The sequence below is a fragment of the Peribacillus sp. YIM B13481 genome (genome assembly GCF_042787985.1).
In the GTDB taxonomy this organism is placed as follows: Bacteria; Bacillota; Bacilli; order Bacillales; family DSM-1321; genus Peribacillus; species Peribacillus simplex_A.
The window spans coordinates 1-57,671 of the sequence record NZ_JBHZPE010000027.1 but is presented as its reverse complement, the minus strand read 5'-3'; the positions used below and the strand labels follow the sequence as shown (position 1 = coordinate 57,671).

The window sequence follows — 57,671 nt, the reverse complement described above, 5'->3', positions numbered from 1 at the left end:
CTTCTTCATAGGCATGTTTTAGTGCTTCTTGATGCACTTCACGATACTTCCGTGACACTAACGCTTCTCTAAAAGCCCCCTCGGAAAGATCAACTTCACCTGCTAATTTTGTCAATACTTCAATATCTTCAATATTTTGTTCCTCTTGAAAAAATGCTGTAAAAACTCTGTCATGGAACTCATTACCTTTTCCGTGCTCCTTTGCAAACTGGCACCCTTCGAACGCCAAATGTGTATATGGGTGCGGAGAAACACGGGGTAGACGCATATCAATCCCTAGTTTTTTCGCAACAGGAAGAATATAGGAATCCCATGAGCTCAACTTATCAGGTTCTTTCCATGGATCAATTTTCGAATATGGACTAGGACGCAGTTCAAATGGCATCCACTCCACTTCTACATCTTTTTCCTTCACGATTTCGTCTAAAGGACCTTTGCCCAAAAAACAAAATGGACATATAAAATCAGAATACGCTTTAATTTTCACTGTCATATGATATTCCCTCACTTTTTATCATTAGCTCCCATTTGTAACCAAGTCAGTTACAATAGAGAGTAAAAAAATATGCTTTCTCTGAATATAGAATGCATTGGATTTAGTAGTACGTAATTGATTGCTGCTTGCGATTGTACTGTTATGTGTTCCACCCTGCTGTAATCATTTTAGTTACAGGTCGTATATAAGTCAAGCATTATTTTAAAAAAGCTTTAAATCGAAATGCAAGAAAAAAAGTTTGCAGAGGAAGTGAATCTTTCTCTACAAACTTTTTTATTAAGCACCCTTACATCTCAATGTGTTCGTTAACGAGTTCTCTCTTTTTCTTTCTCTGTTTTTTCGACTTTTTAAAGTATAGCAATTCGTATATACATGGAATGACGATGAGTGTGAGCAGTGTTGATACAGCTAACCCGCCAATGACAACGATTGCTAAGCTTTGTGAAACAAGACTTCCCGTTTCCGCCTTTTTATATAAAAGAGGCAGCATGGCGCAAATGGTTGCTACAGCCGTCATAATGATCGGACGGAATCTCGTAGCTGTCGCTTCAACGATCGCATCCCGGATAATCATTTTTTCTTCGTTTTGCTTGACTCGATCGAGAAGCACAATAGCGTTTGTCACCACAATTCCAATTAACATGAGCGCACCCAACAGTGCTGTAATATCCACTGGAATTCGACTGATTACCAATCCTAACACTGCTCCGATAGCAGCGAACGGCAATGAAAATAAAATGGCGATTGGTGCTTTAATTGATTTAAATGTTAAAACCATGATTAGAAAGACGATGCCTATAGATATTAACATCGTAAGGAACAAATCGGTAAAATCATCTGCTTGCTGGGCACTGGCTCCCCCAATATAAATGTCTACATCCTTCGGAATATCAAGACCCTTGGTCTCCTTGTCTCCAAATATCTCAAGATTAATTTTGCTTGCAATATCAGAAAGTTTGGCAGGATCGACCGTTGCCGTTAATTGAAGATACGTTTCTCCGTCTTTATGGAACTGGGTTGTTGCACTCTCCTCGCTCTTTAAAGAAGCAACTTTCGATACCGGGACTAAACCGCCATCTGTCATTATAGGTATATTCTTTAAATCCTTTGGTTTTTTAGGATCTAAGATTGGTTCAAGGACTACAGGTGTCTGCTTATCCGCAAGCGTGATATTGCCGATTGGGGTTTTATTAAGCATGATACCAAGTTGTTGACCTATTTGTTCTGTGTTGCCTTTAGCCGGATCTACCTTGAATGAATAAATGGTTTTCTTTTCGTCCTGGTTCGTTGTAACATCTTCAATCCCTTTAATATCTTGAATTTTTCCTTTGATCTTATTAGCTGTCAGCTCCAAATCTTCCGCACTGCTGCCAATTACATCTATCGTAATGTTCGTCTTTGAAGCCCCCATCATAAATGAAGATGCGGTGGTCGTAAGCTTCGCACCAGGATAGTTTTCTTTTTGCTTTTCGATTTCCTCCAAGATGGTATCTATGTTTGCTTTATCCTTCACTAAGAGACCGAATGTAGCTTCTGTAGGTGATGTGACTGCGCCGTATTGAGCACTTTCGGCAGAGTTTCCTAATTGCATGAACACATTATCCACATCACTCATATCCTGCATTTTCTCTTCGAGTTCTATCGCCTTTTCTTTTACTTTATCAAAGGGCTGATCATTTGGATAAGTCAACGTCACTGAGACATAGTCAGCTGAAGAATTGTCAATCGCCCCTTTTGGCATGGCAAAATATGTACCAATGGAACCGACAAACAACAGCAACGCAACAATCAGGACAACCCATTTATGGTTTAATGACCAAGTAACTAGCTTGGTAAAACGCTTAGCTGGTCGATGTTTTGGCAGCTTCGCTCTTTTCAGCAATCCCGCACTCATTAAAGGAACAACCGTTAATGCGACAATTAAAGAAGCCAGCAATGAATAAGTGACCGTTAAAGCGAAAGGAAGCAGAAACTCTTGAAGCCCTCCGTTCAATAAAGCTACAGGCAAGAAAACGGCTACAGTAGTAAGCGTTGAGGCTGTTATCGCCACTCCTACCTCTTTTATTGCCTCCATCACCAATTGGATGGAAATCTTCTCCTGCTGCATTTTCCGGAAAATATTTTCAATAACAACAATACTATCGTCCACTAAGCGCCCAATGGCTACAGCGACACCGCCTAGCGTTAAAATATTCAGCGTCACTCCCGACAATGACAGCAAGAATAACGTAAAGCCAAGAGATAGCGGTATGGACACGATTGTAATAAATGTAGACCGTATATTTCGTAAAAAGACCATGATCACAATGGTGGCGAATAGCGCACCAAGCAGCACTTCTTTTACCATCGTCTGAACAGAAGTCTCCACCATATCAGCTGTAGATAAATAGATGGTCGATTTCTGGTCACTATACTTTTCATTGATTTCTTTTGCTGTTTTTTCAACCTCTTTACTGATTGTGACAGCATTTGATTGGCTGTCCTTGATAATGCTAATATCAATGCTTTCTTTTCCATTGAAACGACTGATGAGATTACCATCTTTCGCTTCATCAACATTCGCTATCTCTCCAAGTGTGACATTTGGAGTGACCTTTAACGCTTTTAATTTTTCAATACTTGTTAAATCCCCGATAACCTTGATGTTACTAGCCTTCCCATCGATCACTTTTTCGCCTACGGCTAGAGCTGTATTCTGACCGTTAAGGACACTCATGACATCTTGGATCGAAACTTTCTTTTTAGCCAATTGTTCATTATCCACTTTGACTGAAAGAACAGATTGGGAAATTCCAAATGTCTGTACATCCGAAACTCCTTTAATATCTTTATACAGAGGCTCTAATTCCTTCTTCGCAAAGTCTATATTTTCAGCTGTTAATCCGTCCTTAAAAGTAACAGCTATAAATGAAATGGGAATCATTGATGTATTTAGCTGTGTAACAGTCGGTTTTGCCATGCTTTGTGGCAATGCTACATTGTCTAAAGCCTCTTTAACATCAAGTTTTGCTTGTTTCATATCCGATCCGGATTCAAAGAATAGATCTACTTTTGAAAACCCATCTCCCGTTGTGGAGTATATTGAGCTCTTTCCCTTAACTCCAGTGACTGCTCTTTCAATCGGATCTGTAACTTGTGTTTCCATCGTTTTCGAATCAGTGCCCTGTCCCATCGTGATAATCGTAACTTGTGGATTGTCAGCAGATGGTAAAAATTCCATCGGCAATTTAAAATAACTGACAACACCTATCAACAAAATAAATATGGTTACCAACGAAACGGCAGCCTTGTTCTTAAACGACCACTTAGTAAAAAATTCCACGTCCACATCTCCCCTGATTGTAAATTAAAGAAAATAATTCCATTTTTAATATTACCATATATTACTAAGGTAAGTGCGTAGAAATTATAACTTTTAACCTAGAATTTATGAGGTATGACAGGGCCTTTCGCTCCACATAAAAAAGGTTGCCGCAGCAACCTCAATTATCAAAACTTTATTACTTGTAACCTTTTAAAAAAAGCATAATGATCGCCAATATGATAAGACCGATAAATAATAAAGGTCCGATGCCTGAACTATACACGAAGTATACAGTGATATTGCGGAAAGCCATCACAACAAGGAATAGGAGTAACAGGATTCCTAAAATAATGATCAGAGCGGTATTTTTATTCCGATACAACGTAACCAGCCCCATTTTTAAAGCTTTATTTACACGAAAGCATGCCCCACAACATCATTCCGTTAAGAAACAATATGCCGCCACCATTTTGTACTATTCAGTATTTCGTTAAATACCTTTCAGTAGCGAGAAAATAAAAAAGGGTTGTACAATTTGAACGTTGATTGGAACGTAGGGCACTCGCTTTCCGCGGGCGGTCCGCCCTCGGCTTGCGCCTGCGGGGTCTCCCCTAGACACGCTTTTCCCGCAGGAGTCTCGAACACCCGCTCCAATCACTTTGTTTTAACATTTAGATGGAACCCCTTTTGCTAGAAGGATTAAAACTTGAGGACATAAGGATGCTTTTTAAACATGATTCTATTAAGCGAGATCATCCAGCGAACCATTTGGTTCGTAAAATGGAGGCCGCCATTGTGTTTGGGACAATTGTAACACTTGGAAATACGCATGATAGTCACATCTTAGAGCCACTTGTTGGACAAGTAATTGAAAAAGTTGGGAAACCAGAAGCTGCTGCTGCAGATGCAGCTTCTAAAACACCGGCGATTACAAGCTATCTATTTGGTCATAAAATAACACCGGCTTTACCGTATTCACGTCCTCGAACAAAGGAAGGATTCTTCTGCAAACATGACTATGTTTACGATGAACATTTTGATTGTTACCCTTGCCCATCGGACGAGATTTTAAAGTACTCACCAACGAATAAAGAGGGCTATCTCGAGTACAAATCACCAAAACACATTTGTGTGACCTGTCCATTTTTATCAAAGTGTACCGAAAGTAAGGACCTTGCCATGTCCAATTGGCCATCTTCTTTATATTCATGGCAGGGAATTTCAAAAGGGGTTCGGAATGTTTTAATTCCGAACCCTTTTGTCTACAAACTGAAAGGGTTGCCGCAGCAACCCTTTTTCCCGAAACTGTAAAAATGAACCTACAACTCTTGAAGTTCATTGACCGTTAAAAACGTATACCCTTCGTTCGTTAACTCTTGTATTATCCCTTCAATCGCTTGAAGTTCTTTACCCGTATCATCATACATCGGATGCATCAGGATGATCGAACCTGGTTTTATATTTTCCTTCACATACTTCACTTTATCAGAAGCTGAAGTGTAATAGCTATCTGGTTCCAGATTCCAGGTAATGGTTTCTCTATCATTTTTATTTAAGTAATATGGCAAGCCAACGATCTTTTTCCCATTTGGTGGCCGAACGTCAATTTCACCCTTATATCCGGAGTTTTGAATTAATTTATCCGTTTTCTCGATTTCCGCTTTGATATAGGAGGGCGATTTAAAAACCATTCGCCTATGGGAATACGTGTGATTCCCAATCTGGTGTCCGGCTTCCGCTATTTTCCCAGCTTCCTCTGGGTACTTTTCGATTTCGTTACCAATCAGGAAGAATGTAGCTTTTACATCGTATTTATCCAATAACGGCAGGATCTGATTTACATTCTTCGATGGACCATCATCAAAAGTCAAAGCAACCACTTTTTGATCCGTCTCTACCTTATCGGTTAATCCTCCGAATACCTGATATGTTCTCGAATTCATCAATTTATACGTACCCAGCAATAGGAGGAAAACAACCAGGATTCCCAACCCAATGAATCTCAGTTTCTTTCTCATGACTATGACCTATCTTTCTAAAAGTTTTTAAATTCATGACTTATTATAGCAAATCACTGAACGAAAAAACTTATTGCTCTCTTCCGAACGAGCCGTCCACATTCACTTTACATGGATCAATTCAAAACGCTCGCACACCAGCAGCATATCTTCTTTAAAGGTTTGGCCTATTTTGTCCAGTGCTTCTTTCAACCATTTTTCATGTGCATCCCACCAGTATGTATATGTTCGATCTCCTTCCCCTTCTGCAATCGCAAACTCTGCACTCACTTCATTCATCGGCAATACTTCGACCTTCACTGTTTGGATGATGGCTAAGGGCACATCCTCACTACTTAAAATAATGCTGTAATCACCCACGGATGGTAATGGTTCATTTTCCTCTTCATAAAAAACATAACCAGAGCAAATAGCCGTTTTTATCCCATCCATCACTAATTGAGCCAAATGATCGGGATCAGCCCCGAATTGCCACGCACTGACTGACTGAGGTTTTTCTTCACCTTTCCCTTGCCAAAATTCATTCCAATATAATTCCGCTTTAACATTCATTCTATGATCTCTCCATTCTATTTTGTCCTATTTAAAGGCTGAACCGCTGCTTTTAAGAGAAATGCAGAAATGATCAGGTCACGCATGATTCGCCTCTTCATGTTCTCAACTAAGTCCCCATTCTAAATCGCCTAATATCGGATTCACCAGTTTCATAATGTCATATGATACTTCAAACCCCTTGGAGTAACTGGATCAAAACAAAAATCCCCCTAAAAAACATGTTACATTACTTAGCTGTTATTACTAATGTTGTAACAACTTTTGATAAAAGAGTGACAAAAGGTAACTAGTGTATATGACAAGCGATTTGTGATACTCGGTTAGATCCATTCATGATGCGGCCTTAAGGTCAATCAGGAATGGGAGCTGACTAGGAAATTAAATCGATTAATAAGGGAGAAAAAAACATGAAAACGAAAACACGTAATTTAGGGCTTGCCTGTCTATTATTATCTGCCACCACTTTTACTGCTTGCACCGCAATTAACAATGTCCCAACCGAATCAGTAGACTCTCAAAAACCAGCAAAAAAGATAAGTACAAACGGCCCCCAAGATGCTAAAGAAGTAGAATCGTTCATGAATTCGGTGCTTGTCGATAAGATGGGGAAATACAATGTGAATGGCTCCAATTTTGTAGTTGTCAAAGATGGGAAGGTCCTGTTAAACAAAGGCTATGGTTATGCTGATAAGGATAAGAAAATACCAGTAGATAAAGATACCGTCTTTCAAATCGCTTCCGTTTCAAAGACCTTTACAGGCTTGGCAGCGATGCAGCTTGCTGATAAAGGCGCGATTGATCTGAACCATGATATTCATGAATATTTAGATGGCTTGAAAGTACCCAATAAAACAGGAACTCCACTGACTATGTTTAATTTGCTTACCTATACAAGTGGTGTAGATCTGCCTGATATTACTACGTATACCTCACCTGATTATATAAACCAGGAAATTCCGATGAAAGAGTTTCTTAAAGAGCATATGCCGACTGTAGTTCGAACACCTGGAGAATCGTATACCTATGATAATTTTGCCTTTTTATTGGCTGGCTATGCGATAGAAAACGTAAGCGGCCTTAGATTCGATCAATATATGGAAAAGAATATATTCAAGCCATTGGAAATGAGCTCGACAAGTACCCGTTTCACCCCTGAACTACTCGATAGGATGGCTGTACACTATGATGATAAAGGCACGCCACATCCAACTTCCGGTCATGCACCGACAGATGGGCCACAGGGCAGCATTCTTTCTACGGGAGATGATATGGCTAAGTATTTAACCATGTTTCAACAGCAAGGTGAATTTAAAGGAAAGGAAATTATCAGTGAAAAATCGTTAGAGCAAATGCAATCCTATCAGGTGTTTGCAGATAAGACTCTGCCCATGACAACTGTCGGAGGATTCGAAGGATTCTTCAACGATTTAATGAATGGTCACCATGTCATTCTAAAAGGCGGAAGCATGCCTGGACATCAATCGTTAATTGTATTATTGCCGAAGGGCAATACCGCCTTTTACATGTCGTATAACAATGATTCCATGATGAGTATAGAAGTATTTGAAGAGTTTATGGATCACTATTTCCCAGAAAAAAAGAAGCCAAAGAAATCCACTTACACGCCTTTAAGCAGTAAAGAAGCCGCTAAATATGTTGGATTATACCAGAACACCCGCTTCCATTTCTTAAAATACAGGTTGACCTATAAGAACGGTAGCTTGTTGCTGGAGGCAGGGCCCTCAGGCAAGCACACCTTGAAGATGGTTCATCCCCTGTTGTTTGAAGATGAAGCTGGAAATAAATTAGCGTTCAAGAAAGATCATCAGAATCGGATTAAATACTTCTATTACACAAGTTCAACAGGTCTGGATTTTATTGCCGATGCACAAAAAATGCCTTCTAAGAAGCCTTTCTCAGATGTACCGCATGACAGTTTGTATAAGACAAACATCGACAATCTGTATGCATTCGACATATTCAAGACTCAACCAGACAACCGCTTCCATCCGGAAGGTATCATGACACAGGGAGAGTTTGCAGATTTACTACTTCGTGCACATGGTTGGTTTGGTTTTCCCGATGATATTGAGACAAATAAAGCAAAAATGGTTTCCGGCATTCCTAATTTTAACCGCAAAACTGTCATTACAAGACAAACAGCAGCAGTCATGATTCAAAATCTAAAGCAAATCCAACCCGCTCCAAAGGTCAAAATAACTGGAAAAACCGATAAATGGGCGATTGAAGCTACTCAAGCGCTTGTATCACAAGGAATTATTGATCCCGATATTAAACCCAAGGCAGATGGGTCTATAGATTTCCGTTCAAAGCAGCCTTTACTTCGTCAAGAAGCTAGTGCATTGCTTGATAAGGCATTTGGTTACTATACACTGCCCCTCAAAATCAAGTAACCAAATGACCCCACAGAAATACTGTCAGCACCAAGTCATAAATGGACTCTCAATTAAGTAATCTGCCAAAAGCCATGAATATCAAATAGGTAAGCATGGCTTTTGATTTACCTTAACAATAACAAGAAAAACATGTAGCTCTCACAACCGTCAATTCATCTGTCATTCGCTTTTTTCACTTCTGTATTCATTTGTTCCCATTCACTTAAATACATACGTTTCATGATTTTTTTAGGATTTTCCAGTTTACTAATAAATTCCAAACTGTTGCCGTCTGGATCATTAAAGTGAATTTTAGCGTGCGCATATTCCCCATGAGGCATGACGAAAGGTTCAATTGGTTCAAATCCAAAAGCCTCTCTTGGCGAATAGCCTCTATCTTCAAGCCATACGACTGAGCTCTTTAAATCTTCCAATGATACTTCAAAAGCTATATGCCTGATGGAAGGATGATACTCAACCTCCACTTTTTCCGTTTCCCAAAGCCCCAACCAACTTTTATCCTTTTCAATCCACAGAAAAGCCAGGTTGTCTTCAACCTTATGATCCAACTGCAAACCAAGCCCTTCATAGAATTCAATGGAACGATTCAAATCACGAACCGGTAAATGTGCTTCATATAAACCTCTTATCATTCCATACACCCCTTTTTTCGTCAGATCGAAACCATCCTGATTCAATCCCTTTATCCAATTGTTCTACGGGGCAAATTCAATTTCACCCGTTACTAACAAAGTGATGACGATAACCCAAAATATAAAGAAAGACGAAGAAAAAACCAAAGAAATAATAGGAATCACTCTTTTCTCCGTTTTCTTCAAAATACCTATGATAGAAAGGACGATACCGGTAATCGTAAGGAAAAATGTTATATAATCATCAGCCAGGCTCCCGATATTTGCAACTCTAATAGGTGTAACAAAAACTATAAAAAAGCAAATAATTCCAATGATGAATGAAATAAAACTAATTACACCGTACCTCTTCTGAATAAATGCATCGTTTTCCATCAATCCACCCTTTCATGATCGTAATTTAAATAGTATTTCTCCATAAAAATTATTTCACAAATAATTTTAACATATAATGCCAATCGGTTGTTGTGCACAAAAAAGGTTGCCGCAGCAACCTTCCCGATGACAGGATAAAAAACGTTGAATTAAAGCTTCATTTTCATACCCTCATGAGTAGCTTTGAATCCTAAACGTTCATAAAAACGCAGCGTTTCTTCCCGCTTTTTATCTGTTGTCAGCTGAATGATATGGCACCCCCGCTCCTTTGCACGCTCAATCGCATATAGAATCAACTTGCTTCCTATTCCTTTCCCCCGCTCTGAAGATGCAGTCCGAACCCCTTCTATCGTAGCTCTCCAACCTCCTTGATGGGTAATATAAGGAATGAACGTGATTTGCTGCACCCCAACGATATCCTCACCAAGACATGCTACGATCAATTCATTATTCTCATCGGAATCAATGGATTCAAAGGCTTTTCGATAGCTTTCAGGAAGGGGATTTTCATAGCGTTCCCTTTCCCTCCCCAATACATCATCCGCCAGCATCTGTACTATTTCACTTAAGTCTTTTATTGTCGCATTCCTGAATGTGACCATACTATCCCTCCTGATACGTCACCTTTTTCATGATGAAAAGTAATCCAGTTTCATCTAATACTTCTGCTAATCATTCTACGTTCCTCTTTTCCTTCCAAAATATTTTCCATCCCGCCAATTTGGGGGAAAAATAATGATAGTGATTCTATCGAAATCCTTTCTATCAACATCTAAAATTTAGACGGCCAAAAAAGGACAAACTCCCTCTTTTATAAGGGAGTCCGTCTTAGAAAATCATTATTAGGTAATTGGCGCTGGATTAAAACCGGTAAACGTCGTTTATAAAATAAACCATACATTTAAAGATGCCAGGCAGTAATAAGAGGGCTGCATCGGCAACCCTCCCTCAAATGCTATTTGGATGCACTTTAACCATTGACAGATTAAAGAGCCTATTTATTTAATAATTATTTTGGAAGTTCATGAAATAAGAAAACTCTTCACGGCAGCTAAGAAGGCTGGTAAATTATCTTCATGCACAAAATGCCCGGCATCCTCTATCGTCACCAATTCGCAATTAGGAATAAGCTCGGAAACTTCCTGCAATTTGTTTTGGGGAATATGACTCGACCCACCGCCTACAACAAGAGTTGGCATGATAATGTCCGTAAGACGCGCCCACCATTCGGGATTGGGTTCATTCAGTTGCCTTAGAATCGAAGGCACAACCTGCCAATCAAACGGCAGAGGGCCAGAAGGTTTGGAAGGTACTTCGATTGGTCTATCCGAAAAAGGAGGAGGAGTGTCTTCGACAATCAACCTTTCAATCCTCGATGGAAATGCTTGTGAGAAAAGATAGGAAACTGTTCCCCCCATGGAATGCCCTATTAGCGAAAACCTTCCCAAATTCATAGCATTCGCAAAATGAAGCAAATCATTGCACATCAATTCAAAACTATATGTATTAGTTCTCGCACTCCCACCGTGGCCTCGTTGATCTAATGCTAATACGCGATAATTTTCCCCCAATACTGCAGCCGCCTGATCCCATGAACCTGCACTTTTCCCCAGCGCATGAAGGGCAACAAGCGGTGGTGCAGAAGGTTCCCCACTCTCGCGATATTGAAAAGTGAGTCCATTCAAATCAATTTGATTAACCCGTATTTCCATCTCCATTCATCTCCTAGGATGGGATTCATAAACCCACCTATATAATTTCGATGCCTATTTTAAAAACCTCCTGAAATTTTATGTCCGCTCATATCAAATTATACTTTTTACGGAAGCAATCGCCTTTATCGTGGTTATTTCGGCCTTCAACCCTTTTATTCCTTCTTTTACCGATTATTTCGGCGTTCAGCCCATCACTCGTCCTTCAGCCTAGCGGAGTTGACGGCGGAGAAATAATCCATGACAAATAAACGAAATTGCTTGGCTACCGGGGTGAAGTAGCGTTTTTCTGACCAGCCAAGCCCTATGGTTCTTTGACAGGCAGGTTCGGTTATCCTGATTTTATGGGATAATGATCCGGTTTGGTGGAGCCATGTCAATTCGGATACGAAGGCAATGCCCAACCCTTTCCTGACAAGGTCCGAGATGACAGCAGGTTCATCGCCTTCGAATGCGATGTGCTGGACAAATCCTGCTTCGAGGCAAAATTGGTCGGTTAGGCTGCGGAATCCGAAGCCTGTGTTCATACTGATGAATGGTTCATCTTTCACTTCATGAAGTTGGATGCTTTCCCTGCCAGCCAGCCGGTGATTGGGAGGCACGATCAGATATATTTCTTCGGTGATCAGCGGTTCCCACTTTAGGTCGGGGCCTTCTATCGGAACGGATGATATGCAATAATCGATTTCCCCTTCAATTAGAAGCTGTTTCATGGATGATATGGATTTTAGGAATTGTTGAAAACGTACATCCGGATATTTAGATAAAAATGTGCCCAATAAATCAGGCAGGACCCTAGGGATGGTAACGGCCAAGGTGATGTTCTTTTGGTCTTGATCTGTTAATTCCACAATTTCGCGCCTTCCCTCATTCAGTTCCGCAAAAGCCCGTTCGACCCTGTTCAAGAATATTCGTCCGGCTGCATTGAGCTTGATTTTCCGGTGTTCCCTATCGAATAGCGGGACTCCCAAATCCTCTTCAAGCCGGGATATGGTTTTACTGAGCGACGGCTGAGCAATCTTAAGTTGTTCCGCAGCCTTCGTCATATGTTCAAGTCGTGCTACTGTTTGAAAGTACTGCAGCTGTAATATTTCCATTTCTCCACTCTTTTCACATAGATTTAAATCTATTATTACATAATCATTTATGTATTATACAGTATCTAAAAAAGCCATTATGATGAAATAATCTCATTTTGTTAGAAAGGGCAGGATCAATCATGAAAGGTTTACAACTTGTACTTCAAGATATAAAAGCAATGTGGAAACATAAACACGGGAGAATCGCCTTGATTTTCCTTTTGATCGTTCCATTGATTTACTCTGGTTTCTTCTTGGCAGGATATTGGAACCCATATGGACAGATGGATCAGCTCCCTGTAGCAGTGGTCAATCTCGATAATGGTTCGGAAATGGACGATAAGCCAATCGAAGCTGGAAATGATTTCGTTAAACAATTGAAGAAGCAGAAAGAATTGGACTTTCACTTTGTATCAGCAAAGGAGGCTAATAAGGGTCTTAAAAAAGGGGCCTATTATATGGTTGTCACGATTCCGGATGATTTTTCGGAAAATGTCACGACTTTAATGGATGAAAAACCGGAAACGGCTAAACTTTTGTATACTGTCAATCCAGGTAAAAACTTCGTTGCCTCACAGATCAGCACAACTGCTGTTGAAAAGATGACTACAAAGATCAACGCAAGCATTACGAAAGTCTATTCTGAAGGCATCCTTTCAAAATTCCACGATGTTTCTAAAGGCTTGAAGGATGCCGGGGATGGAGCGGAAGAGCTTCATCAAGGAACGGCGGATGCGAAAAGCGGCAGTGAAAACTTGTCTGATGGCATTCAGGACTTGAATGCTGGCGCCCAGAAGCTGAAAACAGGGAGCACAAAGCTCTTGGATGGACAAGAAACCTTAGCCGATGGTGCGGAAGGATTAACATCAGGTTCCCGGAACCTGTATTCCGGCATGAAGCAGCTATCGGAAGGACATCAATCATTGGAAAATGCTTTGAATGAAGTAAATCAGGGGGTTAAGAACTGGTCAGCCGGAAATGCAAAACTGATGCAAGGGCAAAAAGAGGCGGCTGATACAGCGAATACTCTTAAGAAACAATTGGATGCCTATATGAAAAGTCATCCTGATGCAATAAAGGATCAAGACTTCAAGCAAATCATGGCCCTATCTGAAGGATTATCCAAATCAGCCACCGCTTTAAATGCCGGACAAAAACAACTTGGCGAAGGTGCTGCTAAAGTGGCGGATGGACAAGACACCATTCAAACCGGGATGAAAACCTTTGGTGATAAGATGGCACAAGCTACCTCTGATGCTAAGCAATTAAACGAGGGATCTGAACAATTAGCGAATGGATTATTTAAATGGAAAAATGGTTTCTCCACTTTAAATAACGGAATCGATTCGTTAGCCGGCGGAAGCAGCCAGCTAGCCAGTGGATCTACGGAACTTCAAGACGGACTGGCTTCACTGGAAACGGGATCAAGCAAGTTATCCACCAAGCTTAATGAAGCAGCCGATAAAACGGCCAGTCTTCAGTACGGCGATTCGACCACTTCGATGTTCTCTGAACCCGTGCAATTGGTTCAATCCAATCTATCGGAAGTTCCTAACTATGGGACCGGGATTGCCCCTTATTTTCTGTCACTGGCCTTTTATGTAGGTGGTATCATGGCTTCCAATATTTTACCGCTTGGCCGCAGGCAGAATCTAAAGGTTACCGGAACCGTTCATTTCATGAATAAATTAGGGCTGGTATATGTAATCGGCATGATTCAGGCACTTCTAGTGGATGCGGTCGTCCTTTTTGGATTCCATTTACATGTGGCAAGTGTCCCAGTATTCATTCTGTCAAGCATCATCGTTTCATTCACCTTCATGACGTTCATCCTTATGTTGGTGACCGTATTCGGAGTGGTTGGCAAATTCGCAGCAGTGACCCTTCTCGTGTTCCAATTGGCTACTTGCGGCGGAACATTCCCTGGCGAACTCGGCATGCCATTATTAATGAAAATCGGCTCATTTTTACCTATGGCCCACTCACTAAAAGAGCTGCAAGAGGTCATCTCATTAGGAGGCTGGGAAAACTTGCGGACGCAGATATGGATCTTACTTGCCTATCTAATTACTGCAGCGATCATTGGCTGGATAGCCAGTCATATCCAGCATGCAAAGGTAACTTCAAAAGAAGTGACTTCTTGATTTAAAGCGCAGTCTCATTCTAATGGCGCTTTCCTTTTGTAAGTCCTGCTGAAGGATGAACAGCAATATGAAGTGAAATCACTGAATATGGGTAAAAACGCGAATAAAAAGGTTGATCGTTCCTCCAAATTAATCTGGTTTGAGTCGAATTACATTGGCTGTCGGTCGAATTATTCCTATCTGGGTCGAATTATATTGGCTGTCGGTCGAATTATTCCAGGCTGGGTCGAATTATTTTGGCTGTCGGTCGAATTATTCCAGGCTGGGTCGAATTATATTGGCTGTCGGTCGAATTATTCCGTTCCAGCCCGAAAAAGCTTAAGTGAGATAAAGTAAAAGCCCCTATGCGCCTAATTATTCAGGTGGCATAGGGGCTTTTTGGTTGTATCTTTAAGCGGTTTGATTCTTTTTCACGGCTGGTTTTTCTTCAGCCGGCCATGCACGCTTGATGAATAATGACAGAATCAGTGCCACAGCAACAATGAAGGTCGATACAAAGAAGGAGAAGTTAATTCCATCCAGCATCGCCTGCATTCCGACTTGGGCCTGCATTTTTTCCATCACCTCAGCAGTGGGCTGGCTTGTTAATTTGCTCATCGCTTTGGTCATTAAGCTCTCACCGGAAGAAGCTGCATGGTTGGACATGACCGTAACAAGCAATGCAGTACCGATAGCACCGGAGACTTGGTTAAGTGTGTTATTCATCGCTGTACCATGCGGGTTCATACGGGCTGGCAGCGAGTTCAATCCGTTTGTCATGATTGGCATCATTGCCATGGAAAGCCCGAATGCACGAATGGAAAACAGAATCACAATGTGTGTATAAGATGTATCCATTGTAAATTTACTGAAGAAATACGTTGTGACAACGGTGATAAATAAACCGGTTGAAGCAAGCACGCGAGCACCGAACTTATCGAAGAGCTTACCTGTGACCGGTGACATAAGGGCCATTAATAGTGCTCCAGGCAGCATCAGCAAGCCGGAATCAAATGGTGAAATGCCACGGACTGTTTGTGTATACAATGGCATTAGGATCATCCCCGAGAACAGAGCCATATTCAGCGAGATTGAAATCGTTGCAGATAAAGCGAACATTGGATGTTTGAAGATCCTGAATTCAAGCATCGGTGTTTCCATTTTAAGTTGGCGTGTAATGAAAAGGATCAGGGAAATGGCACCGACAATCAATGTTCCATAAACCCAAGGGCTATCCCAACCCTTGCTGCCTGCGGAACTGAATCCGTAAAGCAGGCCGCCAAAGCCCAGGCTTGATAGGATGACCGATAATTTATCGATTCTAATATCGACTTTTTCCTTTTTGTCTTTAAGCTTGAAGAAGCCGAAAATTAGCACTAATAAAGCAAGCGGAGTAATGAAATGGAATAGCATTCTCCAATCATAATGTTCGATGATCCAGCCTGAAAGCGTCGGCCCGATTGCAGGGGCAAACATCATGACTAAACCGAATAATCCCATTGCCGAGCCCCGTTTTTCAACAGGGAAAGCAGTTAAAAGTACGTTCATTAATAACGGCATCATAATTGCAGAACCTGCAGCCTGAACCATACGTGCTCCCAATAATAGTGGGAATGCTTCCGCTACACCTGCAACGATCGTCCCGATTGAGAATAGGAGCATGGCTGTCAGGAAAAGATTACGCACTGAATATTTCCTTATTAAGAAGGCTGTCGCCGGAATCATGATTCCGTTCACGAGCATGTAGCCCGTTGTCAGCCATTGGACTGTGGAAGTTTCTATTCCCAGGTCTGTTTTAATTGATGGCAGTGCAATATTTAAAAGGGTTGAATTCAGTATCGCTATAAACGCACCGATCATCAGTATGGCTAAAATGCCATACGACCCTTTTTTTTCAGTTGTTTGTGCAGTACTCACTTTTTATCTAATCCTCCATCCAAACTATTGGTTCATTTAATTGTACGACGAGTATATCTAAATCTCATAAAATCAATAATATACCCCCAGTTCATTTTTTGCAATAAAAATTTACTTGTTTAAATAAGGGTTTGTACTGTGTTGGAAAATAGAGTACGATTACATTTATACAAGCAGTATAATGAAAATTAGGTGATATGATGAATAATCGAAGGCAGAATGTCATCGATGCGGCTCATAAGCTGTTTATTGATAAGGGCTACCAAGCCACGTCCATTCAGGACATTTTAGACGGCAGCGGTATTTCAAAAGGTACTTTTTATAATTATTTCCCTTCGAAGGGTGAATTATTTATTGCCATTTTCCGTTCCGTCTATACAAGGATTCGCCACGACAGGGAAAAACTGTTAATTGGTCAAGATTCAGCTGATATTGAAATTTTCATCCAGCAGCTCGAATTGCAGATGATGGTGAACAAACAAAGTAAATTGCTTATCCTGATCGAAGAAGTCCGTGTTTCCAACGACGAGGAATTAAAGCAATTCATCAATCAAACTCTATTGTTGAGCATACGATGGATGTATGACCGTTTTCTCGATATATTCGGGGAAAGCAAAAAACCCTATCTATTAGATAGCGTCATTATCTTTCATTCGATGATGACCCATATGAATCATTTTAGTTATCGTGCTAATGCGGTCGGTACACCGGACATACAAATTATCCGCTATTGCATGAACCGAATTGTCCATTTAGTCAATGAAGTGGCTGATAGCGGAGAACAGATCCTTGATCCGGAACAAATGGATACGTGGTTTCCCCACCTTAAAAACCATCTTGATCCTTGCCATAATGATTTGCTAAATTCCACCACGGATTTGAAAAAAGTGATAAACAATGCTTTTACTTGCGGTGAAGATCGATCAAGGGCAATTGAACTGGTCGATTTTATCCAAGATGAGCTGATGCAGTCCGACAAACCGCGAAAATTTTTGATTGAAAGTTTGCTGCTCACTTTAAAGACTCAATATGCAGCGCAGATACAAGGCTACATCGAGACTTTTGAAGAAAGCATCAACTCATGCATGGGCCAATGATGGAATGGTTTAATAGAGGACACACGCACCTACTTAGACGGTAGGTGTTTTTTTATGAGCATCTTTAATAATGCTGCCCCTTTTATCAATGATCACTTTAAGGTGGTGGTAAATATTGGATTTAATAACCATTTTTGCAACAGTGAATATCTTAACGTTTTTTCTCTCAAAAGATAACAATAATCGAAAAACCAAAATTGGAAATCATTATTGCTACTTTCACCAGTTGTTTTTTATATCACATGGAATTCGTTTCGCTTTTTGATAAGGGTGGATTTGCTTCCAGTATTTTCGCATTTCTTTACGGTTTTCTTTTTTTCATGAATGGTTAATCCTATTATGGTTATCCGCTTAAAAGGAATTTGCCAATTTGAAGTAGGTTGTTTTTAAGAATGATTTTTGAATTGCAGGAAGAAGAAAGTCATTTTATAAAAAGAGTTGGTTTTATAAGAGAGGCCTAAGGAAAGACTATCCTTATTATACTAAAGGGAGGTCTAGCTATTTGAGTGTGAATGAAAATGCTTTGTCCATTCTGGCTCTAGGCGGAGTGAATGAAATCGGTAAAAACATGTATGTGGTTCAATATTCAAACGATATGGTCATTATCGACTGTGGTGCAAAGTTTCCTGATGAAAGTTTATTAGGAGTCGACTTGATCATTCCTGATATTTCCTTTCTACAGGAAAATAAGGAGAAGATCCGGGCTTTAATCGTGACTCATGGGCATGAAGATCATATAGGCGGTATCCCCTATTTCTTGAAAAAATTGAATGTACCCATTTATGCCACACGTTTAACACTTGGGTTGATTGAATTGAAGTTAAAAGAACATAACCTTTTGGGTGATACTGAATTAATCCAGATCGACTCGGATTCAACGTTGGAATTTGGGGAGATGAGTCTGGATTTTTTCAAAACGAATCACAGTATTCCTGATTGTCTTGGAGTCACCATGCATACACCGGAGGGCACGGTCGTCCATACAGGGGACTTTAAATTTGACTTAACTCCCATGAATGATCAGTATCCCGATATTCATAAAATGGCCGAAATCGGGAGTGCAGGTGTCTTGGCTTTATTATCTGAGAGCACTAACGCTGAACGTCCAGGCTCCAGTCCCTCAGAGCATCTGGTTGGCAGTCATATTGAAGAGGCGTTTATGCAGGCTAAACAGAAAGTCATTCTTTCAACTTTCGCTTCAAACGTCAATCGCGTTCAACAAGTGGTGAACGCTGCCCAGAAGACAAACCGAAAACTCGCCTTACTGGGACGAAGCATGGTGAATGTCGTATCCGTTGCCATCGAGCGCGGCTACCTTGAGGTTCCTGATGGGATGCTAATTCAAGCACATGAAGTCGATAATTATGCTCCTGAAAGGGTCGCGGTTTTATGTACGGGAAGTCAAGGAGAGCCGTTTGCTGCCCTGTCCCGCCTTTCCAGTTCGAATTATCGGGATATGAGCATATTACCTGGTGATACAGTGATCCTTGCCTCCACTCCAATACCCGGAAATGAACGGGATGTTTCCCGGATCATCGACAACCTGTTCCAATTGGGGGCTAAAGTCATTTACGGTTCTGGGTCTGTAACAGGCATGCATGTTTCTGGACATGCCTATCAGGAAGAGTTAAAGCTCATGCTTACCCTGATGAAACCTAAGTATTTCATACCCATTCACGGTGAGTATAGGATGTTGCACCAACATCGGCTACTTGCTGAGTCTGTAGGGGTGGAAAAGGGCAATACTTTCATTATCAATAATGGCGATGTCGTGGATATTGAAAACTCGGTCGCCCGTCAAACGAGAAAGGTTGCTGCCGGCAATACCTTTGTTGACGGCATGGGCGTTGGTGATGTTGGAGAAGTCGTACTGCGCGACCGTAAGCAGCTTTCCGAAGATGGGATGCTCGTAATTGTCATAACACTAAGCAAGACGGAAAGAAAAATAGTATCAGGACCCGATACCATTTCCCGTGGATTTGTCTATGTTCAAAATTCCGAAGAGCTCCTTCGGCATGTAAATCGTCTTGTCACGAAAACGGTCAACGACTTGCAAAGTGAAAAAATATACCGATGGAATATCATTAAACAAACCATCAAGAAGGAACTCGGGCAATATCTCTATAACCAAACCAAGAAAAAACCAATGATCCTTCCGTTAATCATTGAGATTTAGCGTACACAAAAAGGAACTCGACTTCATATAGTCAAGTTCCTTATTTTCAATCAAGTTCTGATTTACTCGCTCTTGCGGCCATCGCCTTGTTTTTATTCCAAACCTTGAACTTCATGAAAATGGCAGCAAGCCCGATGATCACGATGAATAAAAGACTTATGAAAAACCCGGGACGGATCTCTTTTTCAAGCAGTGTGCCACTGACCGCAGCAAAAATTAGCAGAAGTCCAAAAACGGCGGTAATCTTACTCCAAATTTTATTTTCCAAGATTTTGAATGAAGAAAGAATGATGAATGCCCAGTTATATAAAAGCAATATCCCAGCTGAGGTTGTAATGTATTCATAAATCTTGCCTGGCAGGAGCAAGGCTGTGATGATTGACCCTAAAAGCCCTAAGGCTCCAAGACCCAATGAGGGCAGTGGAAGATCCTTGAATTTTTTGATCTTTTGCATGAATAATGATGGCGCATTCCCATCGTTGGAAAGTGTTACCAACAGATTGGTTACACCAAACAGTGAAGCGGTCATCGTCGAGAAACCGGCAATGATGATCGCACCATTAAATACATGAGGGAAAAATGTCAGGTGATAATTGTCCAATGCCGAAACAAATGGGCTTTCTTTTTCATTGAATGCTCCTAATGAAACCATGGTTACGGCTAATCCCAATGAAACCACATATATGATCGTAAGAACCATGAGCATGATCGTCCCTGCCTTTGGCGCATCCTCTTTCTTTTTCAGCTGCATCGCCATCAATCCAATGACTTCAATGCCGCCAAACGCATAAAAAGCATAGATAAGGGATGTCCAAAACCCTTTTAGGCCTTTTGGAAATAATTCATTGTACGTATTCGGAAATGATGGCGGTTTCCCTCCATCAAGACCAAACCAGCCGAAAACGGCACATATTGCTAAAATGATAAACATTACGATTGCCGCTGTCTTAATTACAGCAAGGATGTTTTCAACTCTGTCGAACCCTTTTGTTCCAAGCAATACCACAAAAATTGAAATAATGGCAAATCCAGCCGCAAATAGCCACAGTGGGACTTTCGGGAACCAAAATTGAGATAACAGCGAAAGCGCAGTAAGTTGACTTCCCATGATCAATATATTGGAGGACCAATAATTCCAGCCACAGCTAAAGCCAGCCCATCGTCCAAATGCTTTATTGGCATAATAACAAAAAGAACCCTCTTGAGGATCGGCAGCCGTCATCTTAGCAAGCAGATTATAAACGATGTATGTACCTAGTGCAGCCAAAACAAATGAAAATACAATAGATGGCCCTGTCGTTTTAATCCCTATGGTGGATCCAAGAAAATATCCTGTCCCGATTGTACAGCCTACACCGACTAATGATAGCTGCCACCATTTCATATCGCCATGTTGTTCACCTGATTTGGAATCTTGAACAGCCTTCCCTTTTGCTGAACTGCAATTGGCTTTTGTTGTCATAACATTCCCCCCCTCCATCATTCATAGTGTTGATAATGCCACAATGAATTATGCAAGGAAGAAGTTATCATATGGTTAAATAATTCCCGAATAACATTGAAGTGATATGTAATGCATCGAAGCATTATTATGCGATGGCACGAATGCCTTGATAGGCAAAATAAACCCCAAAACCAGTCAGTGATAATCCAGAGATGATCGAAATGGCCATTAAGCTTTTTTCATTTAAGAACATGCGAAATCCATTCGTCAATGCCGCTACAAAAAAATCCCAGCAGATAAGACCCAGAAAGATCATCCCGCTATAGATGAACAATTGGGATGTCCCATAACTTGAAGCTGTCTTAGCTAAAACAGATCCATATATCCCTAACCAAAATAAAATGGATAATGGACTGGTCACTGACATAATGAACCCAGTTAAAAAGCAGGAAAATTAAGAATCTCTATTCCTGTATTGATTTAATGATATCGTATTTACCCGTAAAACACTTTCCATCCCAGAATAAATAAGCACAAATCCGCCAAAAAGCCATAGAAAGATTTGGACGATCGGGATTTCTAAAAACCGTACCATACCCACATACACTAAAATCATGAACAAGGCATCTGCGATCATCGCCCCTGTTCCAACGATCCAGGCATGCCAAAACCCGTTCTTGATTCCTTTATCGATCGAGCAGAATTCACCGGGCCGATCGGTGCTGCAAGGGTAAGCCCTAAGAAAAAGTAACTCAGCAGTAAATGTACACTCAAAAAGCATCACTCCTTCGAGCTTGTTCATGACTTGTACATTCTATGTGACAACCCCCACCCATATCATCAAACTGATAAAATATTGATGGCTTAATGAAGTAAATAGCGCTTCACGCGAATTACACAAAAAAAAGCCGTGGACAAGACAAACCAAGCTTTCTTTTTTCCGAAGCCTTTTAGCTAGCTGCTTCTTTCTTGTCTGTACTAATGAATTTCAAAACAATCAATACAATGCATATACCAATGATTCCTGAAATGATATAGCTCATATTGAGATGATTTTTCATGACAAGGGACATGACCGGCGGGCCTGCTGCAACTCCGATGAACCTTGATGACATGTAAAAGGAGGTTATCGTCCCCCGCTGTTCCTTTTTTATATTTTGAGTGATGATGGCGTCGAGTGTCGGCAATAACGCACCAATTGCAATCCCCACCAAGCTCGTTACGAGTAATAACAGGAAAACCTTCTCTTTTGTAAAACCGACAAATACAAGGCTGATTGAAAGGACGGCTAAACTGATCATGATGATCTTTTTCATGATTGGTAATTCTCCCTTGATTTTTTTCCCTGCAACATAAGAAGATACACAAAGGAAAAACAGCGGGATCGCTATCACTAAGCCTTTTTTGACTCCATGCAAATCATGGATTTTTTCAAGATTGTCTGACAAAAAGAAAAGAACACCGAACAGAACCAACATGACAAATACACCAATCAGGAAAATTGTATATAACCATTTTCCTTCCTGCTTGAATATTTTTTTCGTATCATGCCAGAATTCTTTTAATTTCTTCGGCTCATTCTTCTCTTTTGGTACCTTTATAAAGAAAAAGACCAAGACAATAGATATTAAACTGAAGAATGAAATCGAGAAGAATGGTAAAAACCAGATAAATGCAGCAAAAAGGGAACCCAATATTGGACTCAGTACTTTCCCAAATGTGTTGGAGGTTTCGATAATACCCAAACAAGCACTGGTTTTTTCATCATCATCCTTGTAAAGGTCCCCCACTAGTGGCAATATGATGGGCGAGGCTCCAGATGCCCCAATCCCTTGCAATACTCTCCCAATGATGATCCATGTATAAGGATTATCCATTTTCCATGATGCATAACCTGCAACCAAGCCGCCAATAAGGGCAAGGACAAGGCTTGGCAAAATCACCATTTTCCGTCCAAATCGATCTGATAAATAACCAGCTATAGGAATTAAAAAAATGGATGCAACGGAATAGCTTGTTATCACCATGCTCGATTGAAAAGAAGATATTCCCACCTTTTCTTCAAAAATGGGCAAAACCGGGATAAGCATTGAATTTCCAAGGGTCATTACCAATGGAATCGATGCCATACTGATCAGACACCACACGCTTACATTATTATTTTGCTTCTCATGACCTTCCATACTTACACTCCTCATCCATTATAAAAGCAACTTATTGCATAAAAGGTAACCTTATCTTTGACCTTATTAAGATGTCTTTAATTATTATGTTATTGAACAGATAGATTTATTCAGTAGCGCGAAACCCAAAATTATCCCTTGTGTTCCTAGTTTGCCTCGACTTTAAAATTCTTTATAGCAAATAACCCATTCTTTAAAAGAATGGGTTTCCAGTATTTAAATACAGCGTTTTACTCGACTATTTCTTCCCTTCCATTTCTGCTACTAAGCAGCTTTAGGGACACCGTTTTTTATAAAAGAATGATATTCCTCTCTTTGCACTCCTTTAATATTTGGTCATTCCAAACCGAAACCTGAACTTCCCCAATATGTGCTTTCTTTAACAAAAACATGCATAATCTGGATTGCCCTATTCCTCCACCTATTGAATGCGGAAGTTTTCCTTCCAATACCGACTTATGATATTCGAGCGTCGTACGATCTTCGTTTTTGGATAACCTTAATTGCTTTAACAGCGAATCTTCATCTACTCGAATTCCCATTGAAGAAACTTCAAAAGCACATTCCAAAAGTGGATTCCACAATACGATATCTCCATTTAGCTCCCAATCCTCATAATCTGGTGAACGTCCATCATGTTTTTCTCCTGATTGCAACTTTTTTCCAATCTTCATAATAAAAATCGCACCATATTTCTTTGCTACTACATTTTCTCTTTCCATTGGAGTCAGATTCGGGTATAAATCCTCCAATTCCTGTGTCGTAATAAAGTGAATTTCATTAGGCAGCACAGGTCTAAGCATAGGATGGAATTCAAACATATGAAGTTCGGTCGCCTTAATAGCTTTATATATTTTTTTCACTTCGGACTTTAATGTATTTAAGTTACGCTGTTCTTTTGCTATGACTTTCTCCCAGTCCCATTGATCAACAAATAATGAGCGTAAATTATCTAATTTTTCATCACGTCTTATCGCATTCATATTTGTGTAAATTCCTTCATCAAAAGTAAGGCCATACCTAGATAGAGTTATTCTTTTCCACTTTTCCAAAGATTGGACCACTTCTATTTGTTTAACTTAATCTCCAAAGCATCAAACGCAAGGATCCATTCCATACCATTTAAATTGTCATTTATCCCATTACCCTCATTTAAAACGATAGGAGCTGATACTTTAATAAGGTTTAATGCATTTGAAAGTCCTTCTTCAAAATGACCCTTAATTTCATTTATCGCTATATCCGTATGTATGATATCAAGGATCGATTTGTATTTATTTGGCATCGATAATTTGGGCATAATTATCCTCCAATTTGTTTTTGACCCGGGGTTTAATAACGCATATATTGCAAATTGGCATCTTTCCATATAACTAAATTGCAATATGAAGGAACTTTCTGGGTTGTTACAAAACACCACCAGCCTGATCGGATCATTTTCCATAATTAACTATATTCACTCAGATAAAAAGGTGGTACAAGTCCAATTGTTTGAATACATTCAAATAATCAGGATGTATCAAACAATGAGGTGATGATTTGGGTGCTTTTTTCAGCTATGTATTATTAGGCTTATCACTGGCAGCTCCTATCGGTCCCATTAACGCTGCTCAATTGGACAAGGGAATCAAGAAAGGTTTTTGGCATGCCTGGATTTTCGGCTGGGGTGCCATTTTAGCGGATGTTGTCTTCATAGCCCTCGTTTTTTTCGGTGTCGTCCACTTTTTAGATAACTCCTTCATGAAGACATTTTTGTGGCTTTTTGGCTTTTTCGTCCTGACCTATACCGGAATCGAAAGTCTGCTTAGTGCGGGTAAGATTGAAGTGAATGTACGGAAAGCGAAAGATTCCCTTTTTTCTTCATTCCTATCAGGATTCATCATGTCCCTTTCGAATCCTTTATCCATTTTGTTTTGGCTGGGGATTTATGGATCAATTCTCGCAAACTCCGCTTCAAAATATGATATGAATCATTTACTTTTATACAGTTCAGGGATTCTTATCGGCCTCTTAGCCTGGGATTTCACAATGGCTATCATCGCCAGCACCTTCAGACGTTTTTTATCCAAATCCATTCTAATGGGCATTTCGATCATATCAGGGATATCCCTGATAGGGATAGGCATTTACTTCGCCATCCAAGCGGCCAAGGTTTTATTTACATAAGATCTAATTGTAGAAAAAAAGACCAAACAGAGGCCATGGCTATCTTAATCCTGTATCGAAATTAGCATTTACTCGTGAGTTTTAGGGATTTACTCGTGAGTTTCAATGATTTACTCGTGAATTTGGTGCATTTACTCGTGAGTTCCAATGATTTACTCGTGAATTTGGTACATTTACTCGTGATTAATAGGTGGCATAATAGAAAAAAGGACAGCTAAATGCTGTCCTTTTTTCTCCAAACTCAACCTAATGGGCCTTTAATGGAAATGAAAGCATTTATTCGTGAATTCCGCATTAATTTACTCCTCTAAAATTTTTTAGATGCTTCGCCCTTTTATTTGTTGGACCACTTTCTTGATAAACCCTTCTATTGCGACACTTTTATATTCTTGTTCCCCGTATTTTCGGACATTCACTTCATTTTCTTTTTCCTCTTTATCTCCAAGGACAAGCATATATGGGATTTTCCCTATCTGTGCTTCCCTAACTTTATATCCCAGCTTTTCATTCCGTTCATCAATTTTCACCCTTATGCCGTGACCCTTCAGTTCTTTTTGAACCTTTAAACAATAATTCAAATGAACATGAGAGACAGGGATGATCTGTACTTGCACCGGGGCAAGCCATACTGGAAAAGCACCAGCAAAATGTTCAATCAGGATTCCAAAAAAACGGTCGATCGATCCAAAGATCGCGCGATGAATGACGACCGGACGGACCTTTTGATTATTTTCATCGATGTAAGTCAAATCAAATTTATCGGGCATTTGAAAATCAAGTTGAATCGTTGCACATTGATGGCTTCGTTTTAGTGCATCTTTAATATGAAAATCAATTTTCGGGCCATAAAATGCCCCGTCCCCCTCATTTAATTGATAATGTATCCCGATGTTTTCCAGAACTTTTTTCAAGGCTGATTCAGAATCCTCCCAAAGGGAATCATCGCCCAATGAATCCTCTGGACGAGTCGACAGCTCCACTGAATACTCGAATCCAAAAGTACGATACACCTCGTCAATAAGATGAAATACTTGTTTAATCTCACTTTCGATTTGGTCCTGCCGAACAAAAATATGGGCATCATCCTGACAAAATGTCCGGACCCGGAGCATCCCGTTTAATGCACCGCTATACTCGTGCCGGTGGACTTGACCGAACTCGGCCATCCGGATGGGTAAATCCCTGTAAGAATAAAGATTGTTTTTGAATATGAGCATATGACCCGGACAGTTCATTGGCTTCATCGCGAATTTTGTATGATCTACATCTGTGAAATACATATTTTCATGGTAATGATCCCAGTGGCCCGATTGTTCCCATAACCGCTGGTTCATCATGAAAGGAGTCCGAACTTCGTCGTAATCAGCGTCGGTCTGAAGCTCCCGCGAGAACTTCTCCAATTCATTTCTAATAATTTGTCCCTTCGGTAAATAAAACGGCATTCCAGGGGCTTCCTCCGAAAACATGAATAACTCCAATTGCTTCCCTAATTTACGGTGATCGCGTTTGGCTGCTTCTTCTATGAATTTCAAATGATCCTGTAAATCCTTTTTCTTTCTGAAAGCCACGCCATACACCCGTTGAAGAACTTCATTTTGACTGTCTCCCCGCCAATAGGCACCTGATACACGAGTTAATTTGAACGATTTTACATATGACGTCGATGGAAGATGCGGCCCTCTGCAAAGATCGATGAAATCCCCCTGTTGATAGAGTGTTAGTTTTTCACCCTTAGGGATATTCTTTGCTATATCCAACTTGAATGACTCTCCTCTACCCTCAAATAACTTCACAGCTTCTTCATAAGACACTTCGACTCTTTTAATTTCCAGGTTTTCATTTATGATATGTTCCATCTCTTTTTCAATAGCTTGTAGATCTTCTGAGCTCAAAGGATGTTCTAACTTAAAATCATAGTAAAAACCATCTTCAACGACTGGCCCCATCCCTAATTCCACATTATCGTATAATCTCTTGATGGCTTGTGCCAAAACATGCGCCGATGTATGACGTAAAACTTGTAATCCCTCATCCGAATCCAGAGTAAGGATCGACAATTCGGCATCTTTATCCAACTTGAAACTTAGATCAACCAGCTTTTCGTCCAGTTTTCCTACTACTGCCTTTTTCCTTAAACTTGAGCTGATGGACCCTGCCACACTTTCCACTGTCATACCTTGCGGATATTCCTTTTGCTGCCCATCCGGGAATTGAACTTTAATCATTTTTTCACCCATCACATAAACACCCCTTTTTTGGTAATAAAAAAACGCACTCATCCCTATGCAAGGGACGAGCGCGTTTACCCGTGGTTCCACCCAATTTCCCATAAGCAAGAAACACTCATGGCTCTGGAGCTTGTAACGCAGCTTAGACGATATCAGTTACTTTACGTTCACCGATATAGCTCAAAGGCGGTAAATCAGTTTCCTAAGCCAGGAAGTTCGCAGCTGTCCTTCCCTCTCTGTAGACCGTAAAAATGATTCATGTCCTTATCATGGCAATAATTATTAAAATAAAAAAACGCACTCATCCCTATGCAAGGGACGAGCGCGTTTACCCGTGGTTCCACCCAATTTCCCATAAGCAAGANTTATCATGGCAATAATTATTAAAATAAAAAAACGCACTCATCCCTATGCAAGGGACGAGCGCGTTTACCCGTGGTTCCACCCAATTTCCCATAAGCAAGAAAACACTCATGGCTCTGGAGCTTGTAACGCAGCTTAGACGATATCAGTTACTCTTGTTCACCGATATGGCTCAAAGGCGGTAAATCAGTTTCCTAAGCCAGGAAGTTCGCAGCTGCCCTTCCCTCTCTGTAGACCGTAAAAATGATTCATGTCCTTATCATGGCAATAATTATTAAAATAAAAAACGCACCCATCCCTAAGTAAGGGACGAGTGCGTTATACCCGTGATTCCACCCAATTTCCCATAAGCAAAAAACGCTCATGGCTCTGGAGCTTGTAACGCAGCTTAGACGATATCAGTTACTTTACGTTCACCGATATGGCTCAAAGGCGGTAAATCAGTTTCCTAAGCCAGGAAGTTCGCAGCTGCCCTTCCCTCTCTGTAGACCGTAAAAATGATTCATGTCCTTATCATGGCTTCTTAACATGTTAATGGTTTTTATATTGTTATATATATTACAATAAATTCCCATAAGTGACAACATCGAATGATTTGATTTCAGAATTTTTTTCATGTTAATAAATAGGCAGAAGGTTAAATCAAATACTATCTCCAATAGATATTAAATTGGTATAATTAGTAAAAAAGGAGTCTCTATGAAAAGATTAAGCAATTGGTCCATCGTATTTGCAGTGATTGGTGCCGTATCATTTGGCTGTTCTTTTGTTTTTCCTAAAGCCTTTGAGCCTCTTATGGCCATAGGATTAGGTGCTTTACTTATTGGCATGTTATTTAGTTTCGGGGCGATGTTTAAAAGTGAAAAAGGAAAGTCGAAATTTTTGGCTGTGGCTGCATTCTTTCTTTTAAGTTTCATTCTCGTTTGGAATGAACCATTTCAAATTGTCAGGCTCTTGACCTGGATGAAAAATTAAATGAAAAAACCCGTTCGCCATGACGGGTTTTTTCATTGATTCATTCTTCATCGGCTATCGTTCGACTTGAATTCTTTATTCCAAGCCATATCGTAAGTCCAGTGGTCCAGAGTATTAGCGCGCATCCAAAGCCGAGCAATGATAACGGTGCAAGGATTTGATGCTCCCCAACCATGACGGTGTCTGGCACAATCAGCCATGTGATAAGCGCCAATAAGCAGAGAAGCACACCTGTTGCATAATAAACCTTGATTTGGAAAAGTGACGCCAATGGTAAAAAATGAATCCCTACAATAATGGCGATGACCCCCGGTATAAGATCGGTGTGATTGATCAAGTTACAGATGGTAATGGCAATCCCAATCAGCAAACCTTCGGCAATGAAGACCATATTAAACAAAAATCCGATACGCTTAAGACGTCTTGCCCCATCATCTGAAACTTGATTGGACATTTTTTGTGATGCATGTATTAATGAAATGCCAACGATAACCATGATGATTCCCACGAATATGGCTGCGAGTTCCACGTAGGGAAACCCCCACCCTTGCAATCCCATTACACCGGTACCCGCCCACAGTGTTCCGAAGACCGCCATGAAAATGACTCCAATTCCAGAACCGCGAAACGCCTCTTTCATCATCAGTTTCCTTTCATCCACAGTATAATCGTACATAGAATAATATTGCACCACTTCCCCAATTATTCAGCTATAAAAAAATCATTTGAGATGAGATAATTGCCGTTTCAGAGATATAATTCGATTTTCGCAGATATATTCCGTTTTTCGAAGATATAATTCGATTTTCGTAGATATATTCCGTTTTTCGAAGATATATTCCGTTTTTCGAAGATATAATTGGGTTTCGATACAAATCTTCATGAAAAAAACCTGAGTCCTCCAAGGGGTCTCAGGTTTTTTCATTCATATCAAGCCACATCTGATTTGTCAAATTGACAATCTTTTAATGAAATTAATTTGGTCTTATGATAAATCTTGTATCCTAGCCAAATCGCCAGGAATAGCGGCAGTCCGATATAGGAGACAGCGACGCCATACCAGTCGATGCTGCCGCTTAGGAATGCTTCATAGTTCTGCCCTGCAATGACACCCATGCAAAGGACGAATGAAAGAATCGGACCGAATGGAAACCATTTTGCTTTATATTTCAATTCGTTTATGTCACCGCCCTGTGCGACGTAGGCGCGTCTAAAGCGATAATGGCTTATGGCTATTCCAATCCAGGCGATAAAGCCGGTTAGCCCCGATGCGTTTAATAGCCATGTAAATACATGATCCCCAAAAATGGAGGTCAAGAAGGCGAGCCCGCCAATTAATGCCGTAAGAATCAAAGCATTCATCGGGATTCCCCTGTGGTTGACTTTAGCAAGGAATTTGGGAGCTTGATTATCTTTCGCCATCGACCATAACATCCGCGTTGAAGCATAAAGCCCCGAGTTCCCTGCGGATAGTAAGGAAGTCAATACGACAGCATTCATGACGGATGCCGCGAATGCAAATCCTGCGCGTTCAAAAACAAGCGTGAAAGGGCTTACAGAAATATTTTCCACATCCCCGTTCAGCAAACTTGGACTTGTATAAGGAATTAACAGGCCGAGTATCAGGATGGCCCCGATGTAAAACAATAGGATGCGCCAAAATACTTGACGGATCGCATTCGGGACATTTTTTTCGGGATTCTCACTTTCACCGGCAGCAATACCAACCAGTTCCGTGCCTTGAAAGGAAAAGCCGGCTATTAGAAAGATTGAGATGATCGATAAAAACCCTCCCTTGAATGGTGCCTCACCCATGGTGAAGTTTTCGAACCCGATCACCTTTCCGCCAAAAACCCCTAAAATGGTCAATAATCCAATAATGATAAAGAAAATGATCGCGACGACTTTTATTAACGCAAACCAATATTCAGATTCACCATAGCTTTTAATGGATAGGGCGTTGAGGGTGAAGACGATTCCTAGAAATAATGCACTCCATAAAAGGCTGGGTACATCAGGGAGCCAGAATTTCATGATGATGGCTGCTGCAGCTATTTCCACGGCAAGGGTGACTGCCCAGTTAAACCAATAATTCCAGCCAAGTGCAAAGCCGAATGCGGGATCTACAAAGCGTGTGGCGTAGGTCGAAAATGATCCCGATACAGGCATATATGTCGCCATTTCCCCTAAGCTTGTCATAAGGAAATAAACCATGATCCCAATGCATGCATATGCAGCGAGGGCACCACCGGGCCCTGCGCTTTGGATGGTTGCCCCGCTTGCCAGGAATAATCCGGTTCCGATTGAACCGCCTATGGCAATCATGGTCATATGCCTTGCTTTCAGTTTCCTTTTAACTGTCGGTTCTTGATTATCAATGAGATTCATGTCCATATGGTTCCTACCTCATTTTCTATTAAAGTTAAAAGATTTATATAGTCCCCAACTATCGCTTTTTCGGAAGACTATATTCGAACTAAGGGATAACATGATATTTCAGGCTTTACTGACTATGCTAGTATCTGGTTTAATTGCCATTGCCTGGTATCGTCAGCCTATTCCCAGCCGGAATAACCTCATCCTGTTCAATGTCCATTCCACACCATTGAATTAAAGTAAGGGCGATGATCTCCGCTGCCGAGAACACATTGTCGAGTAGGATGTATTCATTTGGATAGTGGGCAACCTCGGTTACTCCAGGCCCGAACACGATTGCAGGCGTTTCACCGACATGTGTCAGCAATCCCCCATCTGTTCCCCACGGAGAGGCCTCGATTACCGGGTCCTGTCCTGCAACCCGACGAAATTGATGGACAAGCGCATTCATCAGTTCATGTTCCACATCAATTGCCCCTGGAACCCAACGTGCCCCGAACCATTCCAATAGGGGCGGATTTTCCTTGAACCATTCGTCCACTTCTTTCAGCTGCAATAACCAGTCGGCCATTTCTTCCTTCGCCTGCTCCATCGTTTCCTCCGGCGCAACGCCCATCCTTCCTTCGATTTTCACAAGGTCAGGGACGGATGACGGCCAATTACCGCCTTCAATGACACCTAGATTGATTGGAATCGGAATTGGCGTGTTTTGATAAAGCGGATCACTGACACGTGCATTTCGCTTTTCTTCCAAGGCACGAATATGATTGATGACAGTCATGCTTTTTTCAATCGCACTAACGCCTTCATACCTTGTTCCGCCATGGGCTGACCGTCCTTTAACATGGATACGGAACCACATCGAACCCTGCTGTTTCGGGAAGATCCTCATATTCGTCGGTTCAGGGATCAGGGCAGCATCTGCTTTATATCCCCTCAGGACGGCCGCTAATGTTCCGGCCCCGCCGCTTTCTTCTTCAATCACACTTTGAAAAATGACATCTCCTTTTAATTGGATGCCATTTTCCTTCAATGCCTGCATCGCAAGGATCAGCGATACATTTCCACCTTTCATATCGGTTACACCGCGACCAAACATTCTTCCATTCTTAATGGCTCCACTATATGGGTCGTCGTCCCACTGCTCCCGGTCCCCATCCGGAACCACATCGATGTGTCCGTTCAAAATGATGGAACGGCCGCCTCCAGTCCCTTTCATGATACCTACCACATTGGGGCTGTTTGAAAAATCACTGCGTGGAGAATAGAAATAAGAATGCTTTTTCAGCTCGCCGCCGTCAGGTTCCCAACTATCGATCTGCAAACCCATTTCCTGAAGCTTCTGGGCGACAATGGCTTGTGCCCCTGCTTCATTTCCTTGCGTACTCGGGGCTTGTACCATTTTTTGCAATAGGTCTGTTCCTTCTTCCCGATGATCCTTGATCCATTGGTTTATCCGTTTTTTTATATCCGGCACTTTTATCCTCCTTATTTACACATATTCTCATAGATTACTGAAAGTCCCATTCCACCTGCCATACACAACGTTACCATTCCGTACTTAACTTGTGAACGCAACATTTCATGCATCAGTGTGACTGTTAATTTTGCACCTGTTGCTCCTACAGGGTGACCAAGTGCAATTGCCCCTCCATTGACATTGACGATATCCGGATTCAAATCTAACTCCTTGATCACTGCAAGTGCTTGGGCAGCAAAGGCTTCATTAAGTTCAATCAGTCCGATATCCTCTAACGATAGACCTGCTTTTTCCAATGCCTTTCGAGTCGCTGGTACAGGTCCAATCCCCATAACTCCAGGTTCAACACCTGCACTGGCGAAAGCCTTTATTTTCAAGAGCGGTTTTAATCCCTTTTCTTCTGCTTGCTGCTTGGACATTAATAGTACAGCTGCAGCTCCATCATTCATAGGACAGGCATTTCCTGCCGTAATGGTTCCTTCATTTTTGAATACTGCTGGAAGACTGGCTAGTTGATCTAGATGAATGTCCTCGCGTACCCCTTCGTCATTGTTGAAGATTTGAAGTCCTTTTCGATCCTTGATTTTGAGCGGAATAATTTCTCGCTCAAAGCGACCCTCTTCCATAGCTTTCCAAGCCTTCTTGTGGCTTTGATAAGCAAATTGATCCTGTTCTTCACGACGGATGCCGTATTTTTCAGCCAGGCGCTCGGCTGTTATTCCCATATGCTCATTTCCCAAGGAACATATTAATCCATCTGCCAGCAGAGCATCCTCCATCGTTACGTTTCCAAATTTACCGCCCCATCTATTTTTCACGATATAAGGCACATTGCTCATGCTCTCCACTCCGCCGGCAATGATTACGTCCTCTTGACCAGCAGCGATAGTTAAAGCAGCGTTGGTAATGGCCTTTAAACCTGATCCACATGCTTTGATTACAACGTGCCCTGGGACACTGTACGGGAAATTTGCCATCTGCGACGAAATTCGGGCCGAGTTAAGGCCGCCTCCATGGACATAGCCATGCCCGAAAATCACTTCATTGACCTTTTCTTTACTTAACCCGTAATTCTCCATTAGACCTTCCAATACTTGACGGCCCAATTCGGTAGCATTAACATTCCGGAGTGATTTACCAAAGGATCCAACTGCAGTTCGCGCCCCAGCAACGATGACAACCTCATTCATGCTTTTTTCCTCCTCTTACCTATTCAATGCTGTTTACAGTAGCCTCGATTTTCAGCGTCGCCTCTGTATTCCTTATCACATCATCCACCGTATATGGCGCCATGACTTCCTTCAGTACCAAACCCTCTTCCGTAACTTCCATGACAGCCATATCCGTAATGATCAAATCCACACTCTGCCTTGCCGTCAATGGAAGCGTACATGTCTTCAATATCTTCGATTCACCCTGCTTATTCACGTGATTCATCAAGACGATCACCTTTTTGGCCTTCTGGGCAAGCTCCATCGCCCCGCCCATCCCCGGTACCCGCTTACCTGGGACAATCCAATTCGCCAAGTCCCCCTTTTCACTGACTTCCAAGGCTCCAAGGATGGTGATGTCGATGTATCCTTTCCTGATCATTCCAAATGCTGTTGCACTGTCAAAATATGAAGCTCCCATTACAGTGGTGATCGGGAACCCTCCTGCGTTACAGAGAGCAGGATCTTCTTTCCCCGGATCCGGACTTGGACCTGTACCGAGAACCCCATTTTCCGCATGGAACAGCACATGGATATCTTGAGGTATATGGTCGGCCACCAAGGTAGGGATGCCGATGCCTAAATTGACGATCAAGCCGTCATGGATTTCCTTGGCGGCGCGTTTCGCGATGCGATTTCGTACATCTACTGCCATGCCCATTTCCAATTCACCCCTTTTGTCGGAATCACCATATCTACATAAATGCCTGGTGTGGCAATGCACTCAGGATCCAATTCGCCTACAGGAACGATTTCTTCCACTTCCGCAATCGTGAAGGCACCAGCCATCGCTACCAGCGGATTGAAGTTACACGCAGTCTTGTCGTACACCAAATTCCCAAGCGAATCTGCCTTTTTAGCATGGACGATGCTGACTTCAGAGGTCAAAGCGGTTTCCACCAAAAATTCTTTTCCTTCTATAACAATCTTGTCCTTGCCTTCTTCGGCTATCGTGCCAATCCCGACATCGACAAAAATCCCGCCTAAGCCTACACCGCCAGCACGGATCCGTTCAGCTAATGTCCCTTGCGGTGAAAATTCCACTTGCAGCTTTCCTTCAGTCATGAGCCTGCCTGCATTAGGATTGGATCCGATATGTGATGCGATGACTTTCTTTGCCCTTTCAGCAGTCACAAGCCGGCCAATGCCGATATCAGGGAATCCAGTATCATTGCCAATCAAAGTCAGTTCCTTGACTCCCTTGGCAAGGATACCCTGTACGAGCGTGGGGGGAGTCCCCACTCCGCCAAATCCACCATACATGAGTGTGCAGCCATCGGAAATATGCTCCAGTGCTTCTTCGATTGTCACTATTTTGTTATTCTTCGTAATGGCCTGCTTCATACCGTTCCTCCTAAATAGCCTGCATGTCCTCAATCAAACCCTCCGAGTGCAATTCATGCTGCAACTCTTCAAGGGAAGCTTCCAGTATCTTGACGAGGCGATCGATTTCTTCATTCGTAATGACTAATGGCGGAGATAGGATAACCGCATCACCGGCAATTCCTTCAATCGCACCTGCAGCAGGATAGATCAACAACCCCTTCGCAAAAGCCTTATTGACAAGCCTTGTAGTAAGGCCGACTTGCATGTCGAATGGCGTTTTTGAAATCCGATTGGAGACAAACTCAAGTCCAAGGAGAAGCCCTTTCCCTCGTACATCGCCAATGATATCGAATTTCTTAGCCAGCCCTTGCAGCTTCTTAAACAGGTATTGACCTTTCTCCTCAGCCGCCTGAACCAGGTCATTTCCCTCAAGGTAAGTAAGCACTTCCAATGAAACGGCCGCTGATAAAGGGTTTGCACTATATGTATGGCCGGCCATGATTGAATTCGAGCCTTTTAAAATGGGCTCCATGACACGGTCACTAATCATTGTGGCGGCCATTGGAGTATAGCCCGCGCTCATTCCTTTACCCAATGCGATGATATCCGGGGTGACTCCCCAGTGTTCCATCGCGAACATTTTTCCTGTCCGGCCGATTCCCGTCATTACCTCATCGGCGATAAAGAGAATGTCATAGCTTTCGCAGATTTCCTTAATCCTTTGATAGTAGCCATCCGGCGGTGTTACAGCCCCGGCGGATGCCCCGATGATGGGTTCGGCGATGAAGGCTGCGATATTCTCGGAGCCGACCCTTTGGATGGCTGTCTCCAGTTCATCTGCACACTGAAGCTTGCAGCTGGAAGGGTCACTATTATAAGGACAGCGATAACAGTAGGGAGCAGATATGCTAGGGAAATCCTCCAATAGCGGAACAAAACGTTTTCTCCTTGGTACATGACCTGACATCGATAAAGCGCCCATCGTAATCCCGTGATAACTCGTCCATCTGGAGACAATGCGATTTTTTCGCTCATATCCTTTTTCTTGCCAATGTTGAATCGCTATCTTCATCGCCGTTTCGGTCGCTTCCGATCCACTATTCACGAAAAATGACCAATTCAAATCCCCTGGAGCCAACTCACTTAGCTTCTTGGCTAATGCCTCAGCGGCTTCACTCGTAAAATGGGATCTATATGCAAAAGAAACTTTGCGGGCCTGCTCCTTCATTGCCTCGACAACCTCTAATACACCATGGCCGATACTCGCTGTAACCGCACCTGATGATCCGTCTATATACTGATTTCCATCTATATCATAAAGATAAATTCCATTCCCATGAGAGATAGTGGGATAGTCATGATCTAGAGTAGGCTTAATCAAATGATTGCGTGTCATGTCATCTCTCCTCTTTAACGTTGTACCCACTGTACATTTTTTCTATTAATCAATTAAGTTCCTAATTTGAAAAAATTATAAGAAACCAAGTTTACCAGCTAAAAGGTTCATCCTGAATCAGGATGGATTCTGTAGGGCAGCCTTCCATTGCATCCTGCATGTCATCATGCAGGATCTCCGGAACTTCGGCAATCCCCTGATTATCGTCCAAGATCACGAAAGCGATCCCTTGATCGTCATAGTCATAAATTTCAGGACCTGTTGAACCGCATGCCCCGCACGCAATGCAGGTTTCTTTATCAACCCATGTGTACTTAGCCATAGAAACAATCCTCCTATTTGACGGATAAATCTTTACCCCAAATATTCATGTCCTCATACTTATCCCAAATATTGCAATTCTTCGTTAATCTGCCGCCATATTCATATCCCAGCTGGTGAAAGACGGCATTCATGCCCATTGACAAGGATCGTGCCAATGAATATGAACAATATATATTTTTCCTGATCAATTCTTGTTCCAATGCAGAGATGAGTACCTTCATGAAACCATGCTTTCGATGATGGGGGATTGTTGCACAGTCTGTTAATTCAGCATTATGATACATCTCATTCACTTCCGCGGATGCAGCGCTCACGATGGTTCCTTCATATTCGATAACACTGAAGATCGTACCTTCCTCCATCACTTTCTTGATATATCGCTCATCATTCATCGGTGTAGGATAGGTTTCAAAGATGGCACCATATAAATTCGCCAGCTCTTGTGCATCTTCCTCCGTAGCAAACCGTAGGATGTAATTCTCAGGCATTTGCTGGGATTCAATCAGTCTAGGAATCTGACTGACATCTTGGATGACTTTATCTTCCTTGATCCAAAAATCGCTTGTTCGCCTTTCATCCGTTAAATAGAAGGCCATGCAATAGGCATCATTCCCTTTGAAATACCTGCTCAATATTCCTTCCAGCATGAATCCTTGACCCAATGCCACAGATAAATCTTCATTCCTGGCTTTAAGTATCACTTTAGTAAAGCCCTGCTCCTTTGCGATGACAAGCGCCCGAGCAATTGCTTTTTTGATATTTCCCCGATAATCATCCATGCGTAAGCGCTGATTGGAATGATCATGATAGAGCTCCATCGTATAACATTCCCCAGTCTCCACCTGGGTGAAAAAAGGCAGTTTTTGAACAGGCATTATGTATCCCCCTTATTTAAAGAATTCGGGAGAAGAGATGCATATCATCCGCTTCTCCCGGCATTCTATTTCCAATTGAATAATTTCTTAACGGGTGCCTGAAGAAGCTGATCATACGTAAACTCATCAGGGTATTCACTCACATCATATATGGATAAGGCTTCATCAACCTTTTGATTCATCGAATCAGACACATAGATTCCACATTCCGGACAGTTCAAGGCTGGAACTTGAAGGACCCTTATTGAGCGTTTCCCATCAGGCATGATCCAGTAACAATCCTTCTTTTCGCTTTCTTCTACGTTAGGGGCATTACACCAGAGGCAATCCATCTTTATTCCCCCTTGCCTTCAGAATTCACCGAGCCGCTTCCGACCAAGGCGTTCTTTTTTTCTTGGGCTTTCCTTAATTTTTCCTTCATTTCGTCCCGTTTATCACGGCGATCCTTCAATGATGCATGTTCACCAGTGCTTTCATACGCTTTTCTCTTATCAAGACGGCGAAGGCCCTCTGGCACCAAGTTGAATTTCTCGTCCGTCATGAGAGCGGAAATCCCGACAGCTTCTTTCCTGTCCTCAGTACCATACACTTCATCAAAGTAAGCATCCGCACTGCCGGCAACATAATTCTTCGGCTCCGGATAACTTGTGATCACTCCTTCAAAGTTCCGTAAAACGACTTTATCCGGACTTTGAGAAAGCAGGTAATTCGGAGTCAAGGCAATCTTTCCGCCTCCGCCAGGTGCATCCACCACAAAGGTTGGCACCGCATATCCTGATGTATGGCCGCGCAGCGCTTCAATGATTTCCAGTCCTTTTGAAACCGGCGCCCTGAAATGCCCGATCCCTTCAGATAGATCACATTGATAAATGTAATAAGGCCTTACCCTTGCTTTAACACAGTCATGCATAAGCTTTTTCATGATATGTACACTATCGTTGATACCAGCCAGGATAACAGCCTGATTACCAAGCGGCACCCCTGCCATCGACAGCATGTCACATGCTTTTTTCGCTTCATCCGTCAGTTCAAGTGAATGATTGAAATGTGTATTTAACCAAATCGGATGGTATTTCTTCAGAATATTGCATAAATTTTCTGTAATCCTCTGCGGGAAAACGACCGGTGCACGTGTGCCGATACGAATGATTTCCACATGCGGGATGGCACGTAAGTTACTCAATACGTATTCAAGGATCTTATCATTGATCAACAGGCCGTCTCCTCCAGAGATCAACACGTCCCTTACTTCCGGGGTATTCCGGATATATTCAATCGCCCCATCCAGCTGCTTCTTGGGAACACCCATGCCTACCTGACCTGAAAAACGGCGTCGTGTACAATACCGGCAGTACATGGAGCATTGGTTCGTCACAAGGAATAGAACGCGATCGGGATAACGATGTGTCAATCCTGGAACAGGGGAATCCTCATCCTCATGCAGCGGATCCTCCAAATCATATCTAGTCTTGTTCATTTCTGCCGAAAGCGGTACCGACTGTAAACGAATCGGACAGCGAGGATCATCAGGATTCATCAAAGATGCATAATAAGGCGTAATGTTCAATGGAATCGTTTGAGTCGAAATCCGGACTCCTTCCTCTTCATCCGGTGTCAAATTGACGACCTTTTTCAAATCATCCAGTGTTTTAATCGTATTGGTCAATTGCCAGATCCAATCATTCCACTGCTCTTCCGTTACGTCCTTCCACAATTCGATATCATTATAATGCCTGCGTCCACCAAGGTATTCTTTATTTTTTACATCAATTCCCATCAAATTCATTTAAAATTACCTCCCCTTATTCTAAGAACTTATAAATATATACTCGCAAGAATGATGCCAACATTCAAATCAAGTAAAACGTAAGCAAAAGGGGGTAAACCTACCTTAAAACCGCAAGATATTTTTCATTACGCATAATTTTTTGCAGCCAGATTATTTGCACTAAGCAGAAAATTCAAAAAATGAGGGCCTCGACACACGAGAGCCCTCTTCAAGGTACATCATCTTTAAGGAAGTGACAGCGTTTTCAAAAAACCTCAATTTATTTCGATTCCTTCGATCCTGCCGAATAAACTTTTTCAATGCCATACTTATTTAACTTATATTGCAGTCCCTGTCTTTTAATATTGAGGGCTTCAGCCGTTTTGCTGATATTCCCGTTATATTTCTCAAACATATTGATGATCATTTCCCTTTCCATTTCTTCAAGAACGACAGGTAAATCAATCTTATTTTTCAATGGGGTAGGATGGTTCTGCGCATTTGATGCAGCGTAATTTCCAGAAGGAAAAAGATAGGCAGGAAGATGATGTTCATCAATCATATCTTCCCCTGCGTCCATGACATTAAAGGTTAACTCGATGGCATGTCCCAGTTCACGAATGTTCCCGGGCCATGGATATTGAAGAAGCCGCTGCATCGCCTTATGACTGATCCCGCGCACTTCCGTAAGAAATGATTTGTTGAATTTTTGAATAAAGTGATTGACGATTTCCGGAATATCCGTTTTACGCTCCAGAAGTGAAGGCATTTGGATCGTCACAACATTCAGGCGAAAAAATAAATCCGAGCGAATGATTCCCCGCTCCAACGCCTCTTCTGGAGAAATGTTCATCGCAGCAATGATCTTCACATTAACCTTTTGCTCCTTCGAACCCCCAACACGGCGCACCTCGCCTTCCTGAAGCACCCGCAGCAATTTTGCCTGCAGACCGAGGTCGAGACTATTCAGCTCATCAAGGAAAAGGGTCCCGCCATTTGCCTGTTCAAAAATGCCCATGCGATCCATCGCTCCGGTAAAAGCCCCTTTCGTCGTGCCGAACAGCAGCCCCTCCATCAATTCCTTTGGAACAGCCGCACAGTTTTGCGCGATGAAAGGCTGATTTCTATGAGCACTTACATTATGTATACTTTGCGCGACCAGCTCTTTCCCTGTCCCTGTAGGTCCATAAATCATGACTGGGGAATGTGTACGGGCCGCTTTTTTCGCCAATGATATGGCTTGCTGAAAAGCAGGGCTAGTACCGATCAAATCACTAAAATGATAGGTCGCCGTCCCTTCAGAAAACTTATTTTTCTTATGGGTCTCGGCCAGCTGGGAACGTAAGTCGACAATTTGGTCGTACATATTCATGACCTTCGTAATATCCTTTGCGATTTCCACTGCCCCAATAATTACACCATCCTCATATAAAGGATACGTACTATTGATGGACGTTATTTTTTTCTCCTTTAAATTGACATACGTTTGAATGGACTCAATCGTTTCATCGCCTTTTTCCAATGCTACATGCAGCGTACTGGATTCATCAGTCAATGAAGGATAAAGCTGAAAAATATTCTCCCCCAGCACCTGTTCACGATCAAGCCCGTCAATATGTGCCATCATTTCATTATAGAATACCGTATCCCCATCCTTATTCACGATATGGACGCCCACATTAATCACATTCAATATCCATTCAAATTGAGTGGAAAACTGATTTACTGAAGATTTCATTTCTTCATCTCCGTTCTCTGTCATTTGATAGAATCACCTGTAAATTATAGCATTTAATGGGAAGCATTCATCCCTTTATTCTTATAAGATTAAAACTTCAACATAAAGGCAATAGAATAATAAGGTCAAAAAAAGGAATCTCGCATTAAGCCAAGAAGGTTATATAAGAAAATATAAAATATAGGGGTGATTCAGATTTCAGAACGAAGAAAAGAAACGAAAATAGAAATTAAACCGTGGGAAGATAAAGACCTGGAATTACTTTTTCAACTAAATGCCCCAGAAATGATGGAATATCTTGGCGGACCTGAAGGTAATGAACAAATCCTGAAACGCCATCAACGGTATCTGCAGATTGGGGAGAAGGGATGCATGTTTAGCATCAACTCGTTTCCAGAGGCAGAGGCAGCCGGTTCCGTTGGCTACTGGCAAACAGTGTGGAACGATGAAAATGTGTACGAAATCGGTTGGAGTGTCCTCCCTTCATTTCAGGGAAAAGGGATTGCTTCCCATGCAGTGAAGGCACTGATAGAGAAAATAAAAGCCGAACGAAAATACAAGTACATTCACGCATTCCCCTCAATCCATAATGAAGCGTCAAATGCAATTTGTCGCAAGCTTGACTCAAGCTTACCTCCGAATGTGAATTCGAATACCCTCCAGGGAGCTTTATGCGTTGCAATGATTGGTGCTTGGAACTTATCTGACAATGGCCCCATTACCCTTAGGATAGTAGTAAATGAAAGAAATTTGGATTGTATTGAATTAAACTCAACCAGTTAAAAGTTTGTCAAAATTTTTAATTACAAACATAGAAGTCCATTCAATAGAGTGACAAAAGCCCACTCTCTCTATAAATAAGGGAGACTGGGCATTTAAATATCTTTTTAGCTCTTTTTTGTTTGATTTCTTGGAAAACGCTTGAGTTATTAATTAAGTAAACACGATAATTATTAATTCAAGAATCCAAATTGTTCTAAATTTTTTAAGTAATATTGAAAATACTCATCTGAAATGTCAGTTGGATACTCTGCGACGCCCCTTTGAATAAGTGAACCTACAATCAACGCATTTAAATAACCATTCAATTTCTCACACTGGTCTCTTACAATAAACTCCGAAATGTATTTGCCATCTTTGCTTTCGAAGAATATATCGATTCTTCTACCTTCTTGTTCATCTAATAGTAAATGGTTGTAATCCCATTCGATTTTTTTTATTTTTTTCTCATTAATCGGATTTTTGTGATTATCCAGGACTTGTTCCTTGTGGTATCGTCTTTCTTCGTTTGAAAACAGTTTATTTAACACCGATGGATCATCTATAACAAGACACGTGAAAATCTTAGAGTATTCTAATTGGTCATCATTGACTAAATCTAGTACTTCTTTTTTTGAAAATTCTCTGGCTTTAAATTTAGAAAAAATACGGTCAACGACTTGTTCCTTAGTTAACGATAATTCATCTTGCCTATATAGGTATTGTTTATATAACTTTTCGTAATTGTTCATTGTTTACCCCCTGCGTTTATTTGACGGGTCCACCGTAAAAAGCATGAGCTTTCGGAGCTCGCTTATAAGGGTGCCAATGCCAGTAATAACCTTTTTTAGGTTTACCATTAAGTTTGTCAACCTCATTTATTGGTTTTCCATTCTTATTAGCCGAAGACGCAACACCTTTTGCTTGATTACTAGAAGTAGACCACGTATCATTCTTCGACTTTATTCTAGCAACTGCCTGAGACTTTGATAAGCCCTTACCAATATATACTCCACCCTTTTTAACACTTGCAGCAAAATGATAATAACTCTTGGATTTTTTGGCTTGAGTAGCAATTACAAAGGCTGTTCCACCAACAATTATCATAGCACCTGTATGAAACAAAGCAGTTAGAACAGCAGGTGACATAGCGAGTCCAATTGGTATTAAGAAAACCAATGACGGTACGCCTTCTTCAGAATTATAGTTGAAAAGTTTTCCAGTTTCAACATCTTCAATAATTGCTTCCAATTCTTCACTTTCCTCTTCGTATTTAATATCCTCAATATTTGCTGTATATTCCTTTAAGACCTTATCACCAGTTTCATTTAATTCTTCCGTAAATAATGATATATGGTCTGCACCTGGTTCTACTTCGACAGTTACTTTAGAAGTTTGCCCTTCTGCATTTTCTAATGAAGTTTCCAAAACAAGTCCATCCGTAGTTATTTCAAAGTTTTCCACTGAAATGTTCTCTTCGGATAACTCATCTTCTAGTGCCTCTCCAATTACATTCTCTTTTACAGAAGTTTTCAGTAAGTGCTCTTCTGCTTTTGGGTGATTAACCGGAAGTAGGCTAACAATCATTGAAAATACTAATAAGATGATAATTTTATTTAAACTCTTCTTATTCATATAAAATCTCCTTACATGTTTTGTATAGTGGGCAAACCATATCCCACAGTATTTTTATCACCATTCACCTTTAGGGATGACTTTTTTAAATATTCATACACTTTTAAGTGGATACTCTTATCCTTAGTAAGATTTTGTCTCGAAAGATATTCCGCAACTACTCCTGTTACATAAGCAGTTGAATAAGACGAACCTTCGTTATATGAGTATCCACCAATATTATTAAGAGACAAAATATTTTCTCCGGGACCAACGAAATCAATTTTACCGATAGCTGAAAACTTTGTAGATTTTTTTTCTTCGTTAATCATTCCTACAGAGATGACATCATCATATCTAGCAGGGAATTGAGCATTTAAACCATAAGTGTTTCCACTTGCAGCGATGAGGATAACTCCCTTATTTAAGGCATCAGCTATTAAGCTTCTTAATTCTGGAAAGTCAGATTGAAATCCAAGGCTCAAATTAATTACGTCCACATTCTGAGTGATCGCCCATTCAAGGCCATTAATGAAGTCTTTTTTATCAATTTTCCCATCATCTTTAATTACCTTAGCTGAATAAACCTCAACACTTTGTGTAACTCCAATAACACCAAATTTGTTGTCATTCGCTGTTATAATACCTGCAATTGCTGTACCGTGCCCTAAATTATCTTCATAAGAGAAAGATGGTCCTATAGAACTAAATTCTTTTACTACCTTCCCTTCCAAATCTTTATGATTCTTATTAATCCCACTATCTAAAATAGCAACTTTTATTTTTTTATCTACATCGCCACTTCTAGAATTACCTACTATATTTATCCCCCATGGGATATGTTGTTTTTTGTCCCACTCATCCTTTTGAACCTTATGCAGAACAAGTTCTTCCTTGGAATATCTTGAAATACTAAAATAGAAAACTCCTACAAAAATACCAAATGAAATAAAGATTAGAATAACTTTTTTCATTAAACAGCCCCTTAAGTCCTTTTAATTATCTAATAAATAATACAATAGACCTAATATAATGGGATGTAAATACCTTTTGATGAAAAAATTAACATTTCAATTTTCAAAAAAATTAATAATATAGGCAATTACTTTGAGAAGTATTTGAAGTCAAAGCCAAATTAACTCATATTAATGGTTGTCTACATTCAAATAGAAAAATTTATAACTTATATATCGATATTATTTTTTTCTCTAATTATTATTTAGTGGATACATGGTCTTTTTGATATGAATTACACCGTCGAAAAGGAAAAGTGATGAGTTAAAGAAATAGACTTTGGATTGCGGTACAAAATGTATATTGGCGTAAATTATAGTTCTAAATATGAGCGAAAGAAACTCATTGCTTTTCATTTAATGCGGCTTATGGCTCTGAGATGACCCTTCGGGGATAAACAAATTGTCCCTGCAGGCTTTAGTTGTCAGTAATCACAAGAAAGTAGAAAACTTGGCAAAACCCATGTCCAATCGAAAAAAAGTGAGAATCACCTATATTAAGAAAAAGTTCAGATCCCACTCTAAGGTTCAGACCATGTTTTTTTACGGTTTGGGCCACAATAAGTAGTCTCTTTTATTTGCTCAAAAATTAAATTAATATTTAAAGGAAAACTAAAAAAATCTCTCGAATAAACAATAGACTTCTACCATCTTTTCATTCATACAAAATTTACACAATACTGTTCTCATTCGCTATCAAGCAAACAATCCATTCCATGTTTCTTTACCTGCTTGCTTATCTGCAGTAATCTTTTTTGCCTTTTGGTATTTATATAATGCCATCTCGGTATTTTCCCCGAATATTGCATCAAGGGGACCGGGGTTAAATCCTTCCAGATAAAGTGCTGCTTGCAGGATCCATGTGATATTGCAGCCAGCGCCTTTTTTTATAGTGACGACCGCAGTCTTGGTTTTAGGTCCCCATTTCCCATCGACAACTAGCTTTTTATTGAATTGCTTATTCAGTTCCGCTTGTAAACCTTTTATAAGGGCCGAGCGGGTTTTGGGACCATAAACGCCATCCACGGCAATAGACGTTTTATATCGGCTATTTATCGTTTTTTGTATGGAAATTATATGGCCATCACCTTTGCTGGTCTTTGGAGAAGTAATATGAGGTTTTTTTCCTGCTTGTAACTGTTTATAGGATAACCCGCCCGTCATCTCCAAGTGGGGATAATCCTTGAATGAAGTCCAATCCCCGCCCCAGATAAATCCTAACTCTTTACCTATGGCAGCCACACGCTGCCATTTTGAGTTCACTGTCCATATCGCTTTCTTGCTATCATCACTCACAATGAAGAAATCAATAGCCAGTCCATAATTATGATAGGATTGGCCTGGCTTAGCGTTTGTCACAATGGGCTTAGCTAGATTACTATAGTTTTTTCCATTGTAAATATAAACCCGTCCTTGACCGTAAAGCGAAGCTTGTTCTTCCAAAGAACGATAACCCGCACTTATCTGTACATAAATCCCTTCATTATAAGCACGTTCAATCATTTCCAATGCTGAAGCCTTCACAACAGGATTCATCCCTTTGCCCATCTTTTTCACTGATCGATCCAATAACGTTCGTAATGCCACCGTCAATGTAATCCCCCCTATTAAGTTCCGTAAGCCGTTCCCTTTCAGACTTTATATAAGCCTTTTTAATGGAAAAGTAGCATGGTTGGGAAATTTTGTTCTCATTTATTAGAGAATGGAAGTGATATGTTATTTAACAAACGTTCCAGCTGATTTCAGAAATCCGCTCCCTTTCCGCCGACTGTCTGACAAGCGTCTGTGGGGTCTCGGCTAGCCATTTATTCGGCAGGATTTGTCGCAAATTACTTCAAGCTAATAATGATTTCATCCATATAAAAAGTAATAAAACCTGTGAATGTTTTTTTTTGAGGGTTTGTTAAAATATGAATGTTGATTGGAACGTAGGGCACTCTCTTTCCGCGGGCGGCCCTAACGCGGGGTCTCCCTTGGAAGCGCTTTTCCCGCAGGAGTCTCGTACCTTCTGTTCCAATCAACTTTATTTTAAAAATTCAGATACCCTTTCGCCGCCTGTTGTTTCCTCACTATAGAAAGGGAATTCCCCCTAAAATACCACAAAAAAATAGACTGCTTCCGTTCGCCCGTTTGCGAATGAAAGTAGCCTAATAATGAATTATTTTATTAATCTCTTTAACTTATGCTCTAATTTCAATAGAGGGGCTTATTGTAAAGTCAGCCTCTGTTTTACTTTTCACTTCATCAAGTGTGATGCCATTTTGCAATTCAATCAATTCCATGCCAGCTTCTGTAAATTGAAAAACAGCCAGTTCGGTAATCAGGCAATGGACGACCTTTTCTCCTGTCAATGGCAATGTACAATTCTTTTTCACTTTGGATTCCCCATGCTTGTTCACATGGTCCATAATGACAACAATTCGTTTTGCGCCTTGGACGAGGTCCATCGCTCCGCCCATTCCTTTTACCATCTTCCCTGGAATCATCCAGTTTGCCAAGTCCCCATTCCCGGAAACTTCCATCCCGCCTAAAATGGCTAGGTCGATGTGGCCGCCGCGGATCATCGCGAACGATTCAGCGCTATCAAAAAATGATGCCCCTGATTTTGCCGTCACTGTTTCTTTTCCAGCATTAATCAAGTCCGGATCGACTTCATCCTTTTGCGGATAAGGCCCGATTCCCAGTAAGCCATTTTCCGATTGAAGCATAACATTAAAGTCATTTGGAATCATGTTGGCAATCAAGGTCGGCATTCCAATCCCTAAATTCACACACATACCATCTTGGATTTCTTTAACGGCCCGTTCTAAAATCAGTTGTCTAGTCATTCGAATACTCCTCCTTTTTATGCGTTAGCGGTTGTAAGTCTTTCAATTCGTTTTTCATAGTCATTTCCTACAAGCACTTTCTGTACATAAACCCCTGAAGTATGAATTTCATCCGGATCGAGCTCTCCAGTGCCCACGAGCTCCTCCACTTCGACAAGCGTGACTTTCCCTGCTGTGGCAACGACAGGGTTAAAATTCCTTGCCGTTTTCCGATATACAAGATTACCGAAATGATCTGCTTTCCAGGCTTTTACAAAGGCAAAATCTCCGACTATTCCTTTTTCCATAATGTATGTGCGGCCATCAAACTCTTTATGTTCTTTACCTTTTGCGACTTCCGTTCCTACTCCTGTAGCTGTATAAAAGGCAGGAATTCCCGCTCCGCCCGCTCTTAAGCGCTCGGCCAGCGTTCCTTGGGGAACTAGCTCGACCTCCAGTTCGCCACTTAAGAATTGCTGTTCAAATAACTTATTTTCCCCTACATAAGAAGCGATCATTTTTTTGATTTGTTTATTTTCAAGCAAAAGACCCAGCCCCCAATCGTCGACTCCACAATTGTTGCTGACAATCGTCAAATCCTTTACACCTTTGTTACGCAAAGCAATGATTAGTTTTTCTGGTATTCCGCTTAATCCGAACCCGCCAACGATAATGGTTGCTCCATCCTCGATTTGTTGAATAGCGCTATCAAAAGATGTTAATAATTTACTCATTTTCCATCATCTCCATTCTTAATACTATTCTATTAAATAAACAGTGAAGTTGCAAAAGCTATGATGAACACGGTCACTGTTTTCAAAACCGTAATCGCAAAGATATCCTTGTAAGATTGACGATGTGTCAGTCCAGTAATAGCAAGCAAGGTAATGACGGCACCATTATGCGGCAGCGTATCCATCCCGCCAGATGCCATCGATGCAATTCGATGAAGCATTTCCGGGGTGATTCCGACACTTTGGGCCACCTGCAAATAGTGACTTCCCATTACTTCTAACGCAATCGAAAGTCCACCGGATGCAGATCCGGTAATCCCCGCCAGCACATTGACGGCGATTGCTTCAGATACGAGCGGATTACCGCTTGCATCGAACACCCAGTTTTGAATGACCGAGAATCCAGGAAGTGTTTTCACCACATTCCCAAAACCAACTTCAGATGCAGTATTGAATATGGCAAGCAATGACCCCATTGCCGCAGCTGTTAATCCACTTGCCAATTTGACCTTGATACGTCCAACATTCAGAAGCATCGCTGCAATAATACCGATTGTCAATGCAACAATCAAAGACCAGGATGAAGTGACTGTGCTTACATCGGCAATGTTGAAAGTTTCCTTCAGCATCGATGCATCATACCAGTGCTTAACCGAAATGGCACTGCGGCTGAAGGCAAAATTAAACGCGACGACAAGGATGAGCGGTACGATGGACAGCCAAAAGTTAGGCAGGTTTTGCTGTTCTGCACTTTCTGGTTCATTAATATGTCCTTCCCCGTAGCCTTCACCATTTGCCACCGCTTGCCTGCGGCGACGTTCTAACCAGAGCATTCCTCCAGTGAATACCATGATCGCGCCAATAATCCCCATTAACGGAGCAGCATAGGTATCTGTTCCGAAATAATTCGTTGGAATGATATTTTGAATCTGAGGTGTTCCAGGAAGAGCATCCATCGTATAAGTGAAAGCGCCTAATGCTATCGTTCCTGGCAATAATCTCTTTGGAATGTCTGCTTCTTTAAAAATTGCCGCTGCAAATGGATAAACGGCGAATGCCACTACAAACAGTGAAACCCCGCCATATGTAAGCGCCGAACAGGCCAGCACTACAGCAAGAATGGCCTGCTTTGAGCCTAGTGATTTTACGATGGTCTTGGCAATGGATGCTGCTGCACCGCTCATTTCCATGACTTTTCCAAATACCGCCCCTAGTAAAAATATCGGAAAAAACGCTTTTATATAGTTAGCAGCAAACGTCATATATGTCTCTGTATAACTCGGCAGCAAATGACCACCAGATAAAATGACCGCCAATAACGTAACAAGCGGCGCTATGATAATGACCGGATAGCCCCGGTAGGCTAAAAAGATTAAAAGTCCCAGCGCCACAACGATGGCTAAAATTTGAATCACCAATACTATTCCCCCTTTTCTTTTCTCCCCTTGCCCCAAAATTATTTCGGAAGCCTATTAGTAGAAACATTAATCTCCTAAATTCCACATTTTTAATTTTTCCGCTTTTACCATCCAAGCCTGCCTTCCCCAAGTCAAGCTGAATGATCTTACTAAGTGCTTCCCAATTATTGAGAACGCTTTCAACAATCTGTTGAATTACTAAATCCCTTTTCATTTTACGTGGTAACACCATATAAAATGACAGATAGGCCATTCACTAAAGTAATCAAGCAATTCTTGTGCCACTTAAATTAAATGGAAAAACCTCAACTTTTAAAGCCTTTTCAAACATTTTATTTCCCTTTTAAAAGCTTAAATCCGTTAAAACTGTCAAGGTTTCAATACACATAAGTATAAACTTCAAAAAAGTGTAAGCCTTTTCTTACAACATTTAAATTTCCTCTCATTTTATGTACGGATTTCTTGACACACTCACATATCACTAGAGTAAAATAGTCACAAATGTGTGTCTATTCTTAAGAGGTGGTTAAAAAGTATTAAAAAGTGCCCTTTGGCTAAAGGGCACTTCAGATTGTAGATAAACTCGATAATACTTGAGTTTGTCTACGGTTATTTTAGGGTTTGTATAAATTGAACGTTACGTGGAACGTAAGGCACTTGCTTTCCCGCAGGAGTCTCGCACACTCGTTCCAATCTACTTTATTAAAAATTTAGATAGTATCCTTTGGCAAAAGGATACTTTTCAACAGTCATAAACCAAATTTATTCATTTTTTCATACAGTGTTGTTCGGCTTACACCGAGTCTCTTTGCCGTTTCTGATTTATTACCAGAAGTCATTTCCAAACATGAAACGATTGCAGCCCGTTCGGTTTCATCCATCACTTCAGCTAAAGTGCGGATTGAAACTGACTCTTTATGACCCGTTATTTCTTTAGGGAGTTGCTTGGAACGTATCATTTCCCCTTCTTCAACAATATTCATTGCACGTTCAATGATATTCTCCAGCTCACGAATATTACCCGGCCATTTATAAAGGCGAAGCAGCCGTAATGCTTGATCACTCATCCCCGTTACGCGTTTTTTCATGAGGTTCTGGTACTTTTCAACAAAATGATTTACCAGTATTTCAATGTCCTCTGGTCGCTCCCTCAAGGAAGGAACCTGGATTTGTAAGACCTTCAGCCGGTAATACATATCAAGTCGGAATTCCCCTTTCGAGACCATTTCCTCCAGATTACGGTTTGTTGCAGCGATTACCCGTACATCAATCGGAATGCTTCCCGTCGAACCGACCCTCTCAATCTCTTTTTCTTGTAAAACACGGAGCAGCTTCACCTGCATATGCAGTGGCAGCTCACCGATTTCATCGAGAAAAATCGTTCCGCCTTCAGCCGCTTCGAACTTACCTGCTTTTCCGCCTTTTTTTGCACCAGTGAAAGAACCCTCTTCATAGCCGAATAGTTCTGACTCCAGCAGCTCTGCCGGGATGGCCGCACAGTTCACTTTTACAAATACACCCATGGCCCTTCTGCTGTCATTATGAATGGAATGGGCAAACAGCTCCTTACCTGTTCCGCTTTCACCCAAGATCAACACATTTGAGTCGCTTTTAGCGGCAATTTTGGCTTGACCTTTTACTTCCATGAAAGCAGGACTTCTCCCCATCAGATGATCAAACGTATATGAGGCCTTATTCCTCTCGCGAAAATCGCCTTTGTACTTTTTCAGCTCAACTTCTAGTGAATTTATCCGTTTGGAAAGAGCGGTAAATTGCCCGACATTCTTAAAAAGAATCTTACCGACCGCCCCTATCAATTTCCCTTGTTTCCTTATCGGGGAGCGGGTCGCAATTATATAATTATCTTTAATTTTCTGTAATTCAGCGACCTCTTGCTTGCCGGTTTTGGCGACCACATGCATACGGGTGTTTTCAATGACCTCCGTTACATGTTTCCCTATTGAGCTTTCCTGTTCGACGCCAAGAAAATCCGCATAAGCGTGGCTCAGCATTTGGACATACCCTTCCGTATCGACCATCACCAAGCCGTCATAGGCAAATTCGATAATATCCTTAAACAGCAGTTCTTCATGATTATCGACATTAAGAAAATCACTTTTATTATTTGTAAACAATAGGAGATAAATCTGATATTCCTCATCACCCATTTGAACGATTGCTTTTCTGATAATCCCATTATTACCGTTCAAACGAATCGGAGTATTTACGGCTGGTACAAGGTTTTTTTCTAAAATCAAATTTATTTGCAGATCAAATTGATTCTCCGCAAAAGCCTCGGATAATACGCGATTGCAGAGAACGATTTCTGTTTCGTTTTTCATTACCAAAACACCAAAAGGCAATTCTTCCAATATCGCTTTCACTAATTCGAATTGAACAGTTTTATTATCGCTGACCATTCCTATTCTCCTTAACCCGTCTGAAGTTTCCTCCATTATATCATAGGAAAATGGGGCCAAGTCATTACCGTTCCACAATCAGCGCAGTTCCCTGTCCGCCACCGATACATAAGGTAGCAAGGCCTGTTTTTGCATCCCTAAGTTTCATTTCATACAATAAAGTCACTAAAATCCGGGCACCGGAAGCACCTACAGGATGACCCAGAGCAATCGCCCCGCCATTTACATTCACTTTCTCCGGTTTCAGTTCAAGGTCCTTAAGCACAGCGAGTGACTGTGCCGCAAAGGCCTCGTTCACTTCCATCAAATCAATATCATCTATTGTCAATCCAGCTTTTGCCAAAGCTTTTCTTGTCGCAGGCACTGGACCGTAACCCATGATTTTCGGATCAAGCGCAGCGTTTGCATATGACTTAATTGTTGCTAACGTTTCCAGTCCTAGCTCGTCCGCTTTTTCCTTAGACATTAGGACTAACATCGCACCCCCATCATTGATTCCGGATGCATTTCCTGCCGTAACCGTTCCATTTTCCTTAAAGGCAGGACGCAGCTTCGCTAGCTGGTCAATCGTCAGCCCATGACGCGGGTGTTCATCTTGGTCCACCAAGATCGTCTTTCCTCTGCGTTTATATTCAACAGGTACAATTTCATCTGCAAATCGTCCTTCAAGCTGTGCCTTTTCAGCCTTTCTTTGGCTCTCTAAAGCAAATTCGTCCTGCTTTTCACGGCTGATTTCCCACTGCTCGGCGATATTCTCCGCAGTCACGCCCATATGATATTGATTAAAAACATCCGTTAAGGCGTCATATGTCATGGAATCGACTGCTTCGGCATTACCCATTTTCTGTCCAAAACGATAATTTGGAAGTAAATACGGAGCATTGCTCATGCTTTCAATCCCCCCGGCGAGAATCACATCAGCATCACCAAGGGCAATGAATTGTGCTCCCATTATTACCGTACGGAGGCCAGATCCGCAAAGCTTATTAATGGCCATGGCCGGCGTTGTTTCCGGAATCCCTGCATGAATCGCAACCTGACGTGCCACATTTTGCCCTAATCCAGCAGATAGAATATTCCCTACCAATACCTCATCGATCATGTCAGCCGAGATATTTGCCCGCTTAATCGCTTCCTTAGCTGCAACAACTCCCAATTCAACCGCTGAAACATTGGCAAGACTGCCACCAAACGCACCAACTGGTGTTCTTGCTGCCCCTACAATCACTACTTCTCTCATAATACTTCCTCCTTCTCCATTTTTAATTTTCCCAGTTTAATAAAATGACGGTCCCTCTCATTGATTTTCTGGGAAACAGTAGATTCTTCATACGTAAAAATCCCTTCTCCCGACTTCGTCCCAAGCTTTCCCTTAGCAACCAAATCACGAATCATATCAGGGGCTTCCTTACTCTGATCCAATACTGGTGAAACATTATCGAAAACGCGCTGCCATGTATCCAGTCCGCCAAAATCAGCAATCTCGATCGGCCCAGTAAATGCCCATCGAAAACCTGGTCCAGCCGTTATCGCTGTATCGATATCTTCAGCATCGGCAACGCCCTCTTTTAATAGATAAAAGGCTTCCCGCATCAAGGCAGTCTGGAGACGATTGGCAATGAATCCTGCTATTTCTTTTTTCAAGAGAATCGGAGACTTGCCGATTTTACGCATTAAATCCATTGTTGCCTTGACGATTTCCGGCTTTGTTTCGTCATGCTGAACAATTTCAACCAATGGAACCAAATGGCCAGGATTAAAGAAATGCGTGATGACCATTCTGTCCGCAAATGAGGCCTTCCCCATCAATTGAGAAATCGGAAAGGTCGATGTATTTGAAGCAACAATGGCATCCGGTTTGATCATTTCCTCCATTTGCTCATATAGATTTAACTTCAGCTCGATGACTTCCGGAATGGCCTCAATGATAAAATCAGCATCCCTTACTGCCCCTTTCAAATCTACACTGTATGTAATATTCGCTAAAGCGGCTTGCTTTTCCTCATCAGTCAAAACCCCTTCCTCAATGAGCAGTGATAGATTCTCAGAAATTTGATTTTGGGCATGATATAGCAACTCATCCTTTATATCGTTAATGGTCACGAAATACCCGCTAACTGCAAATGACTGTGCGATCCCGCTTCCCATTACACCTGAACCGATAATGGCAACTTTTTTAATCATCCAGCTTCCCCTTTCCGTTTCAATTACCTGTATTTACTCACCTTTTTATATATGCAATATTTATGCCAACGATAAGGGGAAATAAAATTCTTTTTTTATCCAGAAAATCATGATAGACTCTTACTCATTAACCTAAACCATATTTTTATAACCTTCCCTTTATATTTCCGATTGAGCTTACCTTGTGAAATATTCCCTGCTTACTATATAAAATGACAGACCTGGACCATTACATTTTTTATTGGAGGAATGTAAAATGGTTAAAGATAAAGTGGCGATAATTACCGGATCTGCTAGAGGAATCGGCTTTGAGATTGGAAAGATATTTGCTGAAAATGGCGCAAAGGTCGTTTTGTCTGACCTTGATCAAAACACAGTTGAAAAAGCTGCTTTAGACCTAAGGAACAAAGGCTTGGAAGTTATCGGCCTAAAGGCAGACGTAACAAGTGAAGAAGATATTATCCAGCTAATCAAACAAGCTAAAGACAAATACGGACGAATAGACATTTTCATCAATAACGCCGGCCTTCAGCATGTTGCACCAATTGAAGAGTTTCCAACTGAAAAATTCGAACTGATGATCAAAATCATGCTGACCGCACCATTCATTTCAATTAAGAACGTTTTGCCGATCATGAAAGAACAAGGCTTCGGCAGAATCATCAACATCTCTTCCATTAACGGTCTGATTGGATTTGCCAACAAAGCAGCATACAATAGTGCCAAACACGGTGTAATCGGATTAACGAAAGTCGCCGCCTTGGAAAGCGCCTCTTTTGGCATAACCGTCAATGCCCTTTGCCCGGGATACGTAGACACACCACTCGTCCGCGGTCAACTGGAGGATCTGGCGAAAACAAGACAAGTACCATTAGAAAGCGTTTTGGAAGAGGTCATCTATCCGCTTGTCCCGCAAAACCGCTTACTTGATGTAAGTGAAATTGCCGACTACGCCATTTTCCTCGCAAGCGACAAAGCACGGGGCATTACAGGCCAAGCAGTCGTGTTAGATGGCGGATATATAGCACAATAAGTGGAAAATGCATCTACAAACGAAATATAGCCCGAATAAAACGACACCAAAAAGGTGCTCTTTATTCGGGCTTTTCTGTCTTCATGGAATTGTGGAAAAATTTGGTGGTATAAAGAATTCGCACATGTTACAGTAATATAGGGATATTTCCCATTTTACAAATACAAAAGGAGGCCTTGTCATGATTATTAAGTGGGTTAGACTGCGATAATTAAGGGGCAGGCCAATCATATGCTCCGGGAAGTATTTATTGATCTTCGCCATAGTAACGGCTATTAGATAATATTTAATACGGAGGTAAAGAACATGAGTGAACAGATACTGAAAATAAATAACGTGGATATATGTACAGAAAGTTTTGGAAACCCAAAGGACCCTGCTGTGCTTTTGATCATGGGGGCAATGTCTTCATTAGACTGGTGGGATGAGGACTTCTGTCACCGCCTCGCTGATTCGGGGAGGTTTGTCATTCGGTACGATCATCGGGATCTCGGACGATCGGTCATTTATGAACCGGGTACCTCCAACTATACAATAACGGACATGGCTGACGATGCCACGGGTGTCCTGGATGCTTATTCCATAGAGCGGGCTTCTATCGTCGGAATGTCGCTAGGCGGTATGATCGGCCAGATTCTTGCCTTGAGATATCCGGAACGCGTAAACACGCTTACGTTAATTGCATCAAGTGTGTTCGGGACTGTAATGGAAAAACTGCCTCCAATGGACCAGAGCATATTGGATCACCATGCAAAGAGTGCTTCCATGGATTGGTCAAATCGGGAGGCGGCTATCGCTTTTCTTGCAGATGGATGGAAAACTTTAGCCGGTTCCAAACCTTATGAGCAGGAAAGAATGTATAAACTGGCAAAAAGAGAGGCGGACCGCGCCAAACAGCTACCAAGCAGATTTAATCATGCCATCCTTGCTGGCGGAGATGAATATTTTGATAGAATGGGTCAGATATCCGTACCTGCCCTCATCATTCATGGCACAGAAGATCCAGCCTTGCCGTACGAGCACGGGCTTGCTCTTGCAAAAGCCATCCCTCATGCTGAATTAGTGACCCTTGATGGATCAGGACATGAGATTCATAGTGAAGACTGGGATGAAATTATCGATTCAGTTATAAAGCTTACTTCGCGATAAATTAATAAGTTGCAAAATTAGCCATTATGTAAGGTGGCTGCCTTTTTATACTTACAAATTTGGAAAATGAATAATCCTAGTAGGGTTAAAGGAAAATGTGGGTTTACCACGTTATCGATATCCCTAATAAAAGCCCAGTTTCTAGAAATTGGGCTCCCTTTACTTAAAAATCAAAGAAAAGTGGTTATTAGCGCGCCCATAAGTTAATTCAAATGCGTGGCACTGTTTAAAAATCTAATAAGTTTTATATGGATGTTCGGTATACTCAAGAAGATGTACCTGTATTAGATAAACCCCTCAATGTTATTTATCCACATTAATGATTCTATTCAACTTTAATGAAACCTTTAAAAGAATAAAAACTGAGGTATTTGTTACAAATTGAAATCCTGTAAGCTTTTTAAGCACCTTGTTCAATTAACCTTCCCCTTTAGTTCCATAAAAAAAAGAAAAAGATGCAATGGATGTGTATGTAATACTTTACGCCGTTTGCGTCCTAGTACAGAAGTAGACGTTTTTTTATCTGGAGGCACAGTTCTTGAAGATGTTATCTTCCTTGCCTTTGACAAAAATACTTGTTGTGCCCGATTCAGAGACGAAGAGGGAGAACCCGGTACTATCCTTATAGTTGACTGCCGAGACATCCAAGCCCTTCGCATCGAGTAATGATATTTAGGGGGATCCTTCATTTTTGAAGGATCTTCTTTTATTAAGGCTGTTTTCACATACTTTGTTGCTATTTACCAGGTAGTGAGTTGTGGTTGATTTCCCCTCCAGATGCTCGCT

General features: G+C 41.3%; 46 protein-coding genes, 4 pseudogenes and 3 other annotated features (1 of these 53 running past the window's edge). Of the genes and pseudogenes, 12 read left to right on the top strand and 38 right to left on the bottom strand.

The genetic code is table 11. The annotated features are described in order from the left end of the window. From ACFX4X_RS15815 to ACFX4X_RS15805, 3 genes are all read right to left on the bottom strand, one after another. Positions 1-493: the 5' portion of a DsbA family oxidoreductase gene (locus ACFX4X_RS15815; protein WP_284469868.1), read on the bottom strand. The gene continues 158 nt to the left of window position 1, outside the view; only the first 493 of its 651 coding nucleotides appear in the window; the start codon lies at positions 491-493; the stop codon falls past the left edge of the window. A gap of 289 nt (positions 494-782) precedes the next feature. Beyond that, on the bottom strand, positions 783-3,818 hold the full coding sequence (locus ACFX4X_RS15810) for an efflux RND transporter permease subunit (RefSeq protein ID WP_377384696.1): 3,036 nt from the start codon (positions 3,816-3,818) through the stop codon (positions 783-785). A gap of 178 nt (positions 3,819-3,996) precedes the next feature. Beyond that, positions 3,997-4,182 (bottom strand): hypothetical protein, encoded by a 186-nt coding sequence (locus tag ACFX4X_RS15805; RefSeq protein WP_125160356.1) that lies wholly within the window; start codon positions 4,180-4,182, stop codon positions 3,997-3,999. Between the two features lie 401 nt (positions 4,183-4,583). On the opposite strand from ACFX4X_RS15805, the pseudogene ACFX4X_RS15800 reads away from it, so the two are divergent. After that, a pseudogene (locus ACFX4X_RS15800) lies at positions 4,584-4,970 on the top strand (IS5/IS1182 family transposase); the annotation flags it as partial. Between the two features lie 149 nt (positions 4,971-5,119). Here ACFX4X_RS15800 and ACFX4X_RS15795 read toward each other — a convergent pair. Further along, complete coding sequence (locus tag ACFX4X_RS15795; protein WP_377384694.1) at positions 5,120-5,818, bottom strand: polysaccharide deacetylase family protein; 699 nt, start codon at positions 5,816-5,818, stop codon at positions 5,120-5,122. Between the two features lie 102 nt (positions 5,819-5,920). After that, positions 5,921-6,370, bottom strand: a complete 450-nt coding sequence (locus tag ACFX4X_RS15790; protein WP_377384692.1) for an ASCH domain-containing protein — start codon at positions 6,368-6,370, stop codon at positions 5,921-5,923. Positions 6,371-6,780: 410 nt separating this feature from the next. Between ACFX4X_RS15790 and ACFX4X_RS15785 the strand changes: the two genes are divergently transcribed. Continuing rightward, the gene (locus tag ACFX4X_RS15785; RefSeq protein ID WP_377384690.1) at positions 6,781-8,787 is read left to right on the top strand and encodes a serine hydrolase domain-containing protein; all 2,007 of its coding nucleotides are present in this window, start codon (positions 6,781-6,783) and stop codon (positions 8,785-8,787) included. A 155-nt stretch (positions 8,788-8,942) separates the two neighbouring features. On the opposite strand, the gene ACFX4X_RS15780 is transcribed toward ACFX4X_RS15785, so the two are convergent. The 5 genes from ACFX4X_RS15780 to ACFX4X_RS15760 form a co-directional block, all read right to left on the bottom strand. Next, entirely contained in the window at positions 8,943-9,422 is a 480-nt protein-coding gene (locus ACFX4X_RS15780) for a VOC family protein (protein WP_377384688.1), read from the bottom strand. A 63-nt stretch (positions 9,423-9,485) separates the two neighbouring features. Then, the gene (locus ACFX4X_RS15775; RefSeq protein ID WP_377384686.1) at positions 9,486-9,797 is read right to left on the bottom strand and encodes a hypothetical protein; all 312 of its coding nucleotides are present in this window, start codon (positions 9,795-9,797) and stop codon (positions 9,486-9,488) included. A gap of 149 nt (positions 9,798-9,946) precedes the next feature. Then, positions 9,947-10,399 (bottom strand): GNAT family N-acetyltransferase, encoded by a 453-nt coding sequence (locus ACFX4X_RS15770; protein ID WP_377384684.1) that lies wholly within the window; start codon positions 10,397-10,399, stop codon positions 9,947-9,949. A gap of 420 nt (positions 10,400-10,819) precedes the next feature. Beyond that, positions 10,820-11,509: an alpha/beta fold hydrolase gene (locus ACFX4X_RS15765; RefSeq protein ID WP_089364086.1), complete on the bottom strand. Its 690-nt coding sequence runs from the start codon at positions 11,507-11,509 to the stop codon at positions 10,820-10,822. Positions 11,510-11,703: 194 nt separating this feature from the next. After that, positions 11,704-12,606 carry a LysR family transcriptional regulator gene (locus tag ACFX4X_RS15760; protein WP_377384682.1) on the bottom strand — a complete coding sequence of 301 codons (903 nt, stop codon included), beginning with the start codon at positions 12,604-12,606 and terminating at the stop codon, positions 11,704-11,706. 122 nt (positions 12,607-12,728) lie between these two features. Between ACFX4X_RS15760 and ACFX4X_RS15755 the strand changes: the two genes are divergently transcribed. Continuing rightward, on the top strand, positions 12,729-14,732 hold the full coding sequence (locus tag ACFX4X_RS15755) for a YhgE/Pip family protein (RefSeq protein WP_377384680.1): 2,004 nt from the start codon (positions 12,729-12,731) through the stop codon (positions 14,730-14,732). An 87-nt stretch (positions 14,733-14,819) separates the two neighbouring features. After that, positions 14,820-15,068: a hypothetical protein gene (locus ACFX4X_RS15750; RefSeq protein ID WP_377384678.1), complete on the top strand. Its 249-nt coding sequence runs from the start codon at positions 14,820-14,822 to the stop codon at positions 15,066-15,068. 54 nt (positions 15,069-15,122) lie between these two features. Here ACFX4X_RS15750 and ACFX4X_RS15745 read toward each other — a convergent pair whose 3' ends face one another. Next, positions 15,123-16,628, bottom strand: coding sequence for a DHA2 family efflux MFS transporter permease subunit (locus ACFX4X_RS15745; protein WP_377384676.1), 1,506 nt, complete (start codon positions 16,626-16,628; stop codon positions 15,123-15,125). 200 nt (positions 16,629-16,828) lie between these two features. Between ACFX4X_RS15745 and ACFX4X_RS15740 the strand changes: the two genes are divergently transcribed. Then, the gene (locus ACFX4X_RS15740) at positions 16,829-17,725 is read left to right on the top strand and encodes a TetR/AcrR family transcriptional regulator (RefSeq protein WP_377384674.1); all 897 of its coding nucleotides are present in this window, start codon (positions 16,829-16,831) and stop codon (positions 17,723-17,725) included. 502 nt (positions 17,726-18,227) lie between these two features. Further along, the gene (locus ACFX4X_RS15735; protein ID WP_377384672.1) at positions 18,228-19,901 is read left to right on the top strand and encodes a ribonuclease J; all 1,674 of its coding nucleotides are present in this window, start codon (positions 18,228-18,230) and stop codon (positions 19,899-19,901) included. Between the two features lie 46 nt (positions 19,902-19,947). Here the strand turns inward: ACFX4X_RS15735 and ACFX4X_RS15730 are convergent, their stop codons facing one another. From ACFX4X_RS15730 to asnA, 4 genes and pseudogenes are all read right to left on the bottom strand, one after another. Further along, on the bottom strand, positions 19,948-21,363 hold the full coding sequence (locus ACFX4X_RS15730) for an amino acid permease (RefSeq protein WP_377384670.1): 1,416 nt from the start codon (positions 21,361-21,363) through the stop codon (positions 19,948-19,950). Positions 21,364-21,490: 127 nt separating this feature from the next. After that, positions 21,491-22,119: pseudogene (locus ACFX4X_RS15725) on the bottom strand (LysE family transporter). 176 nt (positions 22,120-22,295) lie between these two features. Then, entirely contained in the window at positions 22,296-23,528 is a 1,233-nt protein-coding gene (locus ACFX4X_RS15720) for an MFS transporter (RefSeq protein ID WP_377384668.1), read from the bottom strand. A gap of 290 nt (positions 23,529-23,818) precedes the next feature. Further along, positions 23,819-24,813: pseudogene (gene asnA, locus ACFX4X_RS15715) on the bottom strand (aspartate--ammonia ligase). Positions 24,814-25,067: 254 nt separating this feature from the next. On the opposite strand from asnA, the gene ACFX4X_RS15710 reads away from it, so the two are divergent. Further along, positions 25,068-25,694 carry a LysE family transporter gene (locus ACFX4X_RS15710; protein ID WP_089364094.1) on the top strand — a complete coding sequence of 209 codons (627 nt, stop codon included), beginning with the start codon at positions 25,068-25,070 and terminating at the stop codon, positions 25,692-25,694. 317 nt (positions 25,695-26,011) lie between these two features. Here ACFX4X_RS15710 and thrS read toward each other — a convergent pair whose 3' ends face one another. Then, positions 26,012-27,919 carry a threonine--tRNA ligase gene (gene thrS / locus ACFX4X_RS15705; protein ID WP_377384716.1) on the bottom strand — a complete coding sequence of 636 codons (1,908 nt, stop codon included), beginning with the start codon at positions 27,917-27,919 and terminating at the stop codon, positions 26,012-26,014. A gap of 60 nt (positions 27,920-27,979) precedes the next feature. Then, positions 27,980-28,202: a binding site (T-box leader), on the bottom strand. A 132-nt stretch (positions 28,203-28,334) separates the two neighbouring features. Beyond that, positions 28,335-28,557 (bottom strand) — a binding site (T-box leader). Positions 28,558-28,587: 30 nt separating this feature from the next. Next, positions 28,588-28,811 (bottom strand) — a binding site (T-box leader). A gap of 173 nt (positions 28,812-28,984) precedes the next feature. On the opposite strand from thrS, the gene ACFX4X_RS15700 reads away from it, so the two are divergent. Further along, the gene (locus ACFX4X_RS15700; protein WP_377384666.1) at positions 28,985-29,260 is read left to right on the top strand and encodes a hypothetical protein; all 276 of its coding nucleotides are present in this window, start codon (positions 28,985-28,987) and stop codon (positions 29,258-29,260) included. 40 nt (positions 29,261-29,300) lie between these two features. On the opposite strand, the gene ACFX4X_RS15695 is transcribed toward ACFX4X_RS15700, so the two are convergent. From ACFX4X_RS15695 to ACFX4X_RS15640, 12 genes are all read right to left on the bottom strand, one after another. Next, positions 29,301-29,936 carry a DUF7010 family protein gene (locus ACFX4X_RS15695; RefSeq protein WP_284469848.1) on the bottom strand — a complete coding sequence of 212 codons (636 nt, stop codon included), beginning with the start codon at positions 29,934-29,936 and terminating at the stop codon, positions 29,301-29,303. A gap of 254 nt (positions 29,937-30,190) precedes the next feature. Then, the gene (locus ACFX4X_RS15690) at positions 30,191-31,654 is read right to left on the bottom strand and encodes an amino acid permease (protein WP_377384664.1); all 1,464 of its coding nucleotides are present in this window, start codon (positions 31,652-31,654) and stop codon (positions 30,191-30,193) included. A 133-nt stretch (positions 31,655-31,787) separates the two neighbouring features. Further along, the gene (locus ACFX4X_RS15685; protein ID WP_377384662.1) at positions 31,788-33,113 is read right to left on the bottom strand and encodes a peptidase; all 1,326 of its coding nucleotides are present in this window, start codon (positions 33,111-33,113) and stop codon (positions 31,788-31,790) included. An 11-nt stretch (positions 33,114-33,124) separates the two neighbouring features. Beyond that, a complete protein-coding gene (locus tag ACFX4X_RS15680) occupies positions 33,125-34,306 on the bottom strand; it encodes a thiolase family protein (RefSeq protein ID WP_377384660.1) in 1,182 nt (393 codons plus the stop codon). A 19-nt stretch (positions 34,307-34,325) separates the two neighbouring features. Beyond that, on the bottom strand, positions 34,326-34,988 hold the full coding sequence (locus ACFX4X_RS15675) for a 3-oxoacid CoA-transferase subunit B (RefSeq protein WP_284469844.1): 663 nt from the start codon (positions 34,986-34,988) through the stop codon (positions 34,326-34,328). Then, positions 34,973-35,671, bottom strand: coding sequence for a CoA transferase subunit A (locus tag ACFX4X_RS15670; RefSeq protein WP_061464614.1), 699 nt, complete (start codon positions 35,669-35,671; stop codon positions 34,973-34,975). Before ACFX4X_RS15670 ends, ACFX4X_RS15675 begins: the two co-directional genes overlap by 16 nt. A 10-nt stretch (positions 35,672-35,681) precedes the next feature. Beyond that, entirely contained in the window at positions 35,682-37,049 is a 1,368-nt protein-coding gene (locus tag ACFX4X_RS15665; protein WP_089364103.1) for an aspartate aminotransferase family protein, read from the bottom strand. A 91-nt stretch (positions 37,050-37,140) separates the two neighbouring features. Next, positions 37,141-37,371, bottom strand: coding sequence for a ferredoxin (locus ACFX4X_RS15660; RefSeq protein WP_061464616.1), 231 nt, complete (start codon positions 37,369-37,371; stop codon positions 37,141-37,143). Between the two features lie 13 nt (positions 37,372-37,384). Continuing rightward, on the bottom strand, positions 37,385-38,248 hold the full coding sequence (gene ablB, locus ACFX4X_RS15655; RefSeq protein WP_377384657.1) for a putative beta-lysine N-acetyltransferase: 864 nt from the start codon (positions 38,246-38,248) through the stop codon (positions 37,385-37,387). A gap of 65 nt (positions 38,249-38,313) precedes the next feature. Then, complete coding sequence (locus ACFX4X_RS15650; RefSeq protein ID WP_089364105.1) at positions 38,314-38,580, bottom strand: YokU family protein; 267 nt, start codon at positions 38,578-38,580, stop codon at positions 38,314-38,316. 2 nt (positions 38,581-38,582) lie between these two features. Further along, positions 38,583-40,025 carry a lysine 2,3-aminomutase gene (gene kamA / locus ACFX4X_RS15645; RefSeq protein WP_061466183.1) on the bottom strand — a complete coding sequence of 481 codons (1,443 nt, stop codon included), beginning with the start codon at positions 40,023-40,025 and terminating at the stop codon, positions 38,583-38,585. A 271-nt stretch (positions 40,026-40,296) separates the two neighbouring features. Beyond that, positions 40,297-41,778, bottom strand: a complete 1,482-nt coding sequence (locus ACFX4X_RS15640; RefSeq protein ID WP_377384655.1) for a sigma-54 interaction domain-containing protein — start codon at positions 41,776-41,778, stop codon at positions 40,297-40,299. Between the two features lie 171 nt (positions 41,779-41,949). On the opposite strand from ACFX4X_RS15640, the pseudogene ACFX4X_RS15635 reads away from it, so the two are divergent. Beyond that, a pseudogene (locus ACFX4X_RS15635) lies at positions 41,950-42,461 on the top strand (GNAT family N-acetyltransferase). 246 nt (positions 42,462-42,707) lie between these two features. Here ACFX4X_RS15635 and ACFX4X_RS15630 read toward each other — a convergent pair. The 10 genes from ACFX4X_RS15630 to ACFX4X_RS15585 all read right to left on the bottom strand — a co-directional run bounded on the left by ACFX4X_RS15630 (position 42,708) and on the right by ACFX4X_RS15585 (position 54,703). Next, positions 42,708-43,265, bottom strand: coding sequence for a hypothetical protein (locus ACFX4X_RS15630; RefSeq protein ID WP_317778876.1), 558 nt, complete (start codon positions 43,263-43,265; stop codon positions 42,708-42,710). Between the two features lie 16 nt (positions 43,266-43,281). Further along, on the bottom strand, positions 43,282-44,148 hold the full coding sequence (locus tag ACFX4X_RS15625; protein WP_317778875.1) for an SAR2788 family putative toxin: 867 nt from the start codon (positions 44,146-44,148) through the stop codon (positions 43,282-43,284). Between the two features lie 11 nt (positions 44,149-44,159). After that, a complete protein-coding gene (locus ACFX4X_RS15620) occupies positions 44,160-45,101 on the bottom strand; it encodes a S8 family peptidase (RefSeq protein WP_377384653.1) in 942 nt (313 codons plus the stop codon). A 735-nt stretch (positions 45,102-45,836) separates the two neighbouring features. Next, positions 45,837-46,727, bottom strand: coding sequence for a M15 family metallopeptidase (locus ACFX4X_RS15615; protein WP_377384714.1), 891 nt, complete (start codon positions 46,725-46,727; stop codon positions 45,837-45,839). A 593-nt stretch (positions 46,728-47,320) separates the two neighbouring features. Next, positions 47,321-47,968, bottom strand: a complete 648-nt coding sequence (locus ACFX4X_RS15610) for a 3-oxoacid CoA-transferase subunit B (RefSeq protein ID WP_377384651.1) — start codon at positions 47,966-47,968, stop codon at positions 47,321-47,323. A 17-nt stretch (positions 47,969-47,985) separates the two neighbouring features. Continuing rightward, complete coding sequence (locus ACFX4X_RS15605; protein ID WP_034309718.1) at positions 47,986-48,681, bottom strand: CoA transferase subunit A; 696 nt, start codon at positions 48,679-48,681, stop codon at positions 47,986-47,988. Between the two features lie 32 nt (positions 48,682-48,713). Then, entirely contained in the window at positions 48,714-50,099 is a 1,386-nt protein-coding gene (locus ACFX4X_RS15600; RefSeq protein WP_061464624.1) for a GntP family permease, read from the bottom strand. 749 nt (positions 50,100-50,848) lie between these two features. After that, a complete protein-coding gene (locus ACFX4X_RS15595; protein WP_377384649.1) occupies positions 50,849-52,519 on the bottom strand; it encodes a sigma-54 interaction domain-containing protein in 1,671 nt (556 codons plus the stop codon). 64 nt (positions 52,520-52,583) lie between these two features. Further along, complete coding sequence (locus tag ACFX4X_RS15590; protein ID WP_377384647.1) at positions 52,584-53,759, bottom strand: acetyl-CoA C-acetyltransferase; 1,176 nt, start codon at positions 53,757-53,759, stop codon at positions 52,584-52,586. Further along, on the bottom strand, positions 53,756-54,703 hold the full coding sequence (locus ACFX4X_RS15585; RefSeq protein ID WP_377384645.1) for a 3-hydroxyacyl-CoA dehydrogenase family protein: 948 nt from the start codon (positions 54,701-54,703) through the stop codon (positions 53,756-53,758). The genes ACFX4X_RS15590 and ACFX4X_RS15585 overlap by 4 nt, the downstream gene beginning before the upstream one ends. Before the next feature lie 256 nt (positions 54,704-54,959). Here ACFX4X_RS15585 and ACFX4X_RS15580 point away from each other — a divergent pair, with 256 nt between their 5' ends. The 3 genes from ACFX4X_RS15580 to ACFX4X_RS15570 all read left to right on the top strand — a co-directional run bounded on the left by ACFX4X_RS15580 (position 54,960) and on the right by ACFX4X_RS15570 (position 57,551). Further along, entirely contained in the window at positions 54,960-55,736 is a 777-nt protein-coding gene (locus ACFX4X_RS15580; protein ID WP_377384643.1) for a 3-hydroxybutyrate dehydrogenase, read from the top strand. 306 nt (positions 55,737-56,042) lie between these two features. Further along, entirely contained in the window at positions 56,043-56,885 is an 843-nt protein-coding gene (mleCBF, locus tag ACFX4X_RS15575) for a CBF family alpha/beta fold macrolide esterase (protein ID WP_377384641.1), read from the top strand. Positions 56,886-57,323: 438 nt separating this feature from the next. Further along, positions 57,324-57,551 (top strand): hydrolase, encoded by a 228-nt coding sequence (locus ACFX4X_RS15570; protein WP_377384712.1) that lies wholly within the window; start codon positions 57,324-57,326, stop codon positions 57,549-57,551. The last annotated feature ends 120 nt before the right edge of the window (positions 57,552-57,671 follow it).

Excerpts from the sequence above, each read along its gene's own strand:
- ACFX4X_RS15795 (WP_377384694.1), bottom strand. The coding sequence starts at position 5,818 with ATGAGAAAGAAACTGAGATTCATTGGGTTGGGAATCCTGGTTGTTTTC.
- ACFX4X_RS15790 (WP_377384692.1), bottom strand. The coding sequence starts at position 6,370 with ATGAATGTTAAAGCGGAATTATATTGGAATGAATTTTGGCAAGGGAAA.
- ACFX4X_RS15785 (WP_377384690.1), top strand. The coding sequence starts at position 6,781 with ATGAAAACGAAAACACGTAATTTAGGGCTTGCCTGTCTATTATTATCT.
- ACFX4X_RS15780 (WP_377384688.1), bottom strand. The coding sequence starts at position 9,422 with ATGATAAGAGGTTTATATGAAGCACATTTACCGGTTCGTGATTTGAAT.
- ACFX4X_RS15775 (WP_377384686.1), bottom strand. The coding sequence starts at position 9,797 with ATGGAAAACGATGCATTTATTCAGAAGAGGTACGGTGTAATTAGTTTT.
- ACFX4X_RS15770 (WP_377384684.1), bottom strand. The coding sequence starts at position 10,399 with ATGGTCACATTCAGGAATGCGACAATAAAAGACTTAAGTGAAATAGTA.
- ACFX4X_RS15765 (WP_089364086.1), bottom strand. The coding sequence starts at position 11,509 with ATGGAAATACGGGTTAATCAAATTGATTTGAATGGACTCACTTTTCAA.
- ACFX4X_RS15760 (WP_377384682.1), bottom strand. The coding sequence starts at position 12,606 with ATGGAAATATTACAGCTGCAGTACTTTCAAACAGTAGCACGACTTGAA.
- ACFX4X_RS15755 (WP_377384680.1), top strand. The coding sequence starts at position 12,729 with ATGAAAGGTTTACAACTTGTACTTCAAGATATAAAAGCAATGTGGAAA.
- ACFX4X_RS15750 (WP_377384678.1), top strand. The coding sequence starts at position 14,820 with ATGGGTAAAAACGCGAATAAAAAGGTTGATCGTTCCTCCAAATTAATC.
- ACFX4X_RS15740 (WP_377384674.1), top strand. The coding sequence starts at position 16,829 with ATGAATAATCGAAGGCAGAATGTCATCGATGCGGCTCATAAGCTGTTT.
- ACFX4X_RS15730 (WP_377384670.1), bottom strand. The coding sequence starts at position 21,363 with ATGACAACAAAAGCCAATTGCAGTTCAGCAAAAGGGAAGGCTGTTCAA.
- ACFX4X_RS15720 (WP_377384668.1), bottom strand. The coding sequence starts at position 23,528 with ATGGAAGGTCATGAGAAGCAAAATAATAATGTAAGCGTGTGGTGTCTG.
- thrS (WP_377384716.1), bottom strand. The coding sequence starts at position 27,919 with ATGATTAAAGTTCAATTCCCGGATGGGCAGCAAAAGGAATATCCGCAA.
- ACFX4X_RS15700 (WP_377384666.1), top strand. The coding sequence starts at position 28,985 with ATGAAAAGATTAAGCAATTGGTCCATCGTATTTGCAGTGATTGGTGCC.
- ACFX4X_RS15695 (WP_284469848.1), bottom strand. The coding sequence starts at position 29,936 with ATGTACGATTATACTGTGGATGAAAGGAAACTGATGATGAAAGAGGCG.
- ACFX4X_RS15690 (WP_377384664.1), bottom strand. The coding sequence starts at position 31,654 with ATGGACATGAATCTCATTGATAATCAAGAACCGACAGTTAAAAGGAAA.
- ACFX4X_RS15680 (WP_377384660.1), bottom strand. The coding sequence starts at position 34,306 with ATGAATGAGGTTGTCATCGTTGCTGGGGCGCGAACTGCAGTTGGATCC.
- ACFX4X_RS15675 (WP_284469844.1), bottom strand. The coding sequence starts at position 34,988 with ATGGGCATGGCAGTAGATGTACGAAATCGCATCGCGAAACGCGCCGCC.
- ACFX4X_RS15670 (WP_061464614.1), bottom strand. The coding sequence starts at position 35,671 with ATGAAGCAGGCCATTACGAAGAATAACAAAATAGTGACAATCGAAGAA.
- ACFX4X_RS15665 (WP_089364103.1), bottom strand. The coding sequence starts at position 37,049 with ATGACACGCAATCATTTGATTAAGCCTACTCTAGATCATGACTATCCC.
- ACFX4X_RS15660 (WP_061464616.1), bottom strand. The coding sequence starts at position 37,371 with ATGGCTAAGTACACATGGGTTGATAAAGAAACCTGCATTGCGTGCGGG.
- ablB (WP_377384657.1), bottom strand. The coding sequence starts at position 38,248 with ATGCCTGTTCAAAAACTGCCTTTTTTCACCCAGGTGGAGACTGGGGAA.
- ACFX4X_RS15650 (WP_089364105.1), bottom strand. The coding sequence starts at position 38,580 with ATGGATTGCCTCTGGTGTAATGCCCCTAACGTAGAAGAAAGCGAAAAG.
- kamA (WP_061466183.1), bottom strand. The coding sequence starts at position 40,025 with ATGGGAATTGATGTAAAAAATAAAGAATACCTTGGTGGACGCAGGCAT.
- ACFX4X_RS15640 (WP_377384655.1), bottom strand. The coding sequence starts at position 41,778 with ATGACAGAGAACGGAGATGAAGAAATGAAATCTTCAGTAAATCAGTTT.
- ACFX4X_RS15630 (WP_317778876.1), bottom strand. The coding sequence starts at position 43,265 with ATGAACAATTACGAAAAGTTATATAAACAATACCTATATAGGCAAGAT.
- ACFX4X_RS15625 (WP_317778875.1), bottom strand. The coding sequence starts at position 44,148 with ATGAATAAGAAGAGTTTAAATAAAATTATCATCTTATTAGTATTTTCA.
- ACFX4X_RS15620 (WP_377384653.1), bottom strand. The coding sequence starts at position 45,101 with ATGAAAAAAGTTATTCTAATCTTTATTTCATTTGGTATTTTTGTAGGA.
- ACFX4X_RS15610 (WP_377384651.1), bottom strand. The coding sequence starts at position 47,968 with ATGACTAGACAACTGATTTTAGAACGGGCCGTTAAAGAAATCCAAGAT.
- ACFX4X_RS15605 (WP_034309718.1), bottom strand. The coding sequence starts at position 48,681 with ATGAGTAAATTATTAACATCTTTTGATAGCGCTATTCAACAAATCGAG.
- ACFX4X_RS15595 (WP_377384649.1), bottom strand. The coding sequence starts at position 52,519 with ATGGTCAGCGATAATAAAACTGTTCAATTCGAATTAGTGAAAGCGATA.
- ACFX4X_RS15590 (WP_377384647.1), bottom strand. The coding sequence starts at position 53,759 with ATGAGAGAAGTAGTGATTGTAGGGGCAGCAAGAACACCAGTTGGTGCG.
- ACFX4X_RS15585 (WP_377384645.1), bottom strand. The coding sequence starts at position 54,703 with ATGATTAAAAAAGTTGCCATTATCGGTTCAGGTGTAATGGGAAGCGGG.
- ACFX4X_RS15580 (WP_377384643.1), top strand. The coding sequence starts at position 54,960 with ATGGTTAAAGATAAAGTGGCGATAATTACCGGATCTGCTAGAGGAATC.
- mleCBF (WP_377384641.1), top strand. The coding sequence starts at position 56,043 with ATGAGTGAACAGATACTGAAAATAAATAACGTGGATATATGTACAGAA.